General features: G+C 73.6%; 47 protein-coding genes (1 of these 47 cut by a window edge). 20 read left to right on the plus strand and 27 right to left on the minus strand.

The annotated features are described in order from the left end of the window. Positions 1-275: 275 nt before the first annotated feature. The 3 genes from xseA (at position 276) to Z164_RS0110845 (ending at position 4,910) form a co-directional block, all read left to right on the plus strand. Positions 276-1,613, plus strand: a complete 1,338-nt coding sequence (xseA, locus tag Z164_RS0110835) for an exodeoxyribonuclease VII large subunit (RefSeq protein WP_024890718.1) — start codon at positions 276-278, stop codon at positions 1,611-1,613. A gap of 71 nt (positions 1,614-1,684) precedes the next feature. Beyond that, positions 1,685-3,331 (plus strand): acetolactate synthase large subunit, encoded by a 1,647-nt coding sequence (locus Z164_RS0110840; protein WP_024890719.1) that lies wholly within the window; start codon positions 1,685-1,687, stop codon positions 3,329-3,331. An 88-nt stretch (positions 3,332-3,419) separates the two neighbouring features. Beyond that, positions 3,420-4,910, plus strand: coding sequence for an aldehyde dehydrogenase family protein (locus Z164_RS0110845; protein ID WP_081770151.1), 1,491 nt, complete (start codon positions 3,420-3,422; stop codon positions 4,908-4,910). A 21-nt stretch (positions 4,911-4,931) separates the two neighbouring features. On the opposite strand, the gene Z164_RS0110850 is transcribed toward Z164_RS0110845, so the two are convergent. After that, positions 4,932-7,757 carry a bifunctional diguanylate cyclase/phosphodiesterase gene (locus Z164_RS0110850; protein ID WP_024890721.1) on the minus strand — a complete coding sequence of 942 codons (2,826 nt, stop codon included), beginning with the start codon at positions 7,755-7,757 and terminating at the stop codon, positions 4,932-4,934. A gap of 262 nt (positions 7,758-8,019) precedes the next feature. On the opposite strand from Z164_RS0110850, the gene Z164_RS20395 reads away from it, so the two are divergent. From Z164_RS20395 to Z164_RS0110875, 5 genes are all read left to right on the plus strand, one after another. After that, positions 8,020-8,607, plus strand: coding sequence for an RNA polymerase sigma factor (locus Z164_RS20395; protein ID WP_052338424.1), 588 nt, complete (start codon positions 8,020-8,022; stop codon positions 8,605-8,607). A 249-nt stretch (positions 8,608-8,856) separates the two neighbouring features. Beyond that, positions 8,857-9,258 (plus strand): hypothetical protein, encoded by a 402-nt coding sequence (locus tag Z164_RS0110860; RefSeq protein ID WP_152540924.1) that lies wholly within the window; start codon positions 8,857-8,859, stop codon positions 9,256-9,258. Positions 9,259-9,265: 7 nt separating this feature from the next. Further along, positions 9,266-9,856, plus strand: coding sequence for an IMPACT family protein (locus Z164_RS20400; protein WP_043689857.1), 591 nt, complete (start codon positions 9,266-9,268; stop codon positions 9,854-9,856). Between the two features lie 75 nt (positions 9,857-9,931). Then, positions 9,932-11,707 (plus strand): ABC transporter transmembrane domain-containing protein, encoded by a 1,776-nt coding sequence (locus Z164_RS0110870; RefSeq protein ID WP_024890878.1) that lies wholly within the window; start codon positions 9,932-9,934, stop codon positions 11,705-11,707. A gap of 14 nt (positions 11,708-11,721) precedes the next feature. Then, positions 11,722-12,618 (plus strand): hypothetical protein, encoded by an 897-nt coding sequence (locus Z164_RS0110875; RefSeq protein WP_024890724.1) that lies wholly within the window; start codon positions 11,722-11,724, stop codon positions 12,616-12,618. Positions 12,619-12,673: 55 nt separating this feature from the next. Here the strand turns inward: Z164_RS0110875 and Z164_RS0110880 are convergent, their stop codons facing one another. Continuing rightward, positions 12,674-14,185, minus strand: coding sequence for a fumarate hydratase (locus Z164_RS0110880; protein WP_052338425.1), 1,512 nt, complete (start codon positions 14,183-14,185; stop codon positions 12,674-12,676). Between the two features lie 116 nt (positions 14,186-14,301). Beyond that, positions 14,302-15,375, minus strand: coding sequence for an ABC transporter ATP-binding protein (locus tag Z164_RS0110885; protein ID WP_024890726.1), 1,074 nt, complete (start codon positions 15,373-15,375; stop codon positions 14,302-14,304). A gap of 354 nt (positions 15,376-15,729) precedes the next feature. Here Z164_RS0110885 and zwf point away from each other — a divergent pair, with 354 nt between their 5' ends. From zwf to Z164_RS0110915, 6 genes are all read left to right on the plus strand, one after another. Continuing rightward, positions 15,730-17,151, plus strand: a complete 1,422-nt coding sequence (gene zwf, locus Z164_RS0110890; protein WP_024890727.1) for a glucose-6-phosphate dehydrogenase — start codon at positions 15,730-15,732, stop codon at positions 17,149-17,151. Further along, positions 17,148-18,161, plus strand: a complete 1,014-nt coding sequence (gene glk / locus Z164_RS0110895) for a glucokinase (protein ID WP_024890728.1) — start codon at positions 17,148-17,150, stop codon at positions 18,159-18,161. Before zwf ends, glk begins: the two co-directional genes overlap by 4 nt. After that, positions 18,158-18,898, plus strand: a complete 741-nt coding sequence (pgl, locus tag Z164_RS0110900; protein ID WP_024890729.1) for a 6-phosphogluconolactonase — start codon at positions 18,158-18,160, stop codon at positions 18,896-18,898. Before glk ends, pgl begins: the two co-directional genes overlap by 4 nt. Before the next feature lie 145 nt (positions 18,899-19,043). Continuing rightward, on the plus strand, positions 19,044-20,960 hold the full coding sequence (gene edd / locus Z164_RS0110905) for a phosphogluconate dehydratase (protein ID WP_024890730.1): 1,917 nt from the start codon (positions 19,044-19,046) through the stop codon (positions 20,958-20,960). A gap of 36 nt (positions 20,961-20,996) precedes the next feature. After that, positions 20,997-21,656, plus strand: a complete 660-nt coding sequence (locus Z164_RS0110910) for a bifunctional 4-hydroxy-2-oxoglutarate aldolase/2-dehydro-3-deoxy-phosphogluconate aldolase (RefSeq protein ID WP_024890731.1) — start codon at positions 20,997-20,999, stop codon at positions 21,654-21,656. Positions 21,657-21,731: 75 nt separating this feature from the next. Continuing rightward, positions 21,732-22,247: a hypothetical protein gene (locus Z164_RS0110915; RefSeq protein WP_024890732.1), complete on the plus strand. Its 516-nt coding sequence runs from the start codon at positions 21,732-21,734 to the stop codon at positions 22,245-22,247. 25 nt (positions 22,248-22,272) lie between these two features. On the opposite strand, the gene Z164_RS20405 is transcribed toward Z164_RS0110915, so the two are convergent. From Z164_RS20405 to Z164_RS0111005, 18 genes are all read right to left on the minus strand, one after another. Further along, positions 22,273-22,965 carry a hypothetical protein gene (locus tag Z164_RS20405; protein ID WP_024890733.1) on the minus strand — a complete coding sequence of 231 codons (693 nt, stop codon included), beginning with the start codon at positions 22,963-22,965 and terminating at the stop codon, positions 22,273-22,275. Between the two features lie 67 nt (positions 22,966-23,032). Further along, positions 23,033-24,346 carry an NtaA/DmoA family FMN-dependent monooxygenase gene (locus tag Z164_RS0110925; protein WP_024890734.1) on the minus strand — a complete coding sequence of 438 codons (1,314 nt, stop codon included), beginning with the start codon at positions 24,344-24,346 and terminating at the stop codon, positions 23,033-23,035. A 58-nt stretch (positions 24,347-24,404) separates the two neighbouring features. Next, on the minus strand, positions 24,405-25,235 hold the full coding sequence (locus tag Z164_RS0110930; RefSeq protein WP_024890735.1) for an ABC transporter ATP-binding protein: 831 nt from the start codon (positions 25,233-25,235) through the stop codon (positions 24,405-24,407). Further along, the gene (locus Z164_RS0110935; RefSeq protein ID WP_024890736.1) at positions 25,232-26,323 is read right to left on the minus strand and encodes a FecCD family ABC transporter permease; all 1,092 of its coding nucleotides are present in this window, start codon (positions 26,321-26,323) and stop codon (positions 25,232-25,234) included. Before Z164_RS0110935 ends, Z164_RS0110930 begins: the two co-directional genes overlap by 4 nt. Then, positions 26,320-27,378, minus strand: a complete 1,059-nt coding sequence (locus Z164_RS0110940; protein WP_024890737.1) for a FecCD family ABC transporter permease — start codon at positions 27,376-27,378, stop codon at positions 26,320-26,322. The genes Z164_RS0110935 and Z164_RS0110940 overlap by 4 nt, the downstream gene beginning before the upstream one ends. Then, positions 27,375-28,328 (minus strand): Fe2+-enterobactin ABC transporter substrate-binding protein, encoded by a 954-nt coding sequence (gene fepB / locus Z164_RS0110945; RefSeq protein WP_024890738.1) that lies wholly within the window; start codon positions 28,326-28,328, stop codon positions 27,375-27,377. Before fepB ends, Z164_RS0110940 begins: the two co-directional genes overlap by 4 nt. A gap of 211 nt (positions 28,329-28,539) precedes the next feature. Next, on the minus strand, positions 28,540-30,048 hold the full coding sequence (locus Z164_RS0110950; RefSeq protein ID WP_024890739.1) for an ATP synthase subunit B family protein: 1,509 nt from the start codon (positions 30,046-30,048) through the stop codon (positions 28,540-28,542). Between the two features lie 52 nt (positions 30,049-30,100). Next, positions 30,101-32,317: a TonB-dependent siderophore receptor gene (locus Z164_RS0110955; protein WP_024890740.1), complete on the minus strand. Its 2,217-nt coding sequence runs from the start codon at positions 32,315-32,317 to the stop codon at positions 30,101-30,103. 258 nt (positions 32,318-32,575) lie between these two features. Beyond that, positions 32,576-33,505, minus strand: coding sequence for an AraC family transcriptional regulator (locus tag Z164_RS0110960; protein ID WP_160170689.1), 930 nt, complete (start codon positions 33,503-33,505; stop codon positions 32,576-32,578). A 261-nt stretch (positions 33,506-33,766) separates the two neighbouring features. Further along, positions 33,767-36,949 carry a discoidin domain-containing protein gene (locus tag Z164_RS0110965; RefSeq protein WP_081770162.1) on the minus strand — a complete coding sequence of 1,061 codons (3,183 nt, stop codon included), beginning with the start codon at positions 36,947-36,949 and terminating at the stop codon, positions 33,767-33,769. A 363-nt stretch (positions 36,950-37,312) separates the two neighbouring features. Further along, positions 37,313-38,170 (minus strand): carbohydrate ABC transporter permease, encoded by an 858-nt coding sequence (locus Z164_RS0110970; RefSeq protein ID WP_024890743.1) that lies wholly within the window; start codon positions 38,168-38,170, stop codon positions 37,313-37,315. Next, entirely contained in the window at positions 38,167-39,045 is an 879-nt protein-coding gene (locus tag Z164_RS0110975; protein WP_024890744.1) for a carbohydrate ABC transporter permease, read from the minus strand. Before Z164_RS0110975 ends, Z164_RS0110970 begins: the two co-directional genes overlap by 4 nt. Beyond that, positions 39,035-40,315 carry a sugar ABC transporter substrate-binding protein gene (locus Z164_RS0110980; protein ID WP_024890745.1) on the minus strand — a complete coding sequence of 427 codons (1,281 nt, stop codon included), beginning with the start codon at positions 40,313-40,315 and terminating at the stop codon, positions 39,035-39,037. Before Z164_RS0110980 ends, Z164_RS0110975 begins: the two co-directional genes overlap by 11 nt. Before the next feature lie 42 nt (positions 40,316-40,357). Further along, entirely contained in the window at positions 40,358-41,959 is a 1,602-nt protein-coding gene (locus Z164_RS0110985; RefSeq protein ID WP_024890746.1) for a glucoamylase family protein, read from the minus strand. Between the two features lie 83 nt (positions 41,960-42,042). Next, complete coding sequence (locus tag Z164_RS0110990; protein ID WP_043689860.1) at positions 42,043-45,015, minus strand: TonB-dependent receptor; 2,973 nt, start codon at positions 45,013-45,015, stop codon at positions 42,043-42,045. A gap of 94 nt (positions 45,016-45,109) precedes the next feature. Continuing rightward, positions 45,110-46,120, minus strand: a complete 1,011-nt coding sequence (locus Z164_RS20415) for a LacI family DNA-binding transcriptional regulator (protein ID WP_052338420.1) — start codon at positions 46,118-46,120, stop codon at positions 45,110-45,112. A 171-nt stretch (positions 46,121-46,291) separates the two neighbouring features. Continuing rightward, complete coding sequence (locus tag Z164_RS0111000; protein ID WP_052338421.1) at positions 46,292-46,591, minus strand: BolA family protein; 300 nt, start codon at positions 46,589-46,591, stop codon at positions 46,292-46,294. After that, positions 46,588-46,887 carry a YciI family protein gene (locus Z164_RS0111005; protein WP_024890750.1) on the minus strand — a complete coding sequence of 100 codons (300 nt, stop codon included), beginning with the start codon at positions 46,885-46,887 and terminating at the stop codon, positions 46,588-46,590. The genes Z164_RS0111000 and Z164_RS0111005 overlap by 4 nt, the downstream gene beginning before the upstream one ends. Positions 46,888-47,263: 376 nt before the next feature. Here Z164_RS0111005 and Z164_RS0111010 point away from each other — a divergent pair, with 376 nt between their 5' ends. The 3 genes from Z164_RS0111010 to Z164_RS0111020 are packed head-to-tail and all read left to right on the plus strand — an operon-like array spanning position 47,264 to position 50,570. Beyond that, positions 47,264-48,175: a segregation and condensation protein A gene (locus Z164_RS0111010; protein WP_043689862.1), complete on the plus strand. Its 912-nt coding sequence runs from the start codon at positions 47,264-47,266 to the stop codon at positions 48,173-48,175. A 44-nt stretch (positions 48,176-48,219) separates the two neighbouring features. Beyond that, positions 48,220-49,047 carry an SMC-Scp complex subunit ScpB gene (gene scpB / locus Z164_RS0111015; protein ID WP_024890752.1) on the plus strand — a complete coding sequence of 276 codons (828 nt, stop codon included), beginning with the start codon at positions 48,220-48,222 and terminating at the stop codon, positions 49,045-49,047. Then, complete coding sequence (locus Z164_RS0111020) at positions 49,044-50,570, plus strand: pseudouridine synthase (protein WP_024890753.1); 1,527 nt, start codon at positions 49,044-49,046, stop codon at positions 50,568-50,570. Before scpB ends, Z164_RS0111020 begins: the two co-directional genes overlap by 4 nt. Positions 50,571-50,601: 31 nt before the next feature. On the opposite strand, the gene Z164_RS0111025 is transcribed toward Z164_RS0111020, so the two are convergent. The 3 genes from Z164_RS0111025 to Z164_RS0111035 are packed head-to-tail and all read right to left on the minus strand — an operon-like array spanning position 50,602 to position 52,964. Next, the gene (locus Z164_RS0111025) at positions 50,602-50,889 is read right to left on the minus strand and encodes a DUF3247 family protein (RefSeq protein ID WP_024890754.1); all 288 of its coding nucleotides are present in this window, start codon (positions 50,887-50,889) and stop codon (positions 50,602-50,604) included. A gap of 51 nt (positions 50,890-50,940) precedes the next feature. After that, a complete protein-coding gene (locus Z164_RS0111030) occupies positions 50,941-51,780 on the minus strand; it encodes an amidohydrolase (protein WP_024890755.1) in 840 nt (279 codons plus the stop codon). Positions 51,781-51,815: 35 nt separating this feature from the next. Then, the gene (locus Z164_RS0111035) at positions 51,816-52,964 is read right to left on the minus strand and encodes a pyridoxal phosphate-dependent aminotransferase (RefSeq protein ID WP_024890756.1); all 1,149 of its coding nucleotides are present in this window, start codon (positions 52,962-52,964) and stop codon (positions 51,816-51,818) included. Between the two features lie 50 nt (positions 52,965-53,014). Here Z164_RS0111035 and Z164_RS20420 point away from each other — a divergent pair, with 50 nt between their 5' ends. Then, complete coding sequence (locus tag Z164_RS20420; protein ID WP_024890757.1) at positions 53,015-53,530, plus strand: DUF3293 domain-containing protein; 516 nt, start codon at positions 53,015-53,017, stop codon at positions 53,528-53,530. On the opposite strand, the gene Z164_RS0111045 is transcribed toward Z164_RS20420, so the two are convergent. From Z164_RS0111045 to Z164_RS0111055, 3 genes are read right to left on the minus strand one after another with little or no spacing between them, the layout of a single operon-like run. Then, positions 53,476-53,754 carry a hypothetical protein gene (locus tag Z164_RS0111045; protein ID WP_024890758.1) on the minus strand — a complete coding sequence of 93 codons (279 nt, stop codon included), beginning with the start codon at positions 53,752-53,754 and terminating at the stop codon, positions 53,476-53,478. The two genes, Z164_RS20420 and Z164_RS0111045, sit on opposite strands and share 55 nt — an antisense overlap. Continuing rightward, positions 53,751-55,112, minus strand: coding sequence for a sensor histidine kinase (locus tag Z164_RS0111050; protein ID WP_024890759.1), 1,362 nt, complete (start codon positions 55,110-55,112; stop codon positions 53,751-53,753). The genes Z164_RS0111045 and Z164_RS0111050 overlap by 4 nt, the downstream gene beginning before the upstream one ends. Then, complete coding sequence (locus tag Z164_RS0111055; RefSeq protein WP_024890760.1) at positions 55,099-55,785, minus strand: response regulator transcription factor; 687 nt, start codon at positions 55,783-55,785, stop codon at positions 55,099-55,101. Before Z164_RS0111055 ends, Z164_RS0111050 begins: the two co-directional genes overlap by 14 nt. A gap of 518 nt (positions 55,786-56,303) precedes the next feature. Here Z164_RS0111055 and ccmA point away from each other — a divergent pair. Together ccmA and ccmB are read left to right on the plus strand one after the other, a co-directional pair. Next, on the plus strand, positions 56,304-56,972 hold the full coding sequence (gene ccmA, locus Z164_RS0111060; protein WP_024890761.1) for a heme ABC exporter ATP-binding protein CcmA: 669 nt from the start codon (positions 56,304-56,306) through the stop codon (positions 56,970-56,972). Next, positions 56,969-57,295, plus strand: partial view of a heme exporter protein CcmB gene (gene ccmB, locus Z164_RS0111065; RefSeq protein ID WP_024890762.1) — the start only. Its footprint extends 357 nt past the window's final position; only the first 327 of its 684 coding nucleotides appear in the window; it begins with the start codon at positions 56,969-56,971; the stop codon falls past the right edge of the window. Before ccmA ends, ccmB begins: the two co-directional genes overlap by 4 nt.

Consider the following 57,295-nt stretch of genomic DNA (forward strand, 5'->3'; position numbering starts at 1 on the left):
GGGGCACGCCGCAGGCGTGCAAAGCGGCCCTCATCCGGCGGCTTGCGGGAGAAGGAACAAGATGCGCCCGCTCGCGGGAGAAGGGACGGCATGAGCCCGCTTGCGGGAAAAGGAACGGCATGCGCCCGCTCGCGGGGGAAGGAGAAGGAACGGCATGCCACCGCCCGCGGGAGAAGCGACCGCCTCGGCGCTGCGGGTCGAAGGTCGATACGCCCTGGGCCCGGCGATGCCGCGCGCGCCCGGTCGCGACCGGCCGGGCCGGGTATCCTGTGCCAATGGCCCCGCACGACGAGATCCTCACGCCCAGCCAGCTCAACACCCTGGCCCGCAGCCTGCTCGAGGATGCGTTCGCCCTGGTGCAGGTCGAGGGCGAGCTGGGCAACGTCTCGCGGCCGGCCTCGGGCCACCTCTACTTCACCCTCAAGGACGCGCGCGCCCAGGTGCGCTGCGCGATGTTCCGGCCCAAGAGCCAGTGGCTGCGGTTCCAGCCGCGCGAGGGCCTCAAGGTGGTCGCGCGCGGGCGCGTCACCCTGTACGAGGCGCGCGGCGACTACCAGGTCGTCGTCGATGCGTTGGAGGAAGCCGGCGAAGGCGCGCTGCGGCGCGCGTTCGAGGAACTGAAGGCGCGCCTGCAGGCCGAGGGCCTGTTCGACGCCGCGCGCAAGCGCCCGCTGCCGGCCTGGGTGCGCCGGCTGGGCGTGGTCACCTCGCCCGGCGGCGCCGCGGTGCGCGACGTGATCAGCGTGCTGGGCCGGCGCTTCCCGCTGCTCGAGATCGAGATCCTGCCGGTGGTCGTGCAGGGCGCGACCGCCGCGCCGCAGATCGTCGACATGCTGGCGCGGGCCGGCGCCTCGGGCCGCTACGACGCCCTGCTGCTGACCCGCGGCGGCGGCTCGCTGGAGGACCTCTGGGCCTTCAACGACGAGGCGCTGGTGCGCGCGGTGGCGGCCTCGCCGGTGCCGATCGTGGCCGCGATCGGGCACGAGACCGACTTCAGCCTCGCCGAGTTCGCCGCCGACCTGCGCGCGCCGACGCCCTCGGCCGCGGCCGAGCTGCTGGCGCCCGACCGGCTCGACCTGCGCGCGCGCCTGCAGGCGCTGCAGCGCCGCCACGCCAGCCAGTTCGCGCACCGCATGCGGCAGGCAGCGCAGCGCGCCGACCGCGCCGCGCTGCGCCTGCACGCGCAGCGCCCGCAGGCGCGGCTGGCCGCGCTGGCGCGTCGCGGCGAGGACGCGCTGCGGCGGCTGCGCGCGGCGTGGCGCGTGTGCCAGGAGCGGCGCCAGGCGCGCCTGCGCCACGCCCAGGCCGACCTGCGCGCGCAGCGCCCCGAGGCCCGCCTGGCGCAGGCGCGCGCGCGCCTGCTGGCGCTGCAGCCGCGGCTCGCGGCCGGGCTGCCGCGACGGCTGCACGGCGAGCGCGCGCGGCTGCTGGCGCTGGCGCGCGCGCTCGAGGCGGTGAGCCCGCTGGCGACCGTGGCGCGCGGCTACGCGATCCTGCTGCACGAGGACGGGCGCGTGGTGCGCGGCATCGGCGACGCCGCGCCGGGCGACGCGCTGCGCGGGCGGCTGGCCGACGGCGAGCTGCGCCTGCGCGTCGAGCCGGCCGGCGACTGAACGCCGCGCTCGCCCGGCGATCACGGCGGCCGGTGCACACTGCACACCCCCCGAGGGAGCATCGCGACCGCATGACCAAGGCCTCCGACCTGTTCGTCGCCGCGCTGGAAGCGCACGGCACCGAGTACGTGTTCGGCATCCCCGGCGAGGAGAACCTCGACCTGCTCGAATCGCTGCGGCGCTCGTCGATCCGGCTGGTGCTGACCCGCCACGAGCAGGCCGCCGGCTTCATGGCGGCCACCTACGGGCGGCTCACCGGCCGCGCCGGCGTGTGCCTGTCCACGCTGGGCCCGGGCGCGACCAACCTGGTGACCGCCGCCGCCTACGCCCAGCTCGGCGCGATGCCGATGCTGATGGTCACCGGCCAGAAGCCCATCCGCAGCAGCCGCCAGGGCCACTTCCAGATCGTGGACGTGGTGGACATGATGCGCCCGCTGACCAAGTACACGCGGCAGATCGTCTCCGCCGACAGCATCCCCGCCCGCGTGCGCGAGGCGTTCCGGCGCGCCGAGCAGGAGCGCCCCGGCGCCGTCCACCTGGAACTGCCGCAGGACGTCGCCGGCGACGAGACCGCGGCCGTGCCGATCCCGGCCAGCTTCTCGCGCCGCCCGGTGGCCGAGGACAAGGCCGTGGCGCAGGCCGCCGAGGCGATCGCGCGCGCGCGGCATCCGCTGCTGATGATCGGCGCCGGCGCCAACCGCAAGACCACCTCGCGCATGCTGCGCGGTTTCGTCGACAAGCTGGGCATCCCGTTCTTCAGCACCCAGATGGGCAAGGGCGTGGTGGACGAGACCCACCCGCTGTGGCTGGGCAACGCCGCGCTGTCCGACCACGATTTCGTCCACCGCGCGATCGACGCCGCCGACTGCATCCTCAACGTCGGCCACGACGTGATCGAGAAGCCGCCCTTCTTCATGCGCAAGGGCCGGCGCACGGTGATCCACGTCAACTACGGCGGCGCCGCGGTGGACGCGGTGTACTTCCCGCAGATCGAGGTCGTCGGCGACATCGCCAACAGCGTCTGGCAGCTGGCCGAGGCGCTGGCGCCGCAGCCGCACTGGGACTTCGCCTTCTTCGACCGCGTGCGCGCGGCGCTGCTGGCCGACATGCGCTCGCGCGCCGGCGACGACCGCTTCCCGATGACCGCGCCGCGGCTGGTCGCCGACGTCGCCCGGGCGATGGCGCCGGAGGACATCGTCTGCCTCGACAACGGCCTGTACAAGCTGTGGTTCGCGCGCGACTACCGCTGCCGCGGGCCCAACACCCTGCTGCTGGACAACGCCCTGGCCACCATGGGCGCCGGCCTGCCCAGCGCGATCGCCGCGCGCATCGTGCACCCCGACCGCCGCGTGCTGGCGGTGGCCGGCGACGGCGGCTTCATGATGAACTCGCAGGAACTCGAGACCGCCGTACGGCTGGGACTGGACCTCACCGTGCTGGTCCTGCGCGACGACGCCTACGGCATGATCAAGTGGAAGCAGTCGCACGAGGACTATCCCAACTTCGGCATGGACCTCGGCAACCCGGACTTCGTGAAGTACGCCGAAAGCTACGGCGCCCGCGGGCATCGACCGCGTTCGGCCGGGGAACTGCTGCCGATGCTGCGGCGCGCGCTCGATACCCCCGGCGTGGACCTGATCGACCTGCCGATCGACTACCGCGACGACGACCGCCTGCTCAACGAGGACATCCCGCGCCTGAGCGCGGCCGTGCAATGATCCTTCCCCCGTAGAAGCGCGCCGCGATGCGCCGCACGCCGCATCGCCGACCGCGGCCCGCTTCGCCGACGCCCGCCAGGAGCCCCTCATGCCCAAGGCCAAGAAGACCCCACGATCCGCCAAGTCGCCCGCGCGCCGCACCGGCAAGGCCGGCCTGGCGCGCCGCTACCCCTACTGGCTGGCCGGCGAGGCGGTCGCCGCCAACGCCGATCTCGACGTGCTGGACAAGTACACCGGCAAGGTCGCCACCCGCGTCGCCTTCGCCGACGCCGCGGCGGTGCGCAAGGCCATCGTCGCCGCCTACAAGGCGCGCGTGGCGATGGCCGCCTTCCCGCCCGACAAGCGCCGCGACGCGCTCGAACACTGCGTGCGCCGTTTCGAGGAACGCTTCGAGGAACTGGCGCTGGCGCTGTGCATCGAGGCCGGCAAGCCGATCAGGGACGCCCGCGGCGAGGTGACCCGCCTGATCGACACCTTCCGCATCGCCGCCGGCGAGGCCACCCGCATCGAGGGCGAGACCATCGAGCTGCAGATCTCCGAGCGCACCCGCGGCTACCGCGGCATCGTCAAGCGGGTGCCGGTCGGCGTGTGCAGCTTCATCACCCCGTTCAACTTCCCGCTCAACCTGGTCGCGCACAAGGTCGCCCCGGCGATCGCCGCCGGCTGCCCGTTCGTGCTCAAGCCCGCCGCCAAGACCCCGGTCGGCGCGCTGATCATCGGCGAGATCCTGGCCGAGACCGACCTGCCGCGCGGTGCGTTCTCGGTCCTGCCGTGCAGCAACGAGGACGCCGCCGCGCTGACCGAGGACGAGCGCATCGCGTTGCTGAGCTTCACCGGCGGCCTGGTCGGCTGGGACCTGAAGGCCCGCGCCGGCCGCAAGAAGGTCACCCTGGAACTGGGCGGCAACGCCGCCTGCATCGTCGATGCCGATCCCGGCGCGCCGCTCGACCACGTCGTCGAGCGCCTGGTGTTCGGCGCCTACTACCAGTCCGGCCAGAGCTGCATCAGCGTGCAGCACATCCTGGTCCACCGCGACCTCTACGAGCGCGTGCGCCGCAAGCTCAAGGCCAAGGTGGCCGCGCTGCGCATGGGCGACCCGCGCGACGAGAACACCTTCATCGGCCCGGTGATCGACGAGGACGCCGCCAAGCGCATCGAGTCCTGGGTGGAGGCGGCCCGCAAGGGCGGCGCCAAGCGCCTGGCCGGCGGCCCGCGCCAGGGCAACATGCTGCCGGCCACGCTGATGGAGCGGGTGCCGCGCGACAGCGACCTGTACCGGCAGGAAGTGTTCGGCCCGGTCGCCTGCCTGCACCCCTTCGACGACTTCGAGGCCGCGCTCGACACCGTCAACGCCAGCGAGTTCGGCCTGCAGGCCGGCGTCTTCACCGCCGACCTCGGCCACGCCATGCGCGCCTGGGACCGGCTGGAGGTCGGCGGCGTGATCGTCGGCGACGTGCCCAGCTTCCGCGTCGACAATATGCCGTATGGAGGCGTCAAGGGCTCCGGCCTCGGCCGCGAGGGCGTGCGCTACGCCATCGAGGACATGACCGAGCAGCGATTGCTGGTGATCAAGCACTGAGGTCGCGGCCGGCGGCCGCGCTCAGGCCGACGGCTCCGGGCGCCCGTAGTAGTAGCCCTGGCCGAAGCCGCAGCCGAGCTGCAGCAGCAGATCCCGCTGCTGCAGCGTCTCGATGCCCTCGCCGATGGTCTCGATGCCGAGGTTGCTGGCCAGCGCCAGGATCGCGCGGACCAGCGCCAGGCTCTCGGCGCTGGAAGCGCCGTCGAGGCCGGCGATGAAGCTGCGATCGATCTTGATCGACTGGATCGGGAAGCGGTGCAGGTAGGACAGCGCCGAGAAGCCGGTGCCGAAGTCGTCGAGCAGCACCAGCACGCCGCGCTCGCGCAGCGCGCCGAGCATGCGGCGCGCGCGCGGGGCGTCGTCGAGCAGCGCGACCTCGGTGATCTCGATGCGCAGCCGCCCCGGGTCGGCGCCGGCGTCGTCGAGCAGGCGCAGCAGGCGGTCGGCGAAGTCCTCCGAGCGGAAATGCCGCGGCGAGACGTTGATCGAGACGTAGCCGGCGGGCTGCCGGCTCAGCCAGCGCACCACGTGGCGGTACATCAGCCAGTCCACCTGTTCGATCAGGCCGCTGTCCTCGCCCACCCCGATGAAGGCGTCCGGGCCGAGCAGCCCGCGCTGCTCGTGGCGCCAGCGCAGCAGCGCCTCGTGGCCGACGACCGCGCCGTCGCGCAGGCGCACGATCGGCTGGAAGTGCGGCTCGAAATCGTCGGCCAGGATGGCGCGGCGCAGGTCGGCCTCGAGGTCGAGCAGCCGCATCGCCTCGGCGCGCATCTGCTCGTCGAACAGCGCGCTGCGGTCGCGGCCGAGCGCCTTGGCGCGGTACATCGCCGCATCGGCGTCGCGCAGCATCTCGTCGCCGCGGCGATAGCGCGGCTGCCAGCAGGCGATGCCGATGCTGGCCGAGGGGAACAGCTCACGCCCGGCGATCCACATCGGCCGGCCCAGCTCGACCAGCAGGCGCGCGGCCACGTGCTGCGCCAGCCGCGGCTCGGGCACCTCCTGCAGCAGCACCGCGAACTCGTCGCCGCCCAGGCGCGCCACGGTATCGCCGGCGGCCAGCGCGCGGCGCACGCGGCGGCCGGCCTCGACCAGCAGGTCGTCGCCGGCGGCATGGCCGACGCTGTCGTTGACCAGCTTGAAGCGGTCGAGATCGAAGAACAGCACCGCGAACGGCCCGGCCTCGCCGGCCTGCACCGCGGCGATCGCCGCGTCCAGCTTCTCCAGCAGGTGCTCGCGGTTGGGCAGGCCGGTGAGCTGGTCGTGGCGCGCCTGGTGGATCAGGCGCTGCTCGGCGCGGGTGCGCTCGCCCACCAGCGCGCGCAGCTCGCGGTTGGCCTCGCGCAGCTCGCGCGTGCGCGCCTCGACCCGGGATTCCAGCTCGGCGTGTGCGGCCTTCAGCGAGTCCTGCGCGCGCTTGCGCGACAGCGCGCCGCCGATGTGGTGGGCGACGAAGGTCAACAGCTCCTGGTCGCGCGCGTCGAAATCGACGTCCTCGGTATAGCTCTGCACCGCGATCGCGCCGATCGCCACCCCGTCGCGCACCAGCGGCACGCCCAGCCAGCAGTGCGCGCGCGAGCCCTGGCTGCGCACGTCGCCGGCCGCCTCCAGGCGGTCGATGGTGCTGCGGTCGGCCAGCAGCGCCTGCCCGGTGCGGATCACGAATTCGGTCAGCCCGCGGGCGAGCTGCCGCGGCGGGCGCACCGTGTCGCGCGCATCCACCGAGTACGGGAACTCGATGCGGGCGCCGTCGCCGCCGAGCATGGCGATGTAGAAGTTCTCCGCGTACAGCAGCCCGCTGACCACCTCGTGCACGTCGGCGTAGAAGCGGGTCAGGCTGCCGGCCTCCACCGACATCTCGCTGATCCGGTACAGCGCGCGCTGCAGGCGCTCGGCGCGCTGGCGCTCGACGATCTCCGCCTGCAGCACCCGGTTGGCGCGCTGCAGCTCGCGGGTGCGCTCGTCGACGCGGCGCTCCAGCTCGCGCTGCGCGTGCTTGCGGTCCAGCGCGGTCAGGATGTGCTGCGCCACGTACTCCAGCAGCGCGCGGTCCTCCACGCTGTAGCTGTCCGGCACCTCGTAGTTCTGCACCACGATCGCGCCGCACACGCGGCTGCCGCGGCGCACCGGCACGCCCAGCCAGTCGGCGCTGTCGGGGCCGTGCCGGGGATCGGCCGCCACGCCCAGCCGCGCGCGGATCGCCGCCGGCGCCCCGAACAGCGGCTGCCCGTAGCGCAGCAGCGCGGCGGTCAGGCTGTTGGGCAGGTCGTCGAGCGGGATCTCGCGTTCCGGATCCGCCTTCCAGGCGTCGATGCGGTCGGCGAAGTAGAGGAAGCGCACCGTCTCGCGCAGGTCGTCGTAGAGCACGATGTAGAAGTTCTCGGCCGACATCAGCGCGGCGACCACCGCGTGCACCCGCGCCAGCATGTGCTGCATCTCCAGCGACGAGCCGGACAGGTCGGCGATCTCGTAGAGCGCCTGCTGCAGGCGTTCGGACTTCTGCAGCGCGCGGACCTGCGCCCGCGCGCGCTCGGCGCGCACCGCCAGCGCCACCGCGCTCTCGGCCAGCCGCAGCCAGCGCGCGCGCATGGCCGCATCCAGCGGCCGCCGCGCCCGCGCCGCCACCGCCACCCGCATGCCCAGTTCTTCCCAGAGCAGGTCGAGGCCGGACTCGCCCTCCGGGCCGATCCCCGCCAGCGCCGCCGCGGCGCGCCGGTTCAGGGCGTCCGCGGCGCCGGGCGTGGCCGCCCGGCCCTCGCCCAGGCGCGGATCGCGCCAGTGCACGGCCACCTCCCCGCCCTCGGGCAGCAACGCCGCCAGATGGTCCCGCAGCAGTTCCGCGCTGTCCATCGGTCCGGTCCGCGCCGGTGCTTCCAGAGTGTTCTCGGTCTCGTGCACGCGCTGCGCCGCTCCTGCTGGTGCGAAGCATAACGGCAGCCGCGCCCGCGGCAGCACGGATTCTTCACCCCGCACGCCGCGCCCGGGCGTTGGCCTGCCGGCCATGCCCCTGCCCGCCCGTCCACCCGCGATCCGCGCCGTCCCGCGCGAGGTCGGCATCCGCGCCCCGCGGCGCGCCCTCCCCGCGCCGCGGCGCTTCACCTGCGGCGGCCGAATGCTTAACCTGCGCGCGGTGAGCGATGCCTCCGCCCGGACCGCAGACGACGACAGCGACGAAGCCCTGATGCAGGCCTATGCCGGCGGCCGGGCGTCGGCGTTCGAGGCCCTGTACGCGCGGCACCGCCAGCGGTTGTACCGGTTCCTGCTGCGCCAGCTGCGCGATCCCGCGCTGGCCGACGAGCTGTACCAGGACGTCTGGCAGCGGGTGATCGCCGCGCGCGCCGACTGGCGTCCGGACGCCGGCTTCGCCTCCTGGCTGTACCGGATCGCGCGCAACCGCCTGGCCGATCACTGGCGCGCCGCCCGCCATCGCCCGCCGCCGCCGCAGGACGCCGAATCGCGCCTGGCCCGTGTACCGGACGACGACACCCCGGAGACTACGCTGGACGAACACGAGCGCCGCGCCCGCCTGCAGGCCGCGCTGGACGAACTGCCGGACGAACAGCGCGAGGTGGTGCTGCTGCGGCTGGAGCAGGAACTGACCCTGGAGGAGATCGGCGCCGTCACCGGCGTCGGACGCGAGACCGTGAAATCCCGGCTGCGCTACGCGATGGACAAGCTCAGGGGGCGGCTGGCGCCATGAGCCATCGCGACCGCACGCCGCTCGACGCCGAGGAGCGCGCCCTGGCCGCGCAGCTGGCCCGTCATGCGCCCGCGCAGGGCCCGTCGGCGGAGCTGGACGCGCGCGTACTGGCGATGGCGCGCGCGGCGGCCGGCGACGGCGGGACCGACGCCGACGCCGCCGTCGCCCCCGCCCCGCTGCACGGACGCGGCCGTCGGCGCCGCCGCCGCTGCGCCCGCGCCGGCGATGCCGGCGCTCCCGCCCGCCCCCGTGTCCGCCCCCCTGTCCGCCGCCGAGCCGACGGATGCCGACCGGCCGCACGGCCAGCCCCGGCCGCAAGCCGAGGCCGTCGAACCCGCCTCGGCGCGGGCCTTGCGCGCGCTGCCGCCGCCTCCGCCGGCGCCGCCCGCGCCCCCGGTCGCGTTCGATGCGCCGGTGCCGCTCGACGCGCCCGCGACGGACGCCGCGACGCAGGCCGACGAGGACCTGGACGAATCGCCGCCGGCGACCGCGGACTCTCCGGAGGTGCACCGCGCCTGGCTGCAGCGCATCCGCGAGCTGCGCGATGCGGGCCGGCTGCGCGAGGCGCGCGAGAGCCTCGCCGAATGGCGCAACCGCTATCCCTGGCTGGCGGTGCCGGACGACCTGAAGCCGCTCGCCGATCCGCCATGAGCCGCGCATGAGCCGCGACACCCTCGCCGCGCCCGCCGAGCACCTGCTCGAAGTGCGGCACAGCCGATTCCTGGTGCGCGCCGCGCCCGCCGACAGCGCGGACGCAGCGATGGCGCACGTGCGCGCGGTCGCGGTGCCCGAGGCGACCCACAACTGCTGGGCCTGGCGGATCGGCGCCGAATACCGCTCCAGCGACGACGGCGAGCCCGCCGGCACCGCCGGCCGGCCGATCCTGGCCGCCATCGACGGCCAGGGCTTCGACCGCGTGGCGGTGGTGGTCACGCGCTGGTTCGGCGGCATCAAGCTCGGCGCCGGCGGCCTGGTGCGCGCCTACGGCGGGGCCGCGGCCGAATGCCTGCGGCTGGCCCCGCGCGCGCCGCTGATCGAGGAGACCGAACTGATCCTGCGCGCCGGCTTCGACGATCTGGGCAGCGTGCACCAGGCGCTCGCGCTGCATGATGCCGACAAGCTGGAGGAAGCCTTCGACGCCGCCGGCGCGCGCTTCCGCTTGCGCCTGCCGGCCGACCGCGTGGAGGCGCTGCGCCGGCACCTGCGCGACGCGACCCGCGATCGCGTGCGCATCGACGCGCCGGCCTGAAGCGCGGCGCGGGGCGGGCCGGCGCGGCCCTTCCCGTACACTGGACGGCCGCGATCCGGTCCTTCGTCCTTCCCCATGGTCCAGCCCCCACCCGACTCCGCAGACGCGCGCGGCGGCAAGGCGCCGCTCGGCGTGCTGCGCACCCTGCTGCCGTTCCTGGCGCGGCAGCGCGGCCTGCTGATCGCGTGGTTGCTGGCGCTGGCGGCCTCCACCGCCGCCACCCTGAGCCTGCCGGTCGCGGTCGGGCAGATGATCGATCGCGGCTTCAGCGACGCCGACAACATCAATGCCGCGTTCGCGCTGCTGTTCGCGGTGGCGCTGGCCCTGGCGCTGGCCACCGCGGCGCGCTTCTACTTCGTCTCGCTGCTGGGCGAACGGGTCATCGCCGACCTGCGCATGCGCCTGTACGCGCACCTGGTCGGGCTGGACCAGGCCTTCTACGAGCGCAACCGCAGCGGCGAGCTGGTGTCGCGCCTGTCGGCCGACACCGAGCTGCTGCGCGGCGTGGTCGGCTCCGGCATGTCGGTGGCGCTGCGCAGCGTGGTGATGGTGATCGGCAGCCTCACCATGCTCGTGGTCACCAGCCCGCGGCTGGCGGCCTGGACCCTGATCGGCATTCCGCTGTTCGTGCTGCCGCTGGTGCTGGGCGGGCGGCGCCTGCAGAAGATCGCGCGGCAGAGCCAGGACCGCGTGGCGGACGCCAACATGCTCGCCGCCGAGACCCTGGGCGCGATCCGCACCGTGCAGGCGCACGCCCACGAGCCCTGGGAACGCGGCCGCTTCGACGACGCGGTCAGGCGCTCGGTCGCCACCGCGCGCAAGCGCATCGGCACCCAGGCGGTGGTGACCGCGATCGCGATCACCGCGATCTTCGGCGCCATCACCGTGGTGCTGTGGTCGGGCGCGCACGACGTGGTGGACGGCCGCCTGAGTCCGGGCACGCTGGGCCAGTTCGTGCTCTACGCGCTGATGGGCGGCGGCTCGGTCGGCGCCCTGGCCGAGGTCTGGAACGAACTGCAGCGCGCGGCCGGCGGCATGGGCCGGATCAACGAACTGCTGGTGGAACGGCCCACCCTGCGCGCGCCGGAGCGGCCGGCGCCGCTGCCGTTGCCGTTGCGCGGCGAGGTGCGGCTGCAGGACGTGGTCTTCCACTATCCCGGGCGCGACGCCGTACCCGCGCTCGACGGCGTCGATCTGCACGTGCGCCCCGGCGAGACCGTCGCCCTGGTCGGGCCCTCCGGGGCCGGCAAGAGCACCGTGTTCGCGCTGCTGCTGCGCTTCCACGACCCGCAGGTCGGGCGGGTGGAGGTGGACGGGCTGGACGTGCGCACGCTCGATCCGGCCGCGCTGCGCGGGCAGATCGCGCTGGTGCCGCAGCAGCCCACGATCTTCGCCGCCAGCGCGCGCGACAACATCCGCTACGGGCGCCTGGACGCCACCGACGCCGAGGTCGAGGCCGCCGCGCGCGCGGCCGAGGCCGACGACTTCATCCGCGCCCTGCCCGCCGGCTACGACGAGCAGCTGGGCGAGCGCGGCGCGCGGCTGTCGGGCGGGCAGCAACAGCGCATCGCGATCGCCCGCGCGCTGCTGCGCGATGCGCCGATCCTGCTGCTCGACGAGGCGACCTCGGCATTGGACGCGCAGAGCGAGCGCGCGGTGCAGCAGGCGCTGGAGACCCTGATGCGCGGGCGCACCACCCTGGTCATCGCCCACCGCCTGGCCACCGTGCTCAAGGCCGACCGCATCGTGGTGATGGACCAGGGCCGCATCGTCGCCGAGGGCCGGCACGAGGCCCTGCTCGCCGAGGGCGGGCTGTACGCGGAACTGGCGCGGCTGCAGTTCCTGGACTGACGGTCGCGAACGGCATGGGGCTGCGCGCCTTCCGCACGATCCGGCAATCGCGCATGTTCCGCGGCGCATCGCTCCTGCTCGGCGCGGTGGCCGCGCTGTTGTCCGGCGGCTGCGACAAGGTCGCCCGGCAGACGCTCTACGATCGCGACGGCCTGGTCGCGACCCGGATCGAACGGCGCTATCACGACTGGAGCACCGGCACCGATCGGACCGCGGTGGGATACAAGATCCGGTTCAGGGGCGAGGCGCTGTGCGGCGAACGGCTCACCCGCCTGCTGTACGCCGATGCCCCGGAACGCGCGCCCTACGTGCCGAGGCATTGCCCCGTCGCCGCCGAGGCCGCCGGCCGCGCCGGATTGCTGGCCTTCCTCGACGTCTCGAGCATCGGCGATCCGCGGCTGGCGCGGCTGTACGTGGACCGCGGCGAACTGGTGGTCGAGCGCCTGCTCGACGAGCGTCCGGAGAGACTGCACAGCGGTCGCTTCCTGCCGCCGCGGATCGACGGCTGGAGCCGGATCGCGACCCCGGCCGGCGACACGCTGATGATCGCGCACGACCCGTTGCGTATCGTCGATCTGGGCCGCGGCGAGCTGCTGGACATCGAGGACGGCACCGCCTTGCTGATCGACCGTTGGCGGCCGCCGGCCGGGGTCGCCGCGACCTTCCACGCGGTCCGCCTGGCCGACGGCACGCGCCTGGCCAGCCTGGAGATGCCGGCGCCCTGCCTCGCTCTTCCCGACCTGCAGCTGGACGAACCGCGCGCCCGCCTGCCCGCCGCGCAGGGGCGAGCGCGGATCGATTTCGACGAGGTGCCGGCCTGGCGCCGGACGGTGCTGAGCTGGCGGCCGGACGCCGCCGAGCTGACCCCGGCGATGCCCTGCGATCGCGCCGGGCGCGCGGCGGCGGGATGATGCCGGCGCAAGGAGCGCGGCGCCTCTGCACCGGCGCCGGCGCAGCCGCCGCGCGTCAGGCGATCTCGACCACCGGGATCTTGCCGATCCGCGCCTGCCATTCGCGCGGGCCGGTCCGGTGCACGGATTCGCCGGTCGAATCGACCGCGACGGTCACCGGCATGTCGCGGACCTCGAACTCGTAGATCGCCTCCATGCCGAGGTCCTCGAACGCGACCACCCGCGCGGCCCGGATCGCCTTGGAGACCAGGTAGGCCGAGCCGCCGACGGCCATCAGGTACACCGCCTTGTGGTCGCGGATCGCCTCGATCGCGGCGTCGCCGCGCTCGGCCTTGCCGACCATGCCGAGCAGGCCGGTGCGCTCCAGCATGCGCCGGGTGAACTTGTCCATGCGGGTGGCGGTGGTGGGGCCGGCCGGGCCGACCACCTCGTCGCGCACCGGATCGACCGGGCCGACGTAGTAGATGAAGCGGTCGGTGAAATCGACCGGCAGCGTCTCGCCGCGATCGAGCATGTCCACCATGCGCTTGTGCGCGGCGTCGCGGCCGGTCAGCAGCCGGCCGTTGAGCAGCAGCACTTCGCCCGGCTTGAACCGCGCGACGTCCTCGCGGGTGATCGTGTCCAGGTCCACCCGGCGCGCGTTGGCGGGGCTGTAGGTGAGCTTCGGCCAGTCATCGAGCGACGGCGGCTCCAGCGCCACCGGGCCGCTGCCGTCGAGGGTGAAGTGCGCGTGCCGGGTGGCGGCGCAGTTCGGGATCATCGCCACCGGCAGGTTGGCGGCGTGGGTCGGGTAGTCGCGGATCTTGATGTCGAGCACGGTGGTCAGGCCGCCCAGGCCCTGCGCGCCGATGCCCAGCGCGTTGACCTTCTCGTACAGCTCGAGCCGCAGTTCCTCGATGCGGCTGGACGGGCCGCGCGCGATCAGGTCCTGGATGTCGATCGGCTCCATCAGCGATTCCTTCGCCAGCAGCATCGCCTTCTCCGCGGTGCCGCCGATGCCGATGCCGAGCATGCCCGGCGGGCACCAGCCGGCGCCCATCGTCGGCACCGTCCGGAGCACCCAGTCCACGATGGAATCGGAGGGATTGAGCATGGCGAACTTCGACTTCGCCTCCGAGCCGCCGCCCTTGGCCGCGACGATCACGTCCACCGTGCTGCCGGGCACGATCCTGACGTTGACCACCGCCGGCGTGTTGTCCCGGGTGTTGCGGCGGGCGCCGGCGGGATCGGCCAGCACGCTGGCGCGCAGCGGATTGTCGGGGTGCGCGTAGGCACGGCGCACGCCCTCGTTGACCGCGTCCTCGAGCGAGCCGGTGAAGCCCGCCCAGCGCACGTCCATGCCCACGTCCAGGAACACGGTGACGATGCCGGTGTCCTGGCAGATCGGGCGATGGCCCTCCGCGCACATGCGCGAGTTGATCAGGATCTGCGCCATCGCGTCCTTGGCCGCGGGCGATTGCTCGCGCTCCCAGGCGGCGGCGAGGTTCCGGATGTAGTCCACCGGATGGTAGTAGCTGATGTACTGCAGGGCGTCGGCGATCGACTGGATCAGGTCGTCCTGGCGGATCGGCGCGGGGGTGCGGATCGATGAAGCGGGGGGATGGGCGGTCACGGCTGGCCTTCGCGGCTGGCGGATGGAAATCCGCCCATTCTACGCCCGGCGCCCGCGCAAGGCCGGCCGCCTCACAGCCGCCGCCCGGTCTCCGGATCGAACACGTGCAGGTGCGCGGCGTCGAGCCGCAGCGGCAGCGCGGCGCCGGGCTGCGGCAGCTCGCCGGGCGGCAGACGCGCGATCAGCGGATGCGCGCCGTGGCGCAGGTTGACGAAGACCTCGTTGCCGACCGGCTCCACCACCTCCACCGTCGGCGCGAAGCCGCCATCGCCGCCGCGCTGCAGGTGCTCGGGGCGGATGCCCACGTCCAGCTCGCGCCCCGCCCACGCCTCGCGCAGGCCCTCGCCCGCCAGCGGCAGGCGGCTGCCGTCGTCGAGCGCCAGCGCCCAGCCGTCCTCGCGCGCCAGCCGCCCGCGCAGCACGTTCATCGCCGGGCTGCCGAGGAAGGTCGCCACGAACAGGTTGGCCGGGCGTTCGTAGAGCGCCATCGGAGTGTCGATCTGCTGGATCTCGCCGCGGTCGAGCACCACGATGCGCTGGCCCAGCGTCATCGCCTCGATCTGGTCGTGGGTCACGTAGATCATGGTGGCGCCGAGCTGCCGGTGCAGGTGCGCGATCTCCACCCGCATCGACATGCGCAGCTTGGCGTCGAGGTTGGACAGCGGCTCGTCGAGCAGGAACACCTGCGGATTGCGCACCAGCGCCCGGCCCAGCGCCACGCGCTGGCGCTGGCCGCCGGAAAGCTGTCCCGGCTTGCGCTCCAGCAGCGCGTCGAGTTCCAGCGTGGCCGCGGCCTCGCGCACGCGCGCCTCGACGGTGGCGCGATCGTGGCCGCGCAGCTTGAGGCCGAAGGCCAGGTTCTCGGCCACGCTCATGTGCGGGTACAGCGCGTAGGACTGGAACACCATCGCGATGTCGCGGTCCTTCGGCGCGACGTCGTTGACCACCCGGTCGCCGATGCGCAGGGTGCCGCCGCTGATCGATTCTAGGCCGGCGATCATCCGCAGCAGCGTGGACTTGCCGCAGCCCGAGGGCCCGACCAGGACCAGCAGCTCGCCGTCGGCGACCTCGAACGTCGCGCCGGCGACGCCGACGTAGCCGTTCGGATAGACCTTGCGCACCTCGTCCAGATCGACCCTGGCCATCCTCCCTCCTGCTCGCGCCGCTCGGCGGCGGCGTCTTCGTAGTGCGGCGGCGCACGATCGCGCGACCGCAGTCGTCGGTTATTCTGACATGTAATCGTTTACAGTCACGCCTGCCGACGCCCGCCGCGCGCGACCGGCCGCAACGCGGCGGTGGCCGGCGTCGGTCGAGCGCCGCCTCGCGTCCGTGCCGACGTTGGGGGATGCGAGACGTTTTGGTATCGTTCATGGCGATCCAGAGCACCGGCCTCGCGCCCCGACCCCGGGCGGGCGCCGGCGCGGCCGCGCGGCGTGCGCCGGCGGCCGCCGCCTGGCCGTCCCCTGCCGGTCCGACCTGAAGTTCCCCACGGAGCTGCGATGCACGACACCCTGTTGTTGTTCGGTGCCACCGGCGATCTCGCCCAGCGCTACCTGTTTCCCTCCCTGCTGCACCTGCTGCGCGACCGCCTGCTGCCGGAGCGCTTCCGCATCGTCGCGGTGGGGCGCACGGATTACGACGACACCGGTTTCCGCGACTGGCTGCGCGGCCGCATCGACGACGGCGACGCCCGCAACCGCGAGGCGCTGGAGGACGTGCTGGGGCGCATCCGCTACCACCCGCTGGACCTGCGCGACGCCGACGCCATCGCCGCGGCGCTGGCGCGCTACGCCGACCGGCCGAGCGTGAGCTACCTGTCCACCCCGCCCGACCTGTTCGCCCCGGCCTGCCGCGGGCTCAAGGCCGCCGGCCTGCTGGAGGACCCGTCGCGGCTGGTGCTGGAGAAGCCGATCGGCCACGACCTCGCCTCCGCGCGCGAGATCAACGCCACCCTCAAGGCCAGCCTGGACGAGTCGCGGATCTTCCGCATCGACCACTACCTGGGCAAGGCGCCGGTGCAGAACCTGCTGGCGCTGCGCTTCGGCAACACCCTGCTGGAGGCGGTGTGGCAGCACCGCTGGATCGAGTCGGTGGACATCGTCGTGGCCGAGACCGCCGGCGTCGACGGCCGCGAGGGCTACTACGCCGGCTACGGCGCGCTGCGCGACATGGTGCAGAACCACATGCTGCAGCTGCTGGCGCTGATCGCGATGGAGCCGCCTGCCTCGCTGGATGCCGACAGCGTGCGCGACGAGAAGCGCAAGGTGCTGCGCGCGCTGCGCCCGATGACCGCCGCCGACGCCGGCCGCGACAGCGTGCGCGGCCGCTACGGCGACGGCGTGGTCGACGGCGAGGCGGTCAAGGGCTTCCGCCACGAGCGCGAGGTCGAGACCTTCGTCGCCCTGCGCGCGTGGATCGACAACTGGCGCTGGGCCGGGGTGCCGTTCCGGCTGATGACCGGCAAGCGCATGCCCGCGCGCGCGACCGAGGTGGTGGTGTCGTTCCGCCCGGTCTCGCACTGGCTGTTCGAGCGCCCGTCCCGGGACCGCGCCGCGCCCAACCGGCTGCGCATGCGCCTGCAGCCGCAGGAGACCATCGAGCTCGGGCTGATGGGCAGCCTGGCGGCGCCCGAATGGGGCGCCACCGAACTGCAGCCGATGTCGCTCGACCTCACCATGTCGCCCACGCCCAAGCGCCGCATCGCCTACGAGCGGCTGATGATCGACGCGCTCAAGGGCGACCAGACCCTGTTCGTGCGCGACGACGAGGTCGAGGCCGCCTGGCGCTGGATCGACAGCGTCAGCGACGCCTGGGCCGAGGCCGGCACGCCGATCGAGGACTACCCCGCCGGCTCCTGGGGCCCGGCCTCGGCGGCGCCGTTCCTGCCCAACGTGATTTCCGGCAACGGGAAGCGGCGATGAACCACGGCGCGATCGCGAACGGCCAGCCGCGGCGTTTCCTGCTCGCCGACATCGGCGGCACCAACGCCCGCTTCGCGCTGGCCGATCCGGCGGCGGAGATGCCGCTGCTGCTCGACAGCGTGCAGGGCTTCCCGGTCGCCGAGTTCCCCTCGCTGGCCGAGGCCGCGCGCCACTACCTGGAGCGGACCCAGGCGTCGGTGGATGCCGGCGTGTTTGCCGTGGCCGGCCGCGTCGAGGGCGACGAGGCGCGCATCACCAACCACCCCTGGGTGATCGCGCGCGCCCGCCTGCGCGCGCAGCTCGACCTGCGCGAGGTGGTGCTGATCAACGACTTCGCCGCCCAGGCGATGGCGATCCCGCTGCTGCGCGCCGACGACGTGGCCATCGTCGGCGGCGCGCCGTGGCGCCCGGGCATCGACGGCGACCGCACCTACGCCGTCATCGGCCCGGGCACCGGGCTCGGCGTCAGCGGGCTGCTGGTGCGCGACGGCCGCCGCTACCCGCTGGAGACCGAGGGCGGCCACGCCAGCTTCCCGCCGGGCACGCCCGAGGAGCTGACGATCCTGGACGTGCTGTCGCGGCAGTTCGGCCGCGTCTCCAACGAGCGGCTGATCTGCGGCCCGGGGCTGGTGAACATCCATCGCGCGCTGTCGGAGATCGCCGGCGTCGATCCCGGCCCGGTGCAGCCGGCCGACATCACCGCCCGCGCCGCGGCCGGCGATCCGCGCGCCGCGCGCGCGGTCGACGTGTTCTGCGCGGTGTTCGGCGCCATCGCCGGCGACGTGGTGCTTACCCTGGGCGCCTGGGACGGCGTGTTCCTGACCGGCGGGCTGGTGCCGCGCATGCTCGACGCGCTGCGCCACTCCGGCTTCCGCCAGCGCTTCGAGCACAAGGGCCGCTTCTCCTCCAACATGGCGCGGGTGCCCTCGGTCGCGGTGCTGCATCCGCACGCCGGCCTGCTCGGCGCCGCCGCGCTGGCGCAGGATCATGCACGGGAGCGCACGCCATGACCGCAGTCCCGCCCGAGCCCGCCCCCCACGCCGGCGACCCGCGGGTGTCGCTGTACACCTACGACTCCCCCACCCAGTGGGTCTGGGGCGCGGCGGTCACCCTGTCGGACGCGCTCGCGCGCGTGCTGGAGCGCAAGCCGCGCGCGCGCCTGCTGCTGTCCGGCGGCACCACCCCGGCGCCGGTGTACGCGGCGCTGGCGAAGGCGCCGCTGGCATGGGCGGATGTGGACGTCGCCCTGGTCGACGAACGCTGGCTGATGCCCGACGACCCGGACAGCAATGCGCGGCTGGTGCGCGAGTCGCTGCTGAAGGGCAATGCCGCCAAGGCCCGCTTCGAGACCCTGACCCGGCCCGGGCGCACGCTGCAGGAGGCGGTCGCCGCCGCCAACATGCACGCGCGCAACCCGCCCGACGTGGTGGTGCTGGGCATGGGCGAGGACGGCCATACCGCCTCGCTGTTCCCGCACATGCGCGAGCTGGACACCGCGCTGGCCACCTCGCAGCCCTACGTGGCGGTGGACGCCAGCGGCTGCGCGGGCGCCGGCCGCTGGGCCACCCGGATCAGCCTGACCCCGGCCGGGCTGCGCCCCGCCGGTACCCGGGTGATGCTGATCCGCGGCCAGCGCAAGCGCGAGCTGCTCGAGCGCGTCCTGGCCGGCGAGGACGCGCGCGAATACCCGGCGCGCATCGCCTTCACCACCCCGGGCGCACCCTTGCACGTCCACTGGTGCCCGTGACCGCCCGGCCGGGACGCCGGCGCCGCCCGGCGCACGCACGACGCGTCGCCGGCGGCCCTTCCCCCATCCGCGCGAACGACGCAGATCGTCCGGGCCGCAACGCCCCGCACGTCTCCGCCGCCCGCGCCCCTCATAGCCGACGCCAATGAGCCTGCATCCGAAACTCCACGCCGTCACCGAACGCATCCGCGAGCGCAGCCGCGCCTCGCGCGCGGCCTATCTCGCCGGCATCGACGCGATGCGCGACAACGGCCCGCTGCGCGGACGCCTGTCGTGCGGCAACCTCGCCCACGGCTTCGCCGCCTGCGGACCGGTCGACAAGGCGCGCCTGCGCGCCGACGCCAGCCCGAACCTGGGCATCGTCACCGCCTACAACGACATGCTCTCGGCCCACCAGCCCTACGAGGACTACCCGCAGCGCATCCGCGAGACCGCGCGCCGGCTGGGCGCCACCGCCCAGGTCGCCGGCGGCGTGCCGGCGATGTGCGACGGCGTCACCCAGGGCCGCGGCGGGATGGAGCTGTCGCTGTTCTCGCGCGACGTCATCGCCCAGGCCACCGCCGTCGCGCTCTCGCACGACATGTTCGACAGCGCCGTGTACCTGGGCATCTGCGACAAGATCGTGCCGGGCCTGCTGATCGGCGCGCTGGCCTTCGGCCACCTGCCGGCGCTGTTCGTGCCCGGCGGCCCGATGACGCCGGGCATCCCCAACAAGGAAAAGGCGGCCGTGCGCGAGCGCTACGCCGCCGGCGAGGCCACCCGCGAGGAGCTGCTGGAAGCGGAGGCGGCCTCCTACCACGCGCCCGGCACCTGCACCTTCTACGGCACCGCCAACTCCAACCAGGTGCTGCTGGAGGCGATGGGCGTGCAACTGCCCGGCGCCTCGTTCGTCAACCCGGGCACGCGCCTGCGCGATGCGCTGACCGACGCCGCGGTCGAGCGCGCGCTGCGCATCACCGCGCTGGGCGCCGACTACCGGCCGTTCGGCCGCCTCATCGACGAACGCGCGATCGTCAACGCGATCGTCGCCCTGATGGCCACCGGCGGCTCGACCAACCACACCATCCACTGGGTCGCGGTGGCGCGCGCGGCGGGCATCGTGCTGACCTGGGACGACATCGACCTGCTCTCGGGGATCGTGCCGCTGCTGGCCCGGGTCTACCCCAACGGCGACGCCGACGTGAACCGCTTCCAGGCCGCCGGCGGCACCGCCTTCGTGTTCCGCGAGCTGATGGACGCCGGGCTGATGCACGACGACCTGGAGACCGTGCTGCCCGGCGGCATGCGCGCCTGGTGCGACGAGCCGCGGCTGGACGGCGGCGCGCTCGCCTGGTCGCCGACGATCGAGACCAGCGGCGACGAACAGGTGCTGCGCCCGGCCTCGGCGCCGTTCGAGGCCCACGGCGGCCTGCGCCTGCTGCGCGGCAACCTCGGCCGCGCGCTGATCAAGACCTCGGCGGTGAAGCCGGAATACCGGCGCATCGACGCCCCGGCCGTGGTCGTGGACACCCCGCAGGCGCTCAACAAGCTGCACAAGGCCGGCGCGCTGCCGCGCGATTTCGTCGCCGTGGTGCGCTACCAGGGCCCGCGCGCCAACGGCATGCCCGAGCTGCACTCGCTGGCGCCGCTGCTGGGCATGCTGCAGAACCAGGGCCGGCGCGTGGCGCTGGTGACCGACGGCCGCCTGTCCGGCGCCTCCGGCAAGATCCCCGCCGCCATCCACGTCACCCCGGAAGCCGCGCGCGGCGGCCCGATCGCCAGGCTGCGCGACGGCGACCGCATCGTGCTCGACGGCGACGCCGGCACGCTCGAAGCGCTGGTCGAGCCCGCGGAATGGGCCGCGCGCCCCCTCGCCCCGGACACCGCGCCGGCCGGCTGGGACCTCGGCCGCAACCTGTTCGCCTACAGCCGCGCGATGGTCGGCCCCGCCGACCAGGGCGCGCTGTCGATCTCCTGCGGGCCGCCGGCGGCCGACGGCAGCCCGTGGAACTACGACGCCGAATACGAACTGGGCGAGCCGGCCGAAGCCGCCGAGGCCCCCCACGAATCCAAGGACGCCTGAGCGCGCCCGCACCGTCCAACACAGGAGCCGAATCCGATGCCGATCGCGCAACACCAGGACACCGCCGAGCGCCTGCTGCGAGACGCCGGCCTGCTGCCGGTCATCACCGTCGACAGCGTCGACCAGGCCCGGCGCATCGCCGCCGCGCTGCTGGAAGGCGGCCTGCGCACGCTGGAACTGACCCTGCGCACGCCCTGCGCGCTCGACGCGCTGGCCGCGCTCAAGCGCGAGCTGCCTGACGTCGTCGTCGGCGCCGGCACCGTGCTCGCGCCCGCCCAGATCCGGCAGTCGATCGACGCCGGCGCGGACTTCCTGGTCACCCCGGGCACGCCGCCGGCGCTGGCCGATGCGCTGGCGCAGGCGCCGATCCCGGTGGTGCCCGGCGGCGCCACGCCGGCCGAGTTCATCGGCCTGATGGCGCGCGGCTTCCGCGTGTGCAAGCTGTTCCCCGCCTCGGCCGTCGGCGGCCTGGCGATGCTCAAGGGGCTCGCCGGCCCGCTGCCGGACCTGCGCCTGTGCCCCACCGGCGGCATCACCGAGGCCACCGCCGCCGAGTATCTGGCGCAGCCGAACGTGGTCTGCATCGGCGGTTCGTGGATGCTGCCCAAGGCGTGGCTGGAAGCCGGCGACTGGGCGCGGGTGAGCGCCTCGGCGGCGCAGGCGGCGGCGATCGTGCGCGGCGCGCGCGGCGGCTGACGACAGCCGGCATTCAAGCGCGCGCCGATAGCCTGGCTCGCGGGCCCTCGCGCCCGCTTCCCCACGAGGTCTTCCATGAAACCCGCGCTCGCGCTGTGTTGCCTGCTGGCCGCGGCGCCGGCCGCCGCCCCGGCGGCGCCGCCCGCCGACGCCGACAGCGCCGGCGCGCTCGACCTCTCCCTGCCCGACAGCTACCGCAACGACCCGCCCGGCACCTGGTACGGCGACACGTCCGGCGTGCCCGGTTCCGGGCGGCAGACGGCCTACGCCGGCTCCCGGTGCCCCACCTCGCCGCAGGGCGAGCCGCGCGAGGTCACCGGCAGCGTCGCCGCCGGCATCGGCCACGGCAGCGGCCACGGCACCAGCCGCTGGAACGCCGCCGAGCTGAACTACTGCAAGGAGTACGCGCGCGAGGACGGCGGCACGCGCACGTTCAACCTCAACCTCAACGTGGGCCGGTACGACGGCCCGGCGCCATACCCCTACGGCTACGGCCCGTACCCCTACGGCTACGGCCCATACGACGACGGGTACGGCCCGCGCGGCCGCCACGAGCGCGAGGCCGGCCGCCGCATGCCGCCTGGGCGCTGACGCGCGGCCTGCTTCACCAGGCGGCTCAGCTGCGGCCGAGGCCGCGCCCCACCTCCAGCCGCAGCGCGGCGCCGACCGCGCGCCACAGCGCCGCGTGCGCCGCGAACCACGCCACCAGGCCCAGGCCGAGCAGCCACTCGAGCGCGTTCTCGAAGCGGTCCTGGAACGGGCTGCCGCCCACGGCCGCCAGCGCGACGACGTGCGCGACGCCCAGCAGCAGCATCAGCACGCAGACTGCCCGCAGCGCGCGCACGCTGGCGCGCCGGGCGAGCGCGCCTGAACCCAGCGCGCGCAGGAACGCGACCTGGGCCAGGAAGCCGGCGCCGAAGAACGCCACCACGCCGTAACGGCGCAGGAAGCGGTAGGCCTCGCCCTCGGTGCCGAGGAACGCCACGTACACCGCCAGCGCCACCGCCGCCAGCACGCCCGCCGTGCGCACCATGCGGCCGTGCGCGCCCGCGGCGGCGAGCCAGCGCCCGGCCAGCCACCAGTGCAGGCCGATCGCCGGCGCGCACGGCAGCATCAGCAACCGGAACGCCGGATTCGCCGGGCCCTCGCGCGCGGCGCGGCTGATCGAGGTGCAGCCCTCCAGGTACGGGATGCACGGCGGCACGATGCCCGCCTGCACCGACAGCGCCCAGGCCGCGTGCGTGCCGAGCAGGAGGATCAGCGCGATGGCGGCCGGCAGCGGCCACAGGGGAATGTCGCGGCGGTGCATGGCGGCTCGCCTTTCGGGCCCGGCGCCAGCGTAGCCGCGCCCGGGGCGCGCCCCCGGCACGCCGTCGTCACGCGCGCTGGGCCGGCTCCAGATGCTCGCGCAGCGTCGTGCCCGCGTACTCGCGGCGGAACCGCCCGCCCTCGGCCAGCATCGGCACCACTTCGTCGAGGAACAGGCGCAGGGAGCGGTCCGCCCCGCCCGGCAGCGCGATCAGGCCGTCCGCGGCGCCGGCATCGACCCGCTCGACGATCGCGGCGACCGCGTCGCGCGGCGTGCCGACCACCCGCCAGTGCGCCGATCCGGCCACCTCCGGACGCGCCAGCAGGGTCCGCAGCGTCGGCCGCTCGCGCTCGACCAGCCGCCGCAGCAGATCGGCGTGCGTGCGGCTGCGGACCGGCCGTGCGGGGTCGGCCAGCATGTCCGGGGCGATCCGTCGGTCCGGCGGCAGCGCCGCCGCGTCCAGGCCGAGCAGATCCCGCAGGCCGGCGATGGCGCGGGCGCGGTCGTGGCGCGCATGGGTGTCGCGATACAGGTCGCGCGCCTCGTCGGTGGTCTCGCCCAGGAACAGGCTCAGGCCGGGCAGCACCCGGATCGCGTCGGCATCGCGCCCGTGGCCGACGGCGCGACGGCGCAGGTCCTGGCGCAGCTCGATCCCGGCGGCGACGTCCGGCGAGGCCGCGAACACGCCGTCGGCCACGCGCGCGGCGAAATCGCGGCCCCGCTCCGATGCGCCCGCCTGGAACAGCGGCGGCGCGCCGCAGGGCAGCGACGGCAGGTTCAGCGGCCCCTGGACGTCGAAGACGGGGCCGGCGTGGTCGATCGGGCGGACCCGCGCCGGGTCCGCATAGCGCCCGCGCTCGCGGTCCAGCGGCAGGGCGTGGTGCGGATAGCTGTCCCAAAGCCGCCGCACCACGTCGGTGAACTCCAGCGCGCGCGCGTAGCGTTCGCGCGAATCGGGCATCGCCGCCTGCCCGAAGTTCCGCGCGCCGTCGAGCGAGGTCACGATGTTCCAGCCGGCGCGCCCGCCGCTGAGGTGATGCAGCGAAAGCAGCTGCCGCGCGAGCGTCCATGGCGCGCCGAACGTGGTGCTGGCGGTCGCGACCAGGCCGATGCGCGAGGTGCAGGCGGCCAGCGACGCCAGCAGCACCATCGGATCCAGGCTGCTGAAGCCGGGGCCGCTGGCCAGCGTCTGCGGATCGACCCACAGCGCGTCCGGGCGGAACAGGAAGTCCAGCCGCGCCGCCTCGGCCCGGCGGGCGACGTCGGCGTGGAAGCCGAGCGTGTGCAGGTCCTCGACCCGGCTGTCCGGCCGGCGCCAGCCGTCGCCCGCCAGCCAGGTCGCCGCCAGCGACAGGCCGATGCATATCGGGCGACGGGTCATGCCGGCGGCGCCGCCCGCGCGCGCGGGCGCGGGCGCGGGCTCCGGCACGTCCCCGGCCTCACTCGCCGGTGCTCGCGACCGGCACCACCAGCGGCGTGCCGGCGACCGGATCGGGCAGGATCACGCAGCGGATGCCGAACACCGATTCGATCAGCGCCGGGGTCAGCGTGGTCGCCGGCGCGCCCGCGGCCACGATCGCGCCGTCGCGCATGGCGATCAGGTGGTCGGCGTAGCGCGCGGCCTGGTTGAGGTCGTGCAGCACCATCACCACGGTACGGCCGCGTTCGCGGTTGAGCCGGCGGCAGAGTTCGAGCACTTCCAGCTGGTGGGCAATGTCGAGGTAGGTGGTCGGCTCGTCCAGCAGCAGCACCGGGGTCTGCTGGGCCAGCACCATCGCCAGCCACACGCGCTGGCGCTGGCCGCCCGAGAGCTCGTCCACCGCCCGCTCGGCAAGCTCGCTCACCCGCGCATCGGCCAGCGCTTCGCGCACCGCGCGTTCGTCGGCGTCGGACCATTGCCGCAGCAGGGTCTGGTGCGGCACGCGTCCGCGCGCCACCAGCTCGGCGACGCGGATGCCGTGCGGCGCCGCCGCCGACTGCGGCAGCAGGCCGAGCCGCCGCGCCACCTCGCGCGTCGGCAGCCGGTGGATGTCCTCGCCGTCCAGCAGCACCCGGCCGGCGGCCGGCGCCAGCAACCGCGAAAGCGCGCGCAGCAGGGTGGACTTGCCGCAGGCGTTGGGGCCGACGATCGCGGTCACCCGGCCGGCCGGAACGGCGACGTCGAGGCCGTCGGCGACGGTGCGCGCCTCGTAGCGCAGGACCAGCCGCTCGCCGCGCAGGGCGTCGCGGCCGGCCGGATCGGCGGGATCGCGGGTGTTGGAAGGCGTCATGTCCGAGCGTGTCTCCTCTGCGGCCGGCTCAGCAGCCAGAGCAGGTACAGGCCGCCGACGATCCCGGTGGTGCGACCGATCGGCAGGGTCAGGCGCGCCGGCAGGGCCTGGGTGAGCAGGTCGGCGGCCACCAGCAGGCAGGCGCCCATCGCCGCCGCGCCCATGATGTGCAGGCCCTTGCCCCCGGCCAGCCGCGACGCCAGCTGCGGCGCCGCCAGGGCGACGAAGGCGATCGGGCCGGCGGCGCCGGTGGCCAGCGCCGCCAGCACCACCGCGCAGAACAGCATCGCCAGGCGCACCCGCTCGACCGCGACGCCGAGCTGGCGCGCCACGTCGTCGCCCATCTCGATCGTGGCCAGCGGCCGCGCCAGCACCAGCACCACCGGCAACAGCAGCAGCGTGCCGGCCATCACCGGTCCGGCGTGGACCCAGTTGCGCGCGGCCAGCGAGCCGGCCAGCCAGAGGTTGGCGGTGATCGCGTTGTCGAGGTTGCCCTTGACCAGCAGCAGGCCGTTGACCGCGGCGAGCACCGAGCCGACGCCGAGGCCGACCAGGATCAGCCGGTAGCCGCCGACCGAGCCGTCGCGGGCCGACAGCAGGTAGACCGCCAGTGCCGTGCCCAGCCCGCCCGCCACCGCCGACATCGCCACTTCCAGCGACCCCGGCCCGAACAGCACGATGCGCAGCAGCGCGCCGGTCGCCGCGCCCGTGGTGAAGCCGATGATGTCGGGCGAGCCCAGCGCATTGCGCGAGACCGACTGGAAGATCGCCCCGGAGATGCCCAGCGCGGCGCCGACGAACGTCGCGGTCAGCAGCCGCGGCAGGCGGATGCCGAGCACCACCTGATCGCCGATGCCGCCGTCGCCCCGGCCGGTCAGGATCGCGAACACCTGCGCGGCCGGCAGCTCGATGCGGCCCAGGGTCATCGTCCACAGCCCGAGCACGGCCGCCAGCGCCAGCAGCACCGCCGGCACCAGCAGCGCGCGCGGGCGCACCAGCAGCGCGCAGCGGCCGATGCGCAGCACCGGCCCGGCGCTGCTGCGCCACAGGACCGGGCGCCTTCCGGCGCCTGCGCTCGCGCCGTTCACAGGCGTACGATCCGGCGCCGGCGCGCCAGCGCCACGAAGAACCCGCCGCCCAGCAGCGCGACCATGATCCCGACCGCGATCTCGTCCGGCGGCAGCAGGACGCGTCCGAGCACATCGGCCGCCAGGATCACCAGCGCGCCGATCAGCGCCGAGTACAGCATCGTCCAGCGGTGGTTCACGCCGGCGAACGCCCGCGCCACGTGCGGCGCGGTCAGGCCGATGAAGGCGATCGGCCCGGCCGCCGCGGTGGCCGCGCCGGCCAGCAGCACGATCGCCAGCGCCGACAGCCCCCAGACCACGCCGGGACGCACGCCGAGCGCGCGCCCCACGTCCTCGCCCAGGGCGATCGCATCCAGCGCGCCGGCCAGCAGCGCGGCCAGCGCCAGCCCGGCGGCGACCAGCAGCGCGACCGGCGGCAGCACGCCCAGGCCGCGCCCCTGCAGCGACCCCACCGACCAGTGCCGGAACTGGTCGAACACCGCCTCGTCGCTGTTGAGGGTGATCAGCTGGGTCAGCGCCAGCAGCAGCACCGTCATCGCCGCGCCCGCCAGCACCAGCCGCACCGGGTCGTAGCCCTGGCGCAGGCCGCCCAGCAGGTAGACCGCGGCGCCGGCCAGCGCGGCGCCGGCCAGGCCGAAGCCCAGGTAGGCGGCGATCTGGTGCACGCCGAGGAACGCGATCGCCGCGACGATCGCCACCGCCGCGCCGGCATTGACGCCCAGCAGCCCCGGATCGGCCAGCGGGTTGCGGGTCAGCGCCTGCATGATCGCGCCGGCCACGCCCAGCGCCGCGCCCACCAGCACCGCCAGCGCGGTGCGCGGCAGGCGCAGGTGGCGCACCAGCAGGTGCTCGCTGTCGGCGGGATCGAACGCCTGCAGCGCGGCCAGCGCCTGCGCCGGCGCGATCGGGCGCACGCCCGCGCAGATGCTGATCGCCGCCAGCGCCAGCAGCAGGCCCAGGCACACGAAGACGCCGGCGATGCGCAGCCGCCTGCGCCTGGCTTCCGGCGAACGCGGCGGCGCGGCCCCGCCCCGCTCCCGCTGCGCCGGATTCACTTGCCGAACCGCGCCACGATGCGGTCGACGATCGCGGTCGCGCTGTAGTAGTCGATCCGGAACGAATCCTCGCCCAGCGCGTACACCCGGCGCGCGCGCACCGACGGCAGGTTGGCCAGCACCGGATCGTCCATGAACGCCTGCGCGCGCGCATCGCCCGCCCAGATCAGGAACGTGGTCTGCGCCCGCAGCCGCGAGAGCTGCTCGTACTGCGCCCAGACGAAGTCGCCGCGCGGGCCGCCGGTGCCGACGTGCCAGGCCGGGTCCGGCGCCTCGATCCGGAAGCCCAGCGCGCCCAGCAGGCGCCCGTGCACGCCGTCGGGCTGCGCGATCGGATTGGGCGCGCCCGGCCCGTTGTAGCTGATGATGTTGGTCTCGCCCTCGGGAACGGCGATTTTCGCGCGCGCCGCGTCCACGTAGGCGTCGAACTCGGCGATCCGGGCCTCGACCGCGGCCTCGCGCGAGGTCGCCTCGCCGAGCTGCCGCGCCAGCGCCTGCCAGGTCTGGCTGCCGTAGTCGAGCAGGATGGTGGGCGCGATCGCGCGCAGTTCGGCCAGTTGCTCGATCGCCGAATCCGCGCCGGCGGTCGCCACCACGATCAGGTCCGGCCGCACCGCGTAGGCCGCCTCCAGATCGACGCTGCCCGCCGACCAGACGTTCTGCACCCCGCGCTCGGCCGCGACCTCGCGCCACTGGCCGAAGAACGTGCCATCGGCTGCCGAGCCGCTGGCGACCACCGGCGCATCGATGGCCAGCAGCGTGCCGGTGATCGCGACCGAGGTCGAGAGGATCCGCTGCGGCGGGGCCGGGATCTCGGTGACGCTGCCGTCGGCATTGCGGAAGGTGCGCGCGCCGCCGCCTTCCGGGGCGGCGGCCGGTTCGCCCGCCGGGGTGCAGGCTACCGCCAGCGGCAGCAGCAGCGCGGATAGCAGCCATCTGAACGTGGACATCGGGACTCGCCTCTTCGGATTCGGACGCAATGCCAGCGGACGCCCACCGCAACCGCACGGCGGCGGTGGGCGGGGCGTTGGCCTGCCGGAAACGCCGCTCGCGAAGCCGGCGGAGGTGGGGACGCTCGCTGTCGGCGTGCATTGTCCGCGATCCCGCCCCCGTCGCGATAGCCGGCGGGCGGCCGCCGCGCCGGGCGCGCGCGGCCCGGGGTCACGCATGCCCCTCCTGCGCCGGCGGCGCGCCCGGCGCATCGGGCTGCGCGGACAGCGCCGCCTCGAGCGTGGCGATCCGCTGCCGCCACCAGCGCACGCCGTAGCCGGTCTTGTCGATCCGCGCCCGCAGCGCGGGATCGGCGGCGCCGCCTGCCGCCTCGCGCCGGAGCGCGGCCAGCCGCGCCTCGGCCTCGGGCAGGCGCCGGCGCGCCTGCGCCAGCGCTTCGCGCGCGTCGGCGCGCAATCGCGCGCGGCTGCGCGCCATGTCCAGCACCCGCGCCGCGCGCGGCGCCGATACCGTGCCGTCGTACATGTCGAACTCCTGCACGCTGCAGGCCCCGGGCGCGAGCAGCTGCGCGACGTCGCGCACCGCCCGCGGGATCCGCAACCGCGCCAGCAGGTCGCGGTGGCGGCCGTCGCGCCGGGTCCACTTGGGACCGACGAACACCTCCAGGTGCGTCGCGGTGCGGCGCAGCGCCAGCGACGAGGGATGGCCGTCGAACACGACGTTGACGAAGCGCGCGCCGTCGAACGTCCGCGCGCCGGGCCGCGGCTGGACGATGCTCAGCGTGCGGCTGTCGTAGTTGCAGGCCAGCAGCCAGCCGGCGCCGGCGTCGTAGGCCAGCTCCACCGCGCCCGCGCCGGTGGTCAGCCAGCTGCCGTGGCCGGAGGCCGGGTCCAGCCACGCGAGATTGGGGCGGCCGAAGCCGGCGTCCTGCGAGGCGAACAGGGTCCCGTCCGGTCCATGGCAGTAGTTGCGGTGGTTGGCGCCGGGCAGCGCCGGCCCCAGCGCGGCGACCTCGCCGCTGCCGGCATCCAGCAACCGCGGCGCCCGGCTGCCGACCACGAAGCGCCCGCCGTGGACCTCGCTCCACAGCAGCGGCATCGCCCAGGTCCGCTCGAACGGGGCGATGCGGAACCCGGGCACGCGCGCCAGCGTGCGGTCGAACTTCATCGCCACGGTGTCGCGCTCGTCCGGATCGAAGCTGAAGCGGTAGTAGTTGGCGATCAGCTGGCCGTCCGGCGCGTAGGCGATGTAGCGGCTGCGGTACTCGCGTCCGTCGATCGCGGTATCCGGTTTCCAGCAGCGCACCTCGCCGCTGCCCAGGTCCACCACCGAGACCGTCTGCGCGTGGGTGTGGGTGGTCGCCGCCTCGGCGCCGTCGGCGCGCAGCGCCAGCGCGTTCGGCCGGTACGGCAGCGCGACGACGCGGACCCGCTGCAGGGTGTCGGCGTCCAGGCAGACCAGCATGCCCGGGGTGATCCCGGGCACCGGCACCCGCTCCAGGGTGTCCCAGCGCAGGAACCCGCCGAAGCACGCGTACAGCCGGTCGCGATGCAGCGCCATCTGGTAGAAGCCGTTGACCACGCCGACGCAGCGGCCCATGTCGATGCCGACCTGCGCGTCCGGATACAGGTCGGCGCCGTAGTCCAGGCCGTGGCGGGCGTAGTCGGCGGGAAAGCTGTCGAGGCGCTCGGCGGGAATCGGCGGCTGCGGGGCGGTCATGGCGCGGGATCGCGGAACGGGCGGCGACGCGCGCCGGCGCGGACGGGCCGGCTCACCACTGGTACTGCGCGGTGGCGACCACGGTGCGGCCGCTGCCGTAGTAGCACGCGGTCAGCGCGCTGCAGGTGGCCACGTAGCGCTTGTCGGCCAGGTTGCTGCCGTTGAGCGACAGGCGCAGGCGGCCGCGGCCGACCTCGCCCAGGTCGTAGCGCAGCGCCGCGTCCAACAGCGTGTACGACGGCACCGACAGCGCGTTGGCCAGGTCGCCGTAGGTCTGGTCGACATAGCGCACGCCGGCGGCGATGCCCAGGCCGTCGAACGCGCCGCCGGCGATGGTGTAGTCCAGCCACAGCGAGCCCAGCCAGTCCGGCACGCGGATCATCCGGTTGCCCTGGTGGCCGTCGTTGTTGCGCACGATCTCGGAGTCGAGCCGGGTCAGCGCGCCGATCACGCTGAAGCCTTCCAGCGGCGTGACCCGGCCTTCCAGTTCGACGCCCCGCACCCGCACCTCGCCGGTCTGCACCTGGTAGCTCTCGCCGTTGGTGTTGAGCGGGTCGGCGGTCAGCATGTTGCGCTGCCGCAGGTCGTAGGCCGACAGCGTCAGCATGCCGTCGATCGCGCGCGGTTCGTACTTCAGTCCGGCTTCCCACTGCCTGCCGGTGACCGGATCGAACGCGCCGCCGTCGCGGCGGATGCCGGTGGCCGGCTGGAACGATTCGGCATAGCTCAGGTACGGCGCGAAGCCGCTCTCGAACAGGTACAGCGCGCCGGCGCGCGCGGAGACCGCCGAGTGGTCGCTGCGCGCGCGCCGCCCGGTCGGGCGATCGAGCGCGTCGACGCGGGCGCGGTCGTAGCGGCCGCCGACGGTGAAGCGCCAGCCGCCCAGCGCGATCTGGTCCTGCAGGTAGACGCCGGCCTGGCGATCGACCTCCTCCGTATCGGCCTGGACGATGCCGAGCACCGAGGCGAAGTCGTAGCCGGTGTACACCGGCCGGTAGATGTCGATGGCGATCGCGTTCTGGTTCACGCTGGCCATGCGCCGCAGGAAGCTCCACTCGCTGCGCTGCCAGTCGATGCCGGCCAGCAGGGTGTGCTCGGCCGCGCCGGTGCTCAGCCGTCCCTGCAGCCGGGTGTCGATCGACTGCCCCTCGGAATCGCCCACGCCCTGTACCGCGCGCCGCGGCAGCAGGCGGCCGTCGATCAGCGTGTTGGGGTCGGTCACGCTCGCCCCGCGCACGCCGTAGACCACCGTCGCCCGGTACAGCGAATCGACGTGGGTGTGGCGCGCGGTCTGGCTGAGCTTCCAGTCCGCGTCGAAGGCGTGCTCGAACAGCCAGCCGGCGCTCCACGCGGTGCGGTCGTAGACGTTCCAGCCGGGCTCGCCGAGGAAGGTATCGTTGTCGATGTAGCCCTCGGCGGCCGGGATCGCCGCGCCCTGGTAGGGCAGGAACTGGAAGGTGCTGCCGCCGTCGTCGCGCTGGTAGTTGCCGAGCAGGGTCAGGCGGGTGCCATCGCCGTCGAAGCGGAAGGTCGCGCTGGGCGCCAGGAACCATTGCCGGTGCCCGACACGATCGAGCTGGGTATCGCCGTCGGCGTACAGGCCGACCAGCCGCCACAGCGCATTGCTGCCGGCATTGGCGCCGCCGGTGTCGAACGCGGCCTGGGCGCGGCGCTGGCCGTCGACCTGCAGGCGCAGCACGTGCTGCGGGTCCGGGGTCGGGGTCTTGCTGACCTGATTGACCATGCCGCCCGGGGCGAGCTGGCCGTAGAGCACGCTGGACGGCCCCTTGAGCACCTCCACCCGCTCCAGGTTCCAGAGGTTGAACGACACCCGGTTCCAGCTGTCGCTGCCGTTGGACGGCGCGCGCAGGCCGTCGATCATCACGTTGTTGCCCCAGCTGCCGGCATCGAAGCCGCGGATGTAGAGATCGTCGACGCGGTTGTCCATGCCCGAGCTCTCGGGCAGCACGCCGGCGTTGTAGCGGGTGGCCTCGTTGAGGTTCTGCGCGCCGCGCGCGTCCAGCTCCTCGCGGGCGACCACCGACACCGACTGCGGCGTCTCGATCAGCGGCGTCTCGGTCTTGGTCGAGGCGCCGATGGTCTGCGCGGGGCGATAGGCGTTGACCCGGACCGCGTCCAGCTCGGTGGCCGCCGGCGCGGCCGCGTCCTGGGCGGCCGCCGCGTGGGCGCCGGCGAGCAGCGGCGACAACGCCATCGGCAGCAGGCTGCGACGGATGCGGGCGAAGGCAGGATGGGAACGATTCGGCATGGCGTTTACGACCTTGGACAGGAGCGCCGGCCGGCGCCGGCGCGGGACGTCCGGCGCGCGCCGCCTCGACGGCGGCGATCGCGGGGACGGTGCTGCGATGGATGTCGCGTCGGCCTGTCGTCGGCGCCGGTCGGCCCGGGCCCGGATGGGAAACGGTCTCATTCGCGGCCGGTATTGTTCCGCGCCCCGCGCGCACCGGGTTTTGCGCGCGTGGCAACGATCTTTGCGCAGGCCGCGGGCGCGCCTGCGCGCCGGGCTTCAGATCCGCGGGCGGACCTTGCTCGGCGGCAGGCCGTAGCGGCGGCGGAAGGCGGTGGCGAAGTTCGCCGGGCTCGCATAGCCGGCGATCACTGCCGCGCGGCGGACATCGGCTCCGTCGCGCTCCAGCGCCTCGCGCGCGCGCTCGAGCCGCGCGCGCTGGATGCACTCGGACACCGTCATGCCGTGCGCCAGGCGGAAATGCCGCTGCAGCGTGGCCGTGCCGAGTCCCGCGTGGCGGGCGATGGCATCGAGACCCGACACCGCGGCCGGGTCCTGCTGCAGGAACGCGCGGACCTCGCACATGCGCCGGTAGGCGGCTGGGGTCAGGCTGCGGCACGGGGTCCGTTCGCTGGCGTCGTGCCGCGACAGCGCCTCGAACGCCAGCTCGATGGCGCGGCTTTCCAGGTACAGGCCCAGCATGTCCGGCGCCAGCGGCGGCGGCTGGAACAGTTGCTCGGCGATCGATCGCGCGTGCGCCGACGCCCGCCAGCAGCGGATGTCCAGGTGCCGGCGCGGCGGGCCCGCCGTCCCGATCTGCGGATCGGCCTCCAGGGACTGCGCGATCCACTGTCCGCTCAGGCCGATGCTGATCCGGCGCGAATAGTCGCCCCTGCGCACGACGCGCCGGCATTCGACCGGCGCCTCCATCGGCACGATCGACGCGTCCGCCCCGCCCTCGCCCGCCCCCAGGCGCACCGGGCGCGCGTCGTAGGCCATGTCCACCCGGCCGCCGAGGACCAGCACGATCCGCACGCGGTCCGCATCCACGCTGCTGCCGGCCATGTCCTCGTCCTCCACCGCCTGGCCCAGCAGCAGGCTCAGGCCCGGACGCAGGACCCTCGATCGCTTGACCGGCGCCACCGGCGGCGCGCGCCGGCCGGGCCTGGGCGCGGCGCCACGGGAAACGACGGGAGGGACGGCACGCATCGCGGACAGCCTCGCTCGGGGAAGAGACTTCTCCTGGCGACGGCTGGAGAGATGGGGGCGCCGCGGACGCGCCGCGGGCGTTCGACCCCGCGCATCGGCGCGGGCCGGACCGCGATCATAAGGGCCGACAGCAGGCGCGGACAATCGGTGCCGGCGCCCCGGGGCGGCCATCCGGCCTGCGGGACCGGCCCGGTCGGGCCCGCGCCGTGCGGTGCGCGCCGCACGACGCGGGGCGGCCCGCTGCGCGCACGCGACCGCGCGTCAGCCGGCGCCTTCGATCCGCACCCTCGCCCCGGCGCGCCCGATCCGCAGCTCGTTGCCCTGCCACTGCGCCGGCGCGCCGTCGATGGTGGTCGCGCCCGGCACGGACGGATACGGCCATTGCAGCACCAGCCCGCCCTCCGGCAGGCCGGCGTCGGCGTCCACGTCGAGCAGCAGCGCGCCGCCCTCTCGGCGCAGCCGGTAGCCGATCGTGCCCTGCGGCGTGCGCATGCCATGCAGGCGCACGCCGGTGCCGTCGAGCCAATCCGCCGGCACGCCGGCGGCCAGCACGATGCTCCGGTCGACCTCGCGCACGTAGGCGAACATGTCCAGCGCCGAGCGCACGAAGTCCGAGCCGACCCAGGCGTGCGGCAGGTCGCCGAGGAAGAACGGCTTGCGCGGCGTGGGCGTGACCACCTCGCCCCACTGGTTCCACGCCCGCGGCGCGCGGTGGCCGAAGAACCACTCGCGGACCTCGTTGGCGCGCTCGCGCCAGCCCAGGCGCACGAAGGCGGCGACGTTGCGCCATTCGTACGGGGTGTAGTCCTTCCACGGCCTGCGCCCGTCGCGGCGGTCCACGAACTGCGTCCAGTAGCGCTCGAAGGTGTTGACCAGCAGGTCCTCGGGCAGCCGGCCCTGCTCGCCGCCGGGCGCCAGGGCGATCGTGGTCGAGGTCGGATCGAAGTCGCCGAGCTCGGCCGCGCCCGGCAGGTAGTCGATGCCGTGCAGCCTGGCGGCCGCGCGCAGCGAGGCGTCGAGGTCGGCGCGGAACTCGTCGCGCGCGGCGGCCATGCGCTGCGCGTCCGCGGTCTCGCCCAGCGCCTGGGCGATCTCCACCGCGTCCTTGTAGCCGCGCAGCGCCCAGAAGTTGTCCCAGTACGAGTGCATCGGCTTGGCCGAGTAGCCCTCGTGGCTGATCGAGGCCGGCATCATGCCGTAGAACGCCTCGTTGCGCGCGCGGTTCTCCTCGGTGCGCTCGCTGGCGCGAAGCTGCTCCATGTACTCGAACGCGCCGCGCACGTGCGGCCACATCTCGCGCAGGAAGGCGTCGTCGCCGGTGTAGCGCCAGTACTCGGCGATGTTGAAGATCAGCTCGCCGTGGCTGTCGTTCTCGGGCACCGGGTCGCTGCCGCGGTCGTCCACGCAGCACGGCACCATGCCGTTGTCGAACTGGTACGGCGCGTACCACGCCACGTAGTCCTTCACCACTTCAGGCCGCCCCATCCGCAGCAGGCCCTCGGAGATCATCGCGCCGTCGCGGATCCAGCTGCGCGCGTACGAGCGCGTGCCCGGCTGCAGGCGCGGCCCGATGCGCGAGATCAGCATGTGCGCCAGCGCGGTGCGCAGCGTGTCGGTGAGCTCGCGCCCGGCCTCGGGCACCTCGATGCCGACCTCGCCCAGCTTGCCGCGCCAGTCGCGGGCGACCTCGTCCTGCCAGGCCTGCGCGCTCCAGGCCCCGACCGGCGGCTCGCCGGTCATCGGGATCAGCAGGTCGAACTCGCGCGACTGCCCGGGCGCGAGCCGCACGCGATAGACCAGCGCGCCGGACGCCAGCGCCTGCGGATCCTCGACCTCGGTGGTTTCCGGCAGGCGGCCGGCGGCGATGTGCTCGATCGCCATGCCGGCATCGAACGCGGTCGCGAACGCGGCCTGCGCCGGCTCGCGCGCGAACACCCGCGGCCGGCCGTCCACGCTGACCCGCGAAGGCGCGACCTCGAGCCTGCGCAGCGGGCTGACGCCGCCGGTGATGTTGAGGAACTGGCTCGGCGGGTTGACCTGCAGCGGCCGCACCGCCAGCGCCAGTTCGTAGTCGCGCGGCTGCGGGCCCGGATTGCTCAGCCGGTAGCGCGCGACCAGCTGCGAGGCGTCCGGCGTGCCGCGGGCGAAGCCGGTCACGCGCAGCGCCACGGCCTCGTGGGTCCAGTCCACGCTGGGGATCGGCAGGTAGCCGTCCTGCAGCGATTGCGCGATCCCGGCATCGGCCCAGGTCACCAGCGTGTCGCCGGTACGCACGAACGGCTCGATCGAGAAGCCGCCGGCGGCGACCTCGATCGCGCCGTCCTCGCCGATCAGCCCCTGCTCCAGGCCGCCATCGAGGCCGAGGATGGTCCAGTACGGCTGCTCGCCGCTGAAGCCGCGCGGGAACTGCCCGCGCGGGCGGTCGGCGGCGATCGCCTCGATGAAATCGTTCGGATGCGCGGACACCGCCAGCGGCTGCACCGCGGCCTCGGCCAGCGCGAAGCCATCGCCGGGGCCGGCGCGCAGGTCCAGGCCGATGTAGCGCGCCTCGGACTCCGGCAGCGCCAGCCAATCGACGCCGCCGTTGCCGCCGGCGACCTCGCGCACCTGCGTCCACTGCCGGCCGTCGGCCGAGAGCGAGACGCCGTAGTCGCTGGCGTGCGCGCCCTCGCGCCACTGCAGGCGCAGGCCGCCGAACTCGCGCAGCCGCCCCAGGTCCAGCACCAGGTTCTGCGGCCCGGCAGCGGCTTCCCACGCGGTGTCCGGATCGCCGTCGGTGGCGCGCGCGGCGCCGGCGGGCGTGGTGGACGAGGTGGTCGCGAGCGGTTCCAGCGGCGTGTCGTCGTCGGCCGGCAGCGGTTGGAAGGTGAGCTGGTCGAAGCAGACGCTGCCCTGGCCGCCGGCGTTGTTGTAGATCGTGAACTCGATCTTCGCGCTCGCGCGCAAGGTCTTGTCGGGGTCCGGCCCCCAGGCCTTGTCGATGTGGCGCCTGCGGTAGTGCACCTCGGTCCAGTCGGCCGGGAAATCGTACTTCGGCCGGTTGACCCACCAGACGTTGTCGCCGCTGGCGTCGATCAGCTTGAACTGCAGGTCGTTGGCCGGCGAATCGCCGCGCAGGCGGAAGCCGAAGCGATAGTTCTCCGGGTATTCCAGCGGCAGGTCGCGCTGCAGGCCGACGTAGCCGGAGACGCCGTTGTAGTCGTAGTCCAGGCACAGCGCCCGGCCCTCGGCCCCGTCGACCTGGCGCAGCGCGCCGGTCACCTGGTTGGAGGTCACCACCCGCCAAGGCGAGGCGTCCTCGAAATCGTCCAGCACGCGCACCTCGCCGGGGGCATCGGCGGCGCCCGCGCCGTCGGCGCCGCCGCAGGCGGACAGCGCGGCGGCCGCCGACAGCGCGAGCAGGCAGGCCAGGACGGGACGCGAACGGCGCGCGTGCGCGCGCATGTCGGTTTCGGCAGTCGCCCGGCGGGCGGCGGTATCGAAGGTCTTCATGCTGTACGTCGGCTCCGTGGTTCGGGGCGGGTCGATGCTTGCGGTCGGGGGCGCTCGGGGATGCGACCGTGCCGTCCGTGGCGCGACCGCGCGGGCGCCGGACGGCCCGGCAATGCCGCGCAAGCGCCCTGCCGTTCGAGGCCGCGGCTGTGCCGTCCATGGCGCAGCAGCGCCGGCTCCGGACCGCCCGGCCCGGCCATCCTTGGCCGGGCGTTCGGGCGAGCGCGCGGCAGTGCCGCGCAAGCGCTCTGCCGTTCGAGGCCGCGGCCGTGCCGTCCATGGCGCAGCAGGGCAGTGCCGCGCAAGCGCTCGCCCTCACCCCTTCACGCTGCCGAGCAGGAGGCCCTGGATGTAGTAGCGCTGCAGCAGCAGGAACAGCAGCAGCACCGGGACCACCGTGACCACGGCGCCGGCCATCATCATCTCCACGTCCTGCACGTGCTCGCGCGACAGCGCGGCGATGGCGACCGGCAGCGTGTAGTGGTCCTGGTCGGTCAGCACGATCAGCGGCCACATGAAGTCGTTCCACGCCGCCATGAAGGTGAAGATGGTCAGCGTGACCAGCACCGGTTTGAGCATGGGCAGCACGATCTGGAAGAAGATCCGCAGCTCGCCGGCGCCGTCGATGCGCGCGGCCTCCAGCAGCTCGTCGGGGATCGAGCGCGCGTACTGGCGCACCAGGAAGATGCCGAACACCGTCGCCAGCGCGGGGATGATCACCGCGCCGAAGGTGTTGACCAGGCCCATGCCCTTCATCAGCAGGAACAGCGGCAGCATCGCCACCTGCGCCGGGATCACCAGCGCCGCCAGCAGCAGCTGGAACAGCCGGTCGCGGCCGGCGAAGCGCAGCTTGGCGAAGGCGTAGCCGGCCAGGGTGTTGACCAGCAGCGCGCCCAGGGTGATCGCGCCGGAGACGATCAGGCTGTTGAGGAAGTAGCGGCCCATGCCGGCGCGGGCGAACAGCTCGGCGTAGTTGGCCAGCGTCGGCGCGTCGGGCAGCAGCGGCGGCGGGAAGCCGCTGGCCTCGCCCTGGCGCATGAACGACACCGCCAGCATCCAGCCCAGCGGCGCCAGCGCGACCAGCGCCAGCAGCGCCAGCCCGGCGTTCACCGCCAGCGCGTGCAGGCGGCTGTCGCCGACGTCGAGGCCGGCGCGTGCGCGCGGCGCGCTCACAGCGCCCCCCTGCGCTTGCCCGCGCGCAGCAGCAGCGTCGTCACCGCCAGGATGATGACGAACAGCAGGAACGCCACCGCCGAGGCGCGGCCCAGGTTCCACCACATGAAGCCTTCCTCGTACATGAAGTACAGCACGCTCACCGTGCTCTGCAGCGGATCGCCGCGGGTCATCACGTAAGGTTCGGCGAACAGCTGGAAGTAGCCGGACACGGTGATCACCGCCACCACCAGCAGCACCGGCCCCAGCATCGGCAGGGTCACGTGCAGGAACTGCTTCCAGCGCGAGGCGCCGTCGATGCGTGCGGCCTCGTAGAGGTCCTGCGGGATCGACTGCAGGCCGGCCAGCAGGATCACCATGTTGTAGCCGAAGTTCTTCCACACCGCGAACAGGATGATGGTGGGCATCGCCCAGGCCGGGTCGCCCAGCCAGTCGATCGGCGAGATGCCCAGGTGCCCCAGCGCCCAGTTCACCAGGCCGTAGCTGGTGTGGAACAGGTAGCGCCAGATCACCGCCACCGCCACCAGCGTGGTCACCACCGGCGCGAACAGCGCGGTGCGGAACAGGCCCTTGAAGCGCGCGACCTTCGCGTTGAGCAGCAGCGCCGCGCCCAGCGAGACCGCGATCGACAGCGGCACGCCGACCACGACGAAGTACGCGGTGTTGCCCAGCGACTTCCAGAACAGCGGCGTACGCAGCAGGTCCAGGTAGTTGCCCAGCGCCACGAATCGCAGGTTGTCCAGATCGGCCAGGGCGTAGAGGTCGAAATCGGTCAGGCTGAGCAGCAGCGCCGAGGCCACCGGCAACGCGAAGAACACGCCCAGCACGATCAGCGCCGGCGCAGCGAACACCCAGCCGGCGACGCTAGCGCGCATCGGCCACCTCCGGCGTCGCCGCCTGCGCGCGCACCCAGCGCCGCTTGGCCAGGATCTCGTCCACCCGCGCGTCCAGCTGCGCGGTCGCCGCGTCCTGCGGCTGGCCGCCGCGCACCACGCGCTCGCTGGCCAGGCGCATCTCCTGCATGATCCGCTCCCACTCCAGCACCTTGGGCGTGGGCCTGACCCGCTCCAGCTGGTCGCGGAACGCGCCGGCGTAGGGGTCGTCGCGCAGCTGCGGGGATTCCCACGCGCTGCGGCGCGGCGGCAGGTTGCCGATGGCGGCATGGAAGCGCTGCTGGATGTCGGGCCGCGACAGGAACTCGATCAGCCGCCAGCTCGCGTCCTTGACCTTGGAATCGCGGAACATCACCAGGCTGGTGCCGCCGGCGATGCCGGCGCCGGGGCCGTCCGGGCCGGGCAGCGGCGCGGTCATCCACTGGTCCTGCACCTCGGCCGGCAGCCGGTTGCGGAATTCTCGGATGTTCCAGGGACCGGATACGTAGAAGGCGAAGAATCCGCGGCCGAACTCGTCCCAGACGTTGGAGATCTGGGTCTCGGACATCTTCGGCGCCCAGCCGCGCTCGAACATGCCGGCGTAGAAGCCGAGCGCGCGGCGGAAACCGGGACTGGAGAAGTTGCCGCGGCCGTCGTCGTCGCGCAGCAGCGGGTCGTCCTGCTGCAGGCCGAACGACAGCAACTGCTCGAACTCGTTGAGCGGCAGCATGATCGCGTAGCGGTCCGGCCCGACGTGGCGCTTGACCGCCGCCATCGCCGCCTCCCACTCGGCCCAGGTCCGCGGGAAGCGCTCGACGCCCGCCGCGGCCAGGATGTCTCGGCGATAGAACACCAGCCGGGTGTCGACGTACCACGGCACCCCGAGCAGCCGCCCGTCGATGACGTTGGTGTCCCAGATGCCCGGGAAGTAGTCGGCGGCATCCACCACCGCCGAGGCGTCCACGCGCGATTGCAGCGGCTCCAGCGCGCCGAGGATGCCGAACTCCGGCACCCAGGTATTGCCCAGCTGGCACAGATCGGGCAGCGCATCGGCGGCGAAGGCGGTCAGCAGCTTCTCGTGCGCCGAGGTCCACGGGATCTGCTGCACGCGCACGCGGATGCCCGGGTGGTCGCGCTCGAACTCGCGCACCAGCTCGCCGACCACCTCCGCCTCGCGGCCCATCGCCCAGAAACGGATCACCGTCTCCTCGGGCGCTGGCCGGCAGCCGGCCAGCAGCAACGCCAGCAGGCACAGCGCGGCCAGCGGCCGCAGCCCGTAGCGCTCGATCGCGCAGCGCGCCACGCCGGTCACGGGTCAGCGCGTCTGCGCGGCGGGCGCGTCAGCGGCTTCCGGCGCTTCGGCCTCCGCCTCCGCCTTCGCCGCCTCGGCCGCTTCCGCGGCATCCACCGCCTCGAGCCAGCCGCCGGTGAAGCCGGCGCGCTTCAGGCCCTCGCGGATGTACGGGCTCTTCTTCATCAGTTCCCAGACGAAGCCGTTGCGGTAGTTGGCGATCATGGCCAGGATCGGGCCCTGGTCGATGCCGATGTAGTCGCTGGCCACCCAGCCCAGGTCCGGCACGATGCGGCCGGTCTTGAGCGGCACGTCGTAGCGGAAGCTGGGATTGAACGCGTCCAGGAAGCCGTAGCTGGAATACAGGTGCTCGCCGTAGCGGCGGTGCAGTTCCTCGGTGGCGGGGATCACGATCTCCGGGGCGAAGGCGATCGAGGCGACCGCCGCGGTGGGGGCGATGGTGCCGTCGTCGAAGGCCACCGCCCGGCCCGCGCCGCGCGCGCTGTAGTGGCGGAACTCGCGGATCTCGCCGTTGTACTCCTGGTCGGTGCGCTGCGGGCCGTCGCTGGCGGTCAGGCCCCAGACGTTCTCGCCGTAGTCGCGCCAGCCCATCGGGTTCTCGATCGCGTACTGGCGCTGGGCGTAGGTGGCGCGGCGGCTGTTTTCGAAGTAGTCGATGCCGCGGTTGCGCATGTAGGCGTCGCGGATGCCGCGGAAATCCACCCAGGTGTGGGTGTACTGGTGGCCGAAGTGCGGCGCGAAGCTCAGGTACTCCTGCCCCATGAACGTGCCCCAGGTCTCGGTGTCGTAGGTGCGCGTCCACGCTTCCCAGGCCTCGGGCTCGATGGCGTGCGTGGGCGAGCCGAGGGCGAGGATGTAGACCATCATCGCCTCGTCGTAGCCGGTCCAGTCGTAGTCGATGAAGCCGCTCTCCGGGTACCAGCCCATCGAGATCAGCGGCGGGCGCACCTGCAGGAACGGCCATTCCACCGCGCGGTACAGCGCGTCGGCGACCTCGCGGATTTCCTGCTCCTTGGGATCGTCGCGGTCGTAGTACTGCTGCGCGAACAGCACCCCCATCATCAGCAGCGCGGTGTCCACGCTCGACAGCTCCACCCACGGCTCGACCCGGTGGCCGTTCTGCATGTCGATGAAGTGGTAGAAAAAGCCCTTGTAGCCGATGGTGCCGGTGGCCTGCGGCCCCTTGCGCGCGTCGCGGAAGAACTTGAGCGTGGTCAGCGTGCGGTCCACCGCCTGGCGACGGCTGATCCAGCCGTTCTCCACCCCGATCGGGTAGGCGGTCAGCGCGAAGCCGACCGAGGCGATGCTGGAGAACGGCCGCGACGGATAGCGGTCCGGGGTCAGGCCGTTGACCTCGTTGGTGGTGTCCCAGAAGAACTGGAACGTGCGCTTCTCGATGTCGCGGAACAGCGGCGGCAGCTCCGGCGGACCCGGCGGCGGCGCGGGCTCGACCTCCTCGGCCGGCGGCGCTTCGACGACTTCGGGGATCGGTCCCGGCCTGGGCGGCTCCACTTCCGGCGCGGGCGCCTCCTGGCGGCAGCCGGCCAGTGCCGGAAGGAGGCACGCGGCGAGGAGGATTCGATGGCGGAGACGACCGGATCGCATGTGCTGGACTGCCCTCTGAAATCGTTTACAAGCCGAAGTATAAGAGAGGCCGCCCGACTGAATGGGCGGCCTCCCGCGTCACATCACCAGTTCACGCCGAAGGACAGCTTGAACGAACGCGGCGGCCAGGCGATGTCCAGATACCTTTCCTGGAATTCGTCGCTGGTCCAACTGTCGTTGTAGCTCGTCCAGTTGTGCCAGTTGAAGACATTGAGCACGTCGGCACGGACGTAGAAGCTGAGATCGGTCCCCGTGTCCCAGGTCTTGGTAGCGGCGACGTCGAACTGTTTCAAACCGATCGTCTCGTCGGGCTTCCACGAGCGCCAGACGCACTGGGTGCTGCTGGTGCGGCAATCCTCCGACACCCTGCGCTCGGGGCTTTCCAGGGTCAGCTTGCCGGAGAACGTGACACCCCACGGGCCATCCCAGATGCCCGTAGCGACGAAGCGGTGTTGCGGCAGTTCGCGCGCAGGCAGCCAGCCGAACCAGCTGGTGTCGGGACGCCCGAAGATCTCCGGCCAGCCGGTGGCCGGCGAATTCTGCTCGGCGTCCGCATACGTATAGGCGAACGTGGCCGACCAGCCCGACTCTTCGGTATAGGGCTTGTCGAGCTTGAGGAACAGCGAATTCGTCTTGGTCTCGAGCATGTTGTCGGCCAGCAGGATCGTGCCGACGGGCGATGGAAAGCCCCACGGAGCGCCGGAAACATCGCCCGGGTTCTCGAAGAAGCTTCCGTCAGGACGCCGGTTGCCGAGACGAAACACGAAGCCGTCCTTGCTGCGGACGTGCGAGACGGTGATCTCGCTGTTCCACTCCGCGCCGAGCATGCCGAACACGTTACGCACACCGAGGCTGAACTGGTCGGAGTACGGGACCTTCAGGTCGTTGTTGTTGAGGTACCACTCGCGCCCGGTGGAAAGGGTCTGCGCGAGCTGCCTCAGGACCGCCGGGTCGAAATACGCGGGGTCCCACGGAATGCAGCCCGCCTCGTCGCGGCACTGCCCATCGGCTTCGATGAAGTTCGCGCGGAAGCGCGCGTACGAAGTGCGGTTGGTCTCGACCTGCAGATAGTCGAACAAGTTGCGGTCGTAAGCGCGCCCCGCTCCACCGAAGACCACGAAGCTCTGATCGGCGTTCACGTCGTAGGAGAACCCCAACCGCGGCTGCCACGCGCCCTTGAAGGCGCTCCGGTTGTTGCCGGTGCTGATGTAGTCCTCGATGTCGTAGTCGATGTTGGGCCCCTGCATCGCAGGCCATTCGCGCAAGGCCTCCACCAGTTCGGGCGGGGTCACGTGGTCCAGGTAGTTGGGCGTTTTCTCGTAGTCCCAGCGCACGCCGAAGTTGAGGGTCAGGCGGTCGTTGACTTCCCAGTCGTCCTGGACATAGATGCCGAACTGCTTGTTCTTGGACGTGGTGAAGCCCTCGGAAGTCCCCGGGATGCCGGAGCCGAACTCGACCAGATACGGCTGCTCGGTGCTCACGCCGATGTCGTAGTAGAACTGCGGATTGGCGAAGTGGCGCTCAATGGCGTTGACTTCCACGTCCTTGTACTTCACGCCCATCTTGAGGGTGTGCCCCTCCCAGCCGAAGAACGTCAGATCGTTCTGGAACCCCCAGCCCTCCTGGCCCTTGTTCTGGCTGTTGGAGCTGCCGCCGGCGTTGAGGATCGTGCCGACGTCGAGCCGCCTGCCGGGCTCGCTGAGATCGGCAACGCGCAGCAGATAGCCCGGCGCGCCGATCACGCCCTGCGGCGCCCACGAGGTGTCTTCGTAGGTGACGTGCATGTCGTTGAGCCAGCGTCCGTCGCTGTACTGCCAACGCAGGTCGTAGCGCTTGACGTCGTTGACGTTGTTGGTCGCCCGCTCCGGCAGGTTTTCCGCGCCGACGCCGATGATCTCTTCCTCTTCGCGCACCTGCGCGGACAGCTCCAGGAAATTGGCGTCGTTGATCGACCAGCTCAGCTTGCCGAAGTACATGTCCTGGTCGAACGGAGAGTTCGTGGGCCCGAGCTGCGCCAGCAGATCCGCCGGCACGTCGGCGACGTCGTAGCGGCCCTGCGACCTGAGCTCGGCCAGACGCGGATTGATGTACTCCTTCGCCTCGTAAGCCACGAAGAAGTGCAGCTTGTCGCGGATCAGCGGGCCGGCGAAGGATGCGCCGTACTGCTCTTCCTTCGATTCCACCTTCTCGCCGTCGTTCTGCTCGGCCGGCGTCATTGCGCGCCAGTCCGACGAAGTGCGATCCCAGAAGAAACTGCCCTCGAACTCGTTGGTGCCGCTGCGCGTGGCGGCGACGATCGCCGCGCTGCTGATCTGGTCGAACTCGGCCTTGTAGTTCTGGGTGATGACCTTGTACTCGCCGATCGCCGACTGCGGGAACGGATTGCCGCGGCTGGAATCCTGGCCCGAAATGCCTCCGGGCAAGGTGTAGCTCTTCTGGCCGACGCCGTCGATGAAGACGTTCACCGCGCTGGCGTTCTGCGCGCCGGACCGCAATCGCGTGTTGCCCCCGGCGTCCTGCTCGAACTTGATGCCCGGCACGGTGTCGGCGAACGCCAGGAAGTTGCGGGTGCCCTGCGGCAGCGCCTCGATCTGCTTCTGGGTGACGTAGGTGGCCACCTCCGAGGTGCGGGTCTCGACCAGGCTCTGCGCGGTCACCACCACCGCATCCATGTCGGTGGCCTCCTGCGGGCCGGTCTCGGCCACCCCGCCCACGCCCAGGTCCAGGGTCGCGGTCTGGCCGACCTGCAGGGTGACGGTGCGCGAGCTGGTCTGGCCGTTGGCGGTCACGTCCACGCGGTAGGTGCCCGGCGGCAGGCCAGCGAGGCTGTAGCTGCCGTTCGCGCTGGCCTGCACGCTGCGGCTCAGGCCGGTCGCGGTGTTGGTGGCGGTGACGCGCGCGTCGGCGGCCGGCGCGGAATCGGCGGAGACCTGGCCGCGCAGGGTCGCGCCGGTGGCCTGCGCCAGCGCGAGCGGTGCGGACAGCAGGAGGGCGCTGCCCAGCGCGCAGCTGAGCAAGGTGCGGTTGAAACTGCGGGAAGCGGAGCGCTTCGTCATGACCATTCCTCTCGGGGGGAATTCCAACTGTTCAAGGGGATGTGAAAAACGGCGGTGCACGAGACCATTGCGCGCGTGCACGCGGCGTCGAGGATCACGCGGTATCGATGGGGCGGGAGCGGCTCGATTCCCTCGCCACCAGGGCGACCGGCAGCCGGGCATCGGCCGGCGGCGGCGCGGCGGGATGGGCGAAGCGTTCGAGCAGGGTGCGCAACGCGCGGCCGCCCAGCTCGGCGATGTCCACGCGCATGGTGGTGAGCCCGGGATGCACGTACCGGGACAGGGGAATGTCGTCGAATCCGGCCAGGCCGATGTCGGCGGGCACGCGCACGCCGGCCTGGTTGAAGGCGAACAGGCAGCCCAGCGCCATCGTGTCGTTGGCGGCGAAGACCGCGTCGGGGCGCTCGCCGCCGAGCAGCGCGCGGCCGGCGGCGTGGCCGGAGGCTTCGGTGAAGTCGCCCTGCACGATCCAGGGCCGGGCCCCGGCCGCGCCCTCGGCCAGTTCGTCGCGGTAGCCGCGCAGGCGCTCGTGGGCGTCGAAGTTGTCGTCGGGCCCGGCGATGAAGGCGATGCGGCGGTGGCCGGTATCGAGCAGGTGGCGGGTCATCGCGCGCGCGCCGGCGTAGCTGTCGACGTTGATCGCGGGCAATTCGTCGCTGCGGCCGCTGTTGAGCAGCACGGTCGGCATGGCCGGCGAGAGCGACTCGCCCAGATCCTCGCGCCCGGCGACGAAGGGCGACATCAGCAGCAGGCCATCGACGCGGCCGCGCATGGCGCGCAGCGCGGCGCCCTGCTCCTCGGGGTTGCCGTGATAGCTGGAGATCAGCAGGTGCAGGCCGTGGGCGCGCGCGACCGCATCGATGCCGCGCATCAGCTCGGAGAAGAACTCGCCGTACAGGTCGGGCAGCACCACCCCGATGGTCTGGGTGCGGCGGCTGCTCAGGCTGCGCGCGGCGTGGTGCGGGCTGTAGCGCAGGCGGTCGGCGACCTCCAGCACCCGCTTGCGCACGTCCTCGGCCACGTTCTCGTGCCCGTTCAGGGCGCGCGAGACCGTGGCGACGCTGACGTTCGCTTCGCGGGCGACATCTTTGATCGTTACGCTCACCCGCCCTCCACGGCTGGGCTCCCGATTGGGCGCGGAATGTAATCGCTTCCACCCCCTGGCTGCAAAGGCGCTGCAACAAAAACCTGCCGGAGCGCGCCGCATGGCGCCGCCGGGCGCGTCGATGCGGCTGGATTGCTGCGTTGCCGCATGCCGTGCGCGCCCCGTCGGGGGTCAGTCCGGCGCGTCGGCCTGGATCGACAGCGCATGGATGTCGGTTTCCATCAGGCGCCCCAGCGCGGCGTAGATCGCCCGGTGCCGCTGCAGCGTGCCCATGCCGGCGAAGGCGTCGGCGACGATCCGGACGTGGAAATGCCCGCGTCCATCGCGCGCGCCGGCGTGCCCGGCGTGGCGGTGGCTGTCGTCGCGGATCTCGAGCTGCCGCGGCGAGAACGCGGCCTCCAGCGCCTGGCGGATGGCGGCCACGCGGGCCTCCCGCGGCAAGGCGTCGGGGTGCGGCGCCGGATCGCTCATGGCAGCACCGGGCGGAACGGGCGCACCTCGACCCGGACGTAGACGCCCGCCTCGACGTAGGGATCGGCCTCGGCCCAGTCGCGCGCTTCCTGCAGCGAACCGAACTCGGCCACCACCAGGCTGCCGCTGAAGCCGGCCGGTCCCGGATCCTCGGCATCGATGCGCGGGCACGGCCCGGCCAGCAGCAGGCGCCCGGCGTCGCGCAGCGCGGTCAGCCGCGCCAGATGGGCCGCGCGCGCGCCCTGCCGCGCCGCCAGCACGTCCTCGCCGTCGTAGCCTTCGATCGCATACCACATGGGTGTTCCACCTTCATCCGCTCGCGACTGGCGGCGGATTGTACGGGGACGGCCGCGGCGCCGCCCGGGCGGCGTGAACGCGAAGCCGCGCGCCCGCTGGACAGCCGCGGGTCGAGCCCGTAGGCTAGGTTCCAGTTTCGAGACCGGACCGCAGCGGCCGCCCATGCCCGGGCGCACGATTCGCTGTCCCACCCCGGTCCCGCCCGACGTCTCTTCCGCCATCGCGCCGCCCCGCCCGGGCGATGTCGTCCGTGGCGTCCGGCCGCCAAGCCCATGTCGCGTCCCGCATGCGCCCGTCGCATCGGACCGCCGCGTGGGCGCCCAGGGGCGACCGCCCAACCGAACGCACGCCGGCCCGGAGGGGGCCGCCTCCCGAATGACACAATCCGGTCAGCCAGCCGCGATCGCCGCGGACACCGCATCCGCGTCGCCGCCGCAGCAGCAGGAGATGCCGCTGGCGGTGGTGCACGGCCAGCCGGTGCTGCAGATCCCGCAGGACCTGTACATCCCGCCGGACGCGCTGGAGATCATCCTCGAGGCGTTCGAAGGGCCGCTGGACCTGCTGCTGTACCTGATCCGCCGGCAGAACCTCGACATCCTCGACATCCCGGTGGCGGAGATCACCCGGCAGTACGTGGACTACATCGGGGTGATGCAGGAGCTGCGCTTCGAACTGGCGGCCGAGTACCTGGTGATGGCCGCGATCCTGGCCGAGATCAAGTCGCGGATGCTGCTGCCGCGGCCGGCGGACGAGACCGGCGAGGAGGAGGACCCGCGCGCCGAGCTGGTACGGCGGCTGCAGGAGTACGAACGCTTCAAGCAGGCCGCCGAGGATCTGGACGGCCTGCCGCGGATGGAACGCGACACCGCGCCCGTTTCGGTCGAGGTGCCGGATCGGGCCACGGTGCGGCCGCCGCCGGAGGTGGACCTGCGCGAACTGCTGCTGGCGCTGCACGACGTGTTCAAGCGCGCCGAGCTGTTCACCGGGCACGCGATCAAGCGCGATGCGCTCAGCGTGCGCCAGCGCATGGGCGAGGTGCTCGCCCGGCTGCACGACGGCGCCTTCCACCGCTTCGAATCGCTGTTCGAGGCGGGCGAAGGCAAGCTCGGGGTGGTGGTCACCCTGCTCTCGCTGCTGGAACTGGCGAAGGAACGCCTGCTGGAAATCGTGCAGGAGGCGCCGCTGGCGCCGATCTACGTGAAGTCGCTGGCCACCCGCGAGGGTGGCGCGCCGGTCTCGCTGGTCAGCGAGTTCGACGAGGACATCGAGCCCCAGAGCGACGCCTGAACCCACGGCCCGCGCGTCATGCGCCCCGGCCCAACGATCGACCCATGGACCAGACACTGATCAACCGCATCGTCGAGGCCGCGCTGCTGGCGGCCAACCAGCCGCTGACCGCGGCGCAGCTCAAGGCGTTGTTCACGCTGGACGAACCCGCGCCCGAGGGCGCCATCGAGCAAGCGCTGCAGACCCTGCAGGCGCAGGCCGCCGAGCGCGGCGTCGAGCTCGTCGAGGTCGCCTCCGGCTGGCGCTACCAGGTCCGCGCCGACGTGCACCCCTGGGTGGCGCGCCTGTGGACCGAGCGCCAGACCCGCTATACCCGCGCCACCCTGGAGACGCTGGCGCTGATCGCCTATCGCCAGCCGATCACCCGCGGCGAGATCGAGCAGGTGCGCGGCGTGGCCACCAACAGCAACATCATCAAGGCGCTGGAGGAGCGCGAGTGGATCCGCGTGGTCGGCCATCGCGACGTGCCCGGCCGCCCGGAACTGCTCGGCACCACCAAGGCGTTCCTGGACTACTTCGGCCTCAAGCGCCTGGACGAACTGCCGCCGCTGTCCGAACTGAAGGACTTCGGCGAGCTGGAACCGCAGCTCGACCTGGGCGGCGCGCCCGGCGACGGCGCGATGCCGGTCGGCGACGCGCCGCTCGAGGGCGACGCCGCGACCGGCGACGACGCGCCGCCCGATCGCGAAACCGCCCCCCACGCCGACACGGGCACCGACGCCGACGCATCCGCGGCCGACGACGACGCGCCTCCCGCCAGCGGCGAAAGCGCCGCGACCGACGACCAGGCCGCCGCCGCGGCCGCCCCCACCCCCACCGACACGAACGACGCCCTCGCCGACGACGGCGACAGCACCCGGAGCGATACATGAAAGAGCACAACAAGGCCCAGGACAGCGGTTCGCGCAAGCTGTCCCTCAAGCGCGGCGATGCCGCCACACCCGCCCCGCGCCTCGAGGAGCGCCTGCACAAGGTGCTCGCCCAGGCCGGGCTCGGCTCGCGCCGGGCGCTGGAGCAGCGCATCGCCGACGGCCTGGTCAAGGTCAACGGCGAGCCGGCCCAGGTCGGCATGAGCATCGGCAGCGGCGACCGCGTCGAGATCGACGGCCGCAGCTTCGTCGCCAGCGCGCTGACCGAACCGGCGCGGGTGCTGATCTACAACAAGCCCGAGGGCGAGGTCACCACGCGCGAGGACCCCGAGGGCCGCCCGACCATCTTCGACGCCCTGCCCGTGCTCAAGGGCGCGCGCTGGATCGCCATCGGCCGCCTGGACATCAACACCACCGGCCTGCTCCTGCTCACCACCGACGGCGAGCTGGCCAACGCGATGATGCACCCCTCCTACGAGGTCGAGCGCGAGTACGTCTGCCGCGTGCGCGCGCCCGAGGGCGAGGACGTGGTCTCGGAGAAGATCGTCGACCGCCTGCGGCGCGGCGTGGCCCTGGACGACGGCCCGGCGAAGTTCGACGAGATCGAGCGCATCGGCGGCACCGATTCGCACGACTGGTTCCGGGTGGTGGTCAAGGAAGGCCGCAACCGCGAGGTGCGTCGGCTGTGGGAGTCGCAGGGCTGCCAGGTCAGCCGCCTCAAGCGCGTGCGCTACGGCCGCATCGCGCTGCCGCAGCCGCTGCTGCGCGGGCAGTCGCAGGAGCTGCCGGCGGCCCAGGTCGAGGCCCTGCGCCGCGAGCTGCAGCTGGAGGAAGGCCCGCCGCCGGCGCTGACCCTGCAGCCGGTGATCGGCCAGCGCAAGGCCGCCAAGGCGACCCTGCACGTGCCGCGCGGCGCCGGCAACGCCTACGTCAACGGCCACAACACCGCCGACGAGGGCCGCGAGCTGCGCCGTTTCGACCATGTCCGCGAGGACCGCGGCCGCCGCGGCCAGCGCAAGCCCCATGGCGGGCTGACCGTCAGCGGCGAGGCCGCGGCCAAGCAGTCGCAGAAGCCGTTCAAGCAGCGCAAGGACAAGCACAGCCGGGCGCTGCCCGAGGGCAACCCGGCCGCGTTCCGCACCTGGTACGTGCCCGAGGGCGTGGACACCGGCCCCAGCGGCCACCGCAACGCCGACGGCCGCGGCCCGAAGAAGCCCTACGGCGCGAAGAAGCGCGGCCCCGGCGCCGGCCCGGGCCAGCGCGGCCCGGGCGGACCTTCGCAGGGCGCGCGCTCCGGCGGCGCGCAGCGCGCCCGCGCGCCGTACGGCCACCCCGACAGCGCGCCCAGCTTCCCCTCCGACCACGCCCACCCCGGCGCGGCCCAGGATCGCCCGCGCGGCGCGCGCCCTGGCGCCCGCGGCCCGAAGGCGCCCGGCGGGCCGAAGGGCCCGGGCCCGCGCGGTCCCCGCGGCCCCGGCGCCGGCAATCGCCCGCCGGGCGGCCGCGGCCCGCGCGGGCGCGGCTGAGCGCCGACCGCCCGCGCGCGGTCCGCGCCCGCTACGCGGTGCCCAGGCGCCGCACCCGGCGGATCGCGTCCAGCCACAGCATGTGGGCGCGCGCCGGCGCCAGCGCGTCGTCGATGCGGACCACGCCGTTGCTGCCTTCGCGCCCCTCGGGGTCGCGGAAGGTCTGCACGGTCGGGCGCACCGCCACCACGCCGGTCACCCGGCCGCCGTCGTCCAGTTCGATCTCGACCACGGCCTCGTCGTGCAGGGCGGCGACCAGCGCCTCCAGCCGGGCGATCTCGTCCGGATCGGTATGCACGCGCGGTGCGAGCTGTCCCATGACGCGTCTCCTGCGGAAAGGGGGATGCGCGCCACTACACCGGCCGCGCCGTCAACGCCGGGGCAACGCCTCGCCCGCGGGCAGGCCGTCGAGCGCGAAGCGGTCGGCATCGAGCATCGCCGGGAAGTGTTCGTGGAACGCGTGCAGGGCCTCGGCCCGGAGCGTCGTGGTGCTGACCACCTCGTGGTCGGCCGACTCCGCCAGCGGCTTGCCGGCGAAGTCCAGCACCACGCTGTCGCCGGCGTAGTCCAGGTCGTTGCCGTCGCGACCGACGCGGTTGACCCCGGCGACGTAGCACAGGTTCTCGATCGCGCGCGCGCGCAGCAGCGTCTTCCAGGCGTAGGCGCGCGCGGCCGGCCAGTTGGCCACGAAGATCTGCAGGTCGAAATCCAGCCGCCCCGGCCGCTCCGCGTCGTAGCGGTTGCGGCAGAACACCGGGAAGCGCAGGTCGTAGCAGACCTGCAGGTTGATCCGCCAGCCGCGCCAGTCCACGCTCACGCGCTCGCGTCCCGGGGCGTAGCGCTTGTGCTCGCCGGCGTAGCGGAACAGATGGCGCTTGTCGTAGTGCGCCAGCGCGCCGTCCGGCGTGGCCCACAGCATCCGGTTGAACACGCCCTCGGGCGTGCGCAGCTGCACGCTGCCGGTCACCGCCGCGTCGAGCGCCGCGGCCTGCTCGCGCATCCAGGCCACGGTGGGGCCGTCCATGCCCTCGGCGCGGTCGATGGCATCGTTGCTGAAGCCGCTGGTGAAGGTTTCCGGCAGCACCACCACGTCGGTGATGCCGCGCAGCGGCGCGATCAGCTCGCCGTAGTAGTCCCGGTTGCCGGCGGGATCGTGCCACAGCGTGGCGCCCTGGACGGTGGAGATGCGGAGGTCGTTGCTCGGATTCACGGGGATCGCCTGCGCTGGAGGGAGAGGATCGGCCGCTAGAGGTCGCGCAACCGCTCGATCGCCGCGTCCAGCGTCGCCTCGTTCTTGGCGAAGCACAGCCGCGCCAGGCGCTGGCCGGCGGGCGGCTCGGCGTAGAACGGCGACAGTGGGATCGCGGCCACGCCGTGCTCGACGGTCAGCCAGCGGCAGAACGCGGCATCGTCCAGGTCGCTGACCTCGGCGTAGTCGACCAGCTGGAAGTAGCCGCCGGGCACCGGCAGCGGCTTGAGCCGGGTGCCGAGCAGCCGCTCTCGGAAGCCGTCGCGCTTGGCCTGGTAGAACGCGCCCAGCCCCTCGTAGTGTTCCGGCTCGGCCTCGAGCATGGCCGCGAAGGCGTGCTGGGCCGGGGCGAAGGTGCAGAAGACGTTGTACTGGTGCACCTTGCGGAACTCCGCGCTCAGGCGCGGCGGCGCGATGCAGTAGCCGATCTTCCAGCCGGTGCAGTGGTAGGTCTTGCCGAAGCTCGAGACCACGAAGGCGCGCTCGCGCAGCGCCGGGTAGCGCAGCACCGACTCGTGGCGCGCGCCGTCGAAGACGATGTGCTCGTAGACCTCGTCGGACAGCAGCACGATGCCGGTGCCGTCGAGCAGCGCCTCCAGCGCGGCCATGTCCCCGGCGGAGAACGTCGCGCCGGAAGGATTGTGCGGGGAGTTGACGATCAGCATCCGCGTGCGCGGGGTGATCGCCGCGCGCACCGCGTCCCAGTCGGCGGCGAAGCTGCGCGGGTCCAGCGGCACGTGTACCGCGCGCGCGCCGGCCAGCTCGATCGCCGGCTCGTAGCTGTCGTAGGCCGGATCGAGCACGATCACCTCGTCGCCGGCGCGCACCACCGCGTGGATGGCGTCGAACAGCGCCTCCGTCGCGCCGCTGGTCACGGTGACCTCGGCGTCCGGATCGGGCGCATGGCCGTAGACGCGCGCGGTCTTGGCGGCGATGGCCTGGCGCAGCGCCGGCACCCCGGTCATCGGCGCGTACTGGTTGTGGCCGGCGCGCATCGCCCGCGCCAGTTCCTCCACCAGCCGCGGCGGCACGTCGAAGTCCGGGAAGCCCTGCCCCAGGTTGACCGCGCCGTGCTCGGCGGCCAGTTGCGACATCACGGTGAAGATGGTGGTGCCGACGTTGGGCAGCTTGCTCTCGGGTCGCATCGCCACTGCTAGCCTGTAGAACGGATGGACCCCGGAGTGTACCCGCCGCCATGGGCGACCACGACCATGCGCATGCCGCCGCGCTGCTCGACGCCTACCTGCATGCGCGCTACGCGGTGCAGGCCGGCGGGCGCTGGCGCGCGCTGCGGATCGGCGCCCCGCCTCCGTCCGCGCTGCTGCGCGCCCTGCCCGGGGCGACGCGTTTCGGCGTGATCACCGCCTGGAATCCCGGCTCGGTACCGTGCGACGCCCGGCGCAACGCGGCGGCCGACCGGCGGCTGCGCGCGGCGCTGGACGCGCTGTCCCCGGTCGCCCCGCTGCGCACCCGCGCCTGCGCGCCGGACGGCGGCTGGCAGGAACCGGGCTGGCTGGTCCCCGGCCTGGAGGCCGCCACCCTGGATGCCCTCGCCCGCCGCTTCGGCCAGCTCGGCACGCTGCACTGGGCGGCCGGCGGCCCGGTGCGCCTGCGCATGGACGCCGCGCCGCCGCCCGGCGCCGCGGAACGATCCCCCTACGTGGACTGGCTGCGCGACTTCCGGGCCCAGCGCGCCCCGGCGACGGCCTGAGCGGAGCCGCGCGCGCCGGAAGCGGCGCCGCTTTCCCGGGCCAGCACGTCGAGCAGGAAGTCGAGCACCCGCGCGCCCTGCCCGGCCGCCACCAGCTCGCGCGCGGTCGCGCGCTGCAGCCGCTCGATCGGCACCGAGCGGTACCAGTCGCGGGCCTCCTCCGGGCCGTTGGACAACGCCTCCGCCAGCGCCAGGATCCGCCGTTCGAGCGCCGGATCGGTCATGCCGCGCCGCCCTCGTCCGCGGCGTCGATCGCGACCACGAAGCGCGCGCCGCCGCCGGCCGCGTCCTCGAACCGCACCCGCCAGTCGTGGGCGACGCAGATCTCGCGGACGATGGCCAGGCCCAGCCCGGCGCCGCCGGTGGCGTCGGGGCCGTGCCAGAAGCGCTCGAACAGGTGCGCGCGGTCCTGCGCGACCACGCCGGGCCCCTGGTCGGACACCGCGAAACCGGCCGGCGAGACCTCGAGCGTCACCTCGCCGCCGGCGGGCGAGTGCCGCACGGCGTTCTCCAGCAGGTTCTTCAACATCACGAAGACCGCGCCCTCGTCGGCCTCGACCCAGGGCTCGGCGCCGGTCCGCTCCACCCGCAGCGCGACCCCGCTGCGCTCGGCGTGCCGGGCCAGGTAGCCGGCCGCGTCGGCCGCCAGCGCCCACAGCGAACAGCGCGCGAAGCGGTAGTTGCCGGCCTCGCTGACTTCGGCCAGGTGCAGCAGCTGATTCACCTGCCGGGCCATGAGCCGGGTCTCGCGCAGCATCGCGGCCTTGTCGGTGCCCTGGCTAAGCTCGATCTCCGCCTGCAGCAGGGTCAGCGGCGTCTTCAGTTCGTGCGCGGCGGTGGCGAGGAACGTCTGCTGCACCCGGAAGCCGTGTTCGAGGCGCGCGAGCGCGGCGTTGAGGGCGTCGATCAGCGGCGCCATCTCCGCCGGCACGCCGTCCACGCGCAGGCGCGCCGACAGCGTGCGCGGGCCGATCCGGGCGGCGATCGCGGAGGCGCGCTGCAGCGGCACCATCGCGCGGCGGACGTTGCGCCAGACCACCAGCGCGAACACCGCCAGCGCGAACGAGGCCGTCGCCGCGACCGCGCCCAGGTGCAGTTCCCGCGCGTATTCGGCCAGCCGCTCCACGAAGCGGTCGCTGCGCGCGGCCACGAGCGTGTAGCGCTCGCCGTCGCGGACCACTTCGCGTTCGCGCACCCGCAGGCGCACCGGCTCGCCATCGCCGCGCAGGTCCAGCTCGGACGCGCCCGGCGGGCGGCGCTCCAGCGCCTGCAGCGCCAGGCCGGCCGGGCTGGCGAACGCCGCGCGCCCGTCGGCGCCCACGACGCGGAAGGCGGTGTCCTTGCGCAGCGCGTCGTACATGTCCGCCGAAGGCAGCGGCGCCAGCGTCGGGCGCCCGGCGCCGTCGCTGCGCAGCGCGTGCTCCAGTTCGTCCAACTCCGCGACCAGCTTGGCGTCCACTCGGCCCTCGAGGTCGCGCACGTACAACAGCGCGACGGCCAGCGCCGCGGCGGCAAGGCTTGCGGCCAGCATGCCCAGCAGCGCCGACAGCATCAGCCGCCCGGACAGGCTAGCCGGCCACATCGCCGGCCTCCAGCGCGAACCCCTGGCCGCGGGTGTTGACCAGCGCCAGCCCCGCGCCGATCGCCGCCAGCTTCCGGCGCAGGCGATGCACCGCCACGTCGAGCGCGTTCGGCGTCACCGCCTCGGTCAGCCCCCAGGCCGCCTGTTCCAGGCTGTGGCGGCGCACGGTGCGCCCCTGCGCCCGCACCAGGCAGAGCATCAGTTGCAGCTCTGCCGGCGCCAGCGTCGCCACCTGGTCGCCCACGCGCATGCACCCGCCCTCCGGGTCCACGCTGAGCCCCGCGTAGGCGAACTCGACCGGCTGCAGCGCCGGGGCCCGGCGCAGCAGCGCGCGCACCCGCGCCACCAGTTCCTCCATGGCGAACGGCTTGGGCAGGTAGTCGTCGGCGCCGGCCTCCAGCCCGTCGACGCGGTCGCGCAGCGCGTCGCGGGCGGTCAGCATCAGGCAGGGCGTCAGGCAACCGGCCGCGCGCAGGCGCCGGACCAGGGACAGGCCGTCGCCGCCGGGCAGCCCGCGATCGACGATCATCGCCGCGTACTCGCGCTCGCCGAGCGCCGGCCAGGCCGATTCGAGGGTATGGAAGACGTCGGCGGCGATCCCGGCCGCGTGCAGCCCGCGCACGATCAGGTCGGCGATGCGCGCATGGTCTTCGACGAGGGCGATGCGGCTCATGGGCGACGACCGGGGCGGACGGCGGAGGGGAGGCGTTCGGACCGGGCGCGTCGCCCCGATCGGAGTGCGCGCACTGGCGCCGGCGGTTGCGCCCGGGCGCAACCGCGGCCCTCGCGCGCCGCGGACCGGCGCGCGGCGCCGGCGCGGCGACGGCCCGCTGCGCGGCACCGCAGGCCGCCGGCCACGGCGCGCACGCCGTCATGGTAGTGCGCTGGGCCGTCCGGCGGGCAACGCGCGCCGAGGCCGAGCGCGATCGCGCCGCCGCGGCCGAAGGCGTCCGCGCGGCGCCCGGACGGTCGGTCGGGGACGCCGCGACCGGGGGGCTCGGCGCGGGGCGGCGCGGCGGGAGACAGGCGGGCGATGGCGTGCCTTTGCATGACGGCGATCGTCGGCGGGGGCCGCCACCCTGCCCGCTCGCGACTTACCGCCGACTTACGCGCTCGCGCCCGGCGGCCCGGGACGGCGGCACGGTAGAATGGCGCGTCTCCAGCCGCCGCCGCGCGCGTCGCGCCCGCCGAATGCCAGAATCCCCAGCGCCCCCGCCGCTGCTCGCCGCGCGGGGCCTCACCTTCAGCCGCGACGACCGCCCGGTGTTCGGGCCGCTGGCGTTCTCGGTGGATGCGGGCGAGGCGCTGCTGGTGCGCGGCGGCAACGGCGCCGGCAAGACCACGCTGCTGCGGGTGCTGGCCGGGCTGTTGCGCGCCGACGCCGGCGAGGTCGAGATCGACGGCCGCCCCACCGCCACGGCGCTGCGCGCGCGCGCCATCGCCTACCTCGGCCACCTGCCGGGGCTCAAGGCCGATCTCACCGCGCTGGAGAACCTGCGCTTCCTGTGCGGCCTGCACGGGCTGCGCCCGGGCCAGGGCCTGGAGCCGGCGCTGGCCACCGTCGGCCTGGCCGGCTACGAGGACACGCCGGCGCGCAAGCTGTCGGCCGGGCAGAAGAAGCGCCTGTCGCTGGCCCGGCTGTGGCTGTCGCCGGCGCCGCTGTGGCTGCTCGACGAACCCTACGCCAACCTCGATCTGGACGGCATCGGGCTGGTCAACCGCATGGTCCAGGCGCAGCTGCGCGCCGGCGGCGCCGCGCTGGTGACCACCCACGGCGCCTACGCCGCGCCGCCGGTGCGTACCCGCGAGCTGGTGCTGGGCGACGCGCCGGCCCCCGCCGCCACGGGGGCGGCCGCGTGAGCCGGCCCTCGCTCCACGGCACCGCCGCCGCGCTGGCCGCGCGCGATCTGCGCCTGCTCTGGCGGCGCCGCGGCGATGCGCTGCAGCCGGCGCTGTTCGCGCTGCTGGTGGTGGTGCTGTTCGGCCTCGCCCTGGGCGGCGACGCCGACACCCTGGCCGGGGTGGCCGCCGGCGTGCTGTGGGTCTCGGTGCTGCTGTCGGGCCTGCTCGCGCTGGACACGCTGTTCCGCGGCGACGCCGAGGACGGCTCGCTGGAGCAGTGGATGCTCTCCCCGGTGCCGCTGGCCTGGCTGGTGCTGGTGCGCACGGCGCTGCACTGGGCC

The sequence above is a fragment of the Luteimonas huabeiensis HB2 genome (assembly GCF_000559025.1).
Classification (GTDB): domain Bacteria; phylum Pseudomonadota; class Gammaproteobacteria; order Xanthomonadales; family Xanthomonadaceae; genus Luteimonas; species Luteimonas huabeiensis.

Coding starts and splice junctions, on each gene's coding strand:
- Z164_RS20405 (WP_024890733.1), bottom strand. CDS start 22,965: ATGCACCGCCGCGACATTCCCCTGTGGCCGCTGCCGGCCGCCATCGCG.
- Z164_RS0110850 (WP_024890721.1), bottom strand. CDS start 7,757: ATGGACAGCGCGGAACTGCTGCGGGACCATCTGGCGGCGTTGCTGCCC.
- fepB (WP_024890738.1), bottom strand. CDS start 28,328: ATGTCCACGTTCAGATGGCTGCTATCCGCGCTGCTGCTGCCGCTGGCG.
- Z164_RS20395 (WP_052338424.1), top strand. CDS start 8,020: ATGCTTAACCTGCGCGCGGTGAGCGATGCCTCCGCCCGGACCGCAGAC.
- Z164_RS0110925 (WP_024890734.1), bottom strand. CDS start 24,346: ATGACCCGTCGCCCGATATGCATCGGCCTGTCGCTGGCGGCGACCTGG.
- xseA (WP_024890718.1), top strand. CDS start 276: ATGGCCCCGCACGACGAGATCCTCACGCCCAGCCAGCTCAACACCCTG.
- ccmA (WP_024890761.1), top strand. CDS start 56,304: ATGCCAGAATCCCCAGCGCCCCCGCCGCTGCTCGCCGCGCGGGGCCTC.
- Z164_RS0111055 (WP_024890760.1), bottom strand. CDS start 55,785: ATGAGCCGCATCGCCCTCGTCGAAGACCATGCGCGCATCGCCGACCTG.
- Z164_RS0111010 (WP_043689862.1), top strand. CDS start 47,264: ATGACACAATCCGGTCAGCCAGCCGCGATCGCCGCGGACACCGCATCC.
- Z164_RS0110870 (WP_024890878.1), top strand. CDS start 9,932: ATGGTCCAGCCCCCACCCGACTCCGCAGACGCGCGCGGCGGCAAGGCG.
- Z164_RS0111050 (WP_024890759.1), bottom strand. CDS start 55,112: ATGTGGCCGGCTAGCCTGTCCGGGCGGCTGATGCTGTCGGCGCTGCTG.
- Z164_RS0110915 (WP_024890732.1), top strand. CDS start 21,732: ATGAAACCCGCGCTCGCGCTGTGTTGCCTGCTGGCCGCGGCGCCGGCC.
- glk (WP_024890728.1), top strand. CDS start 17,148: ATGAACCACGGCGCGATCGCGAACGGCCAGCCGCGGCGTTTCCTGCTC.
- Z164_RS0110965 (WP_081770162.1), bottom strand. CDS start 36,949: ATGCGCGCGCACGCGCGCCGTTCGCGTCCCGTCCTGGCCTGCCTGCTC.
- Z164_RS0110990 (WP_043689860.1), bottom strand. CDS start 45,015: ATGACGAAGCGCTCCGCTTCCCGCAGTTTCAACCGCACCTTGCTCAGC.
- Z164_RS0110840 (WP_024890719.1), top strand. CDS start 1,685: ATGACCAAGGCCTCCGACCTGTTCGTCGCCGCGCTGGAAGCGCACGGC.
- Z164_RS0110910 (WP_024890731.1), top strand. CDS start 20,997: ATGCCGATCGCGCAACACCAGGACACCGCCGAGCGCCTGCTGCGAGAC.
- Z164_RS0111035 (WP_024890756.1), bottom strand. CDS start 52,964: ATGCGACCCGAGAGCAAGCTGCCCAACGTCGGCACCACCATCTTCACC.
- scpB (WP_024890752.1), top strand. CDS start 48,220: ATGGACCAGACACTGATCAACCGCATCGTCGAGGCCGCGCTGCTGGCG.
- Z164_RS0111045 (WP_024890758.1), bottom strand. CDS start 53,754: ATGACCGATCCGGCGCTCGAACGGCGGATCCTGGCGCTGGCGGAGGCG.
- edd (WP_024890730.1), top strand. CDS start 19,044: ATGAGCCTGCATCCGAAACTCCACGCCGTCACCGAACGCATCCGCGAG.
- Z164_RS0110845 (WP_081770151.1), top strand. CDS start 3,420: ATGCCCAAGGCCAAGAAGACCCCACGATCCGCCAAGTCGCCCGCGCGC.
- Z164_RS0110985 (WP_024890746.1), bottom strand. CDS start 41,959: ATGCGATCCGGTCGTCTCCGCCATCGAATCCTCCTCGCCGCGTGCCTC.
- Z164_RS0111005 (WP_024890750.1), bottom strand. CDS start 46,887: ATGTGGTATGCGATCGAAGGCTACGACGGCGAGGACGTGCTGGCGGCG.
- Z164_RS0111020 (WP_024890753.1), top strand. CDS start 49,044: ATGAAAGAGCACAACAAGGCCCAGGACAGCGGTTCGCGCAAGCTGTCC.
- Z164_RS0110975 (WP_024890744.1), bottom strand. CDS start 39,045: ATGCGCGCTAGCGTCGCCGGCTGGGTGTTCGCTGCGCCGGCGCTGATC.
- Z164_RS0110960 (WP_160170689.1), bottom strand. CDS start 33,505: ATGCGTGCCGTCCCTCCCGTCGTTTCCCGTGGCGCCGCGCCCAGGCCC.
- Z164_RS0110955 (WP_024890740.1), bottom strand. CDS start 32,317: ATGCCGAATCGTTCCCATCCTGCCTTCGCCCGCATCCGTCGCAGCCTG.
- pgl (WP_024890729.1), top strand. CDS start 18,158: ATGACCGCAGTCCCGCCCGAGCCCGCCCCCCACGCCGGCGACCCGCGG.
- Z164_RS0111025 (WP_024890754.1), bottom strand. CDS start 50,889: ATGGGACAGCTCGCACCGCGCGTGCATACCGATCCGGACGAGATCGCC.
- Z164_RS0111000 (WP_052338421.1), bottom strand. CDS start 46,591: ATGAGCGATCCGGCGCCGCACCCCGACGCCTTGCCGCGGGAGGCCCGC.
- Z164_RS0110930 (WP_024890735.1), bottom strand. CDS start 25,235: ATGACGCCTTCCAACACCCGCGATCCCGCCGATCCGGCCGGCCGCGAC.
- Z164_RS0110950 (WP_024890739.1), bottom strand. CDS start 30,048: ATGACCGCCCCGCAGCCGCCGATTCCCGCCGAGCGCCTCGACAGCTTT.
- Z164_RS0110875 (WP_024890724.1), top strand. CDS start 11,722: ATGGGGCTGCGCGCCTTCCGCACGATCCGGCAATCGCGCATGTTCCGC.
- Z164_RS0110885 (WP_024890726.1), bottom strand. CDS start 15,375: ATGGCCAGGGTCGATCTGGACGAGGTGCGCAAGGTCTATCCGAACGGC.
- Z164_RS20420 (WP_024890757.1), top strand. CDS start 53,015: ATGGGCGACCACGACCATGCGCATGCCGCCGCGCTGCTCGACGCCTAC.
- Z164_RS20400 (WP_043689857.1), top strand. CDS start 9,266: ATGAGCCGCGACACCCTCGCCGCGCCCGCCGAGCACCTGCTCGAAGTG.
- zwf (WP_024890727.1), top strand. CDS start 15,730: ATGCACGACACCCTGTTGTTGTTCGGTGCCACCGGCGATCTCGCCCAG.